This window comes from Mameliella sp. LZ-28, from assembly GCF_012274245.1.
Lineage (GTDB): Bacteria > Pseudomonadota > Alphaproteobacteria > Rhodobacterales > Rhodobacteraceae > Antarctobacter > Antarctobacter albus.
In genome coordinates this window covers 1-56,985 of sequence record NZ_JAANYX010000005.1, presented here as the reverse complement: position 1 = coordinate 56,985, position 56,985 = coordinate 1, and the positions used below count along the sequence as shown (strand labels likewise).

The following is a 56,985-nucleotide window of genomic DNA, read 5'->3' as shown; positions in this document are numbered from 1 at the left end:
CGCCACGGGAGCGACAAGCACAATGATGTCGCTCCCGGCTTCCCTGATCGTTAAAATACCTCGTTGAACTCAAGCACGTTTCTGTCCGGGTCGCGAACAAAGATTACTCGCCTGCGGTCACTATATATATGCGGACCGCCGCTGAGCGGGATATCCTCATGCTCTAGCGTTTTCAGGAGGTCATCGAAATCTTTTACGACGAACGCAACATGTGTCACACCGGCATATTTTAGCGGCTCATCCTGCAAAATGTTCCGCTTACGCTTCACACCGTTGAAGATCAGGTTGATGTAGATTCCAGCCTCATTTACCATCTCGTTCGCGTGGTGTTCTGGAAGATCAATTACTTCCCACCAACCGAGTTTCTCATAAAACTGGCGCGCTTGGTCACGATCTGTTACGCGAATGCCAACGTGTTCGTAGGCGGCGATCTGAAAGCCCACGATGTCCTCACAATTCCGGCATGCCGATAAATTCCGGCAATGCCTTTATTCTATCTATCCAAGCAGTGATATTTGGCCTGTTACCGACGGGAACTCGACCCTCATGACCCAAGGCCACATAGGGGAAGCAGGCGATATCGGCAATTGTCGGCCGACCAAGGGCCAGCCAGTCCCTGCCCTCCAAGTGCTCCTCAAGCAAATCCAGGACGCGCACAGAACGTTTTACTGCAAGCTCATGATCCAGCTCATAGCCGAACTTGTCATGCAGACGTGCATCGTTTGGGCCCCTGGCGATTTCGCTTTCACCCACCATGAGCCACTCCATAACCTGCGCCATTGACGTCGGCTCGGTGGGCAACCAACCCTCTCCGCCGTATTTGCGAGCCAAGTAGACGAGAATCGCCTGAGAATCCCGCAAGACGAGATCGCCATCCGTAAGAATCGGGATTTCAAGGAAGGGATTTAGGCTACTCAGCGGTGGTTTTTTATGCGCTCCGCCCAGAAAATCCACTGGGACAAGAGTGTACTGCTGACCAATCAGCGATAGAAATAAACGGATTTTATAACAGTTGCCCGACAACTCGAGATCATAAAGTTTCATCGACATCACAGTGTCCTTCATTGGTTGCGACGCCCCACTCTTAGCGGGCAAATAACCAACGGTAAGGTGGAAAGTTTGATATATGCCTTTCCATGAAGTGGAAGAGCAGTGGAAGTGGAAGCGCCTGATGAGCCTTGCAGTTACCCATAAGTGTCTGGCGGCGTAGCGATACGGGCTCCTTCGATAAGGTCGGCGAGGCGGGAGAAGCCTCGCCATATAACGGTCGTCCCCGGTGGCGCGTCGGAAGCGCGGTCGAGATAACCACCGAGACGCGCGACCGCCTTGACATAGAAATCAAGATTGCGCGGTTCTTGCCGCTTTCTGTCCGGGGTCGCGAGTTCGAGCATGCGGCTCTCGGCGTCGGTGAAGACCGCAGTCGGCGATGCTTCAGGTGCCTCGCCGCTCAGCATCGTCAGCCATGACACGCGCCAGGCCACGACGCAGCGCAACTCAACACAATGCAGTTGGTCAGGCGATCAGCCGTGGCCAAACGCAGCTCCTCGATCCGGTACCCGGTTTTGAGGGTTCGGGAGAAGGTCGCGATCTTCCAGCGCAGCGCATACCATTCGAGTTTGTGTACAGCGTCCGAGTGGGTCGCCACCGGCAGGTTCGGGATCAGCTTCCAGATGACGGAGGCCCGGCCCACCGGCGGGTCGAGTTCCTCGGCATGGATGATCTGGAGGTCCCGATGCGGGTATTTCCGCTGCTTTCCGATTGGCGGTCGGACCGTCATCGTTGCGTGCCGGACCGACAGCACGGCGCGATGATCCTGACCCTGCGCGGAACCGGACTTCGTGAGTGCCACTGGTCTGCACCTGTGCCATCACCTTGGCAATGGTCGTGCCGCCATCTTCTGCCAAACGATCGACGCAACTCCGGACAAGGAAGTTCGCCCCGAGGTCCTCGGCCAGGCAGTAGAGTTCGTAGATGTCGCTTTCGCGATCACCAACATGCACACAGCGCTCGGGCGCGCCTGCTAACTCGGTGGAAAGGCGCAGATTGTCGAGCCAGCGCAAGCTTTCCTTCTGCTCGATCGGTACCCGGGTCGGATTGATCTTGCGCTAGAACGCTGCGGCCCCTTTGAACTTTGCGCGCGACCAGAACTTGGCGGCCGTCAGCCCTAGCAGCAGCCCGTCCGACGTGATCGCCAGGCTGGCATGCATCAGGCAGCCGCAGACCACATGCTTCTGGTTGCGGCCTTCCTTCAGCTTGCGTCCCGTCGATACCTTCGTGAACCCGATCTTCTCCGGAGCCGAACGCTTGAAGGAGAATTCCGTAGTGTCCTGCAGGATCAGGATGGGACCGTCGGTTGCCTGCATGCGCAAGGCAGAAGCGGCGAAGCGATCCTAAAAGATCTTGTCTTCGCTGACATTTTCGTTGGAAAAAACGGCAAGTTGCCTTGGTGTTCGACCAATCCTGGAACGCCGTGGGCAGCGATTTTCCCGGCCGCTCACCGAGAGCCTCGAGCCGCCGGTTCAGCCGGACGTCACCCAAATCACACCCGGCGGTTTCCGTTTCAACCTGCCCTAAGCCCGCACCTCAATCATTCGGTGTCAGATGACGAGTCATGATCAGGTCTTCGTAAGCATGCGGCATAGCCACGGTCATGCGGCGAGTTCGCGCTCCGATGGCTGCCAGTTCCACGGCAGAATGCCCGGCACCGGTGAAGCCGCTGTGTTGGGGAGCCGGGCGAGGACATCGGCGAGCCAAGCCTGCGGGCCGATGTCATTCATCTTGGCGGTTTATGCCGCCCTCCGCGCTATGCCGAACAGGCTCGTTTTTCCCAGGTTTCACGCTAAGCGGCATATGTTTCGCTCGGCATAGTTCGTCTTCTGTCTCCGTGTTGAACAGTGGAGGAGAAGACATGACTGACAGGGATTATCTGAGCAGGAGTCAGCTATTTCGGCGCCTGAAGAACGGCCCTCACGGGCATCTCGTTGAGCTCTACGGAGCGCGGTTGGCGAAGGACGGGTTCGGCCGCCATGGCACGTGGCGTTGTCTGAACCTGGTTGGCGCTCTGTTGAGCTGGGCCGCAAGCAGCCGATTGGAACCGACCGATCTCAATGAGTGCATCGTCGATCGTTATCTTGAGCACCGAGGGGGTAAGCAGCGTCTCCATCCGGGCAACCGGGCAGCGCTGAATCGGTTGTTGGCAGTACTGCGTGAGGCAGACGTGATCGCACCGGCGCTGCCGTCACCAATTACCCAAGAGGATCAGATATTTGCGGGGTTCAGTCGCTATCTGCGGCAGGAGCGCGGGCTGGCGCAGAGGTCGATCATCACACATGCGCCGATCATCCGCCGCTTCCTTGTTGAGGTGTGCCCCGCCGGCCCGGAAGATCTCGGCAGGATCAGCCAGGCGGACATCGTCCGCTACATCGAGCGACATGCCGGGGACGCGAGTGCGGCATCCGCGAAGAGGATGTGCTGGTCGCTACGCGCTTTTCTCCGATATCTCCATCATTGCGGCCTGCACCCCCTCGGCCTTGATACCAGCGTGCCTTCCATCCGGCGATGGAAGCTCGCAAGCTTGCCGACCTATCTGTCCGCCGCGCAGGTTCGGAAGGTCCTCGATAGTTGCGATCGATCCACGGCGCGGGGGCGACGGGATTACGCCATCCTTGCTATGCTGGCCAAGCTTGGATTGCGGGCCAGCGAGGTTGCGACCCTCACCCTTGATGACATCGACTGGCGATCGGGCGAGATGCACATTCACGCCAAGGGCAGGCAACGCGCGCGGATGCCGCTTCTGCCGGACGTCGGCGCAGCCATCGTCGCCTATTTACAGAATGGTCGGCCGACTTCAGCGTGCCGTCGGCTGTTTCTGCGCACATTGGCACCCCATGTCGGTTTCGCCTCTGGTTGCGCGGTCACGATGATCGCCAAGACGGCTCTCAAGCGGGCAGGCATCAGCGGCTACGCCCACCAAGGGGCCCATATCTTTCGCCACAGCCTTGCGACTGAACTTCTCCGCTCGGGCGCAACTTTGTCGGAGATAGGCCAAGTGCTGCGACATGAGAGCCACGACACGACGCGCATCTACGCGAAGGTGGACATCGAGGCGCTCAGGACCTTGTGCCTTCCCTGGCCGGGAGGTGTGCAATGATCACCTTGCGATCTGCACTCGAGCAGTATGTGGGGATGCGTCAGGGGTTTGGCTTCAAGTTCCAACATCAGGCGCGGCGGCTTGCCGATTTTGTCGCTTTCATGGAGCGCCAGAATGCCACGACTATCACCACCAAGCTGGCCGTAGCCTGGGCGACCTTGCCAGCCGACCGACACGCTTCCTGGGCCTTGCGGTTGACTGATGTTCGCGGGTTCGCGCGCCATCTCGCGAACATCAATCCGAAGACGGAGGTGCCGCCCGCCGGGATATTGCCGCCACTGAGGCGCACCAAGCCCTATATCTACAGTGATGTCGAGATCGACGCGCTGTTATCGGCGGCGCTGGCCCTGCCGCCGAGAAACGGCCTGCGGCGACAGACGTACCACCACCTATTCGGATTGATAGCAATGACCGGCCTCCGTCTGTCCGAGGCGATCGGGCTTCAACACGACGACGTCGACCCCGTCGAGGGACTGCTGACAATCCGGCAGAGCAAGTTCGGCAAGTCGCGCCTCGTCCCGCTACATCCATCAACCTGCACGGCTCTCTGCAGCTACGCCGCGCGACGTGATGCTCATCTCGGATCACACCGCGGGTCGTATTTCTTCGTTGCCGAGCGTGGCGGCCGATTGCTCTACCAATATGTCCATCGTGTCTTCTGGCGTTTGTCCCGCGAGATCGGGCTGCGAAGCGAAGGTGACCACACCGGCCCCCGCATCCACGATTTCCGGCACCGTTTTGCCATCCAGACGCTTGTCGGCTGGCATCGCGAAGGGCTCGATGTCGAGCAGCGGCTCCCGATGCTTTCGACCTATCTCGGCCACACCTGTGTGCGCGACACCTATTGGTACCTCTCGGCTTGTCCGGAGTTGATGGACGCCGCGGTTCAGCGCCTCGACCAACGATGGGAGGTGGCGTCATGAAGCCAAACGGAAACGTCGCGCCCCTGATCGAGCGCTATTTCACGGAGCGGCTCATGCGCCAACGCAACGTCAGCCCCAATACGATCGCCTCCTATCGCGACACGTTCCGGCTGCTCTTCAAGTTTGCGCAGGCGCGCCTCCGCAAGCCGCCATCTGCTCTGATCCTCGATGATCTTGATGCGCCATGTGTCAGCGCTTTCCTCGCTGACCTCGAGGCACAGCGGGCGTCAGCGTCAGGACGCGCAATCTGCGGCTGACAGCCATTCGCTCCTTTTTCCGGTTCATATCCTACGAGGAACCGGCGCATGGCGCCCTCATCCAGCGCGTCCTCGCGATACCGAGCAAACGTCACGATAAGCGCCAAGTGTATTTCCTGACACGGCCCGAGATCGAAGCGATTCTCAATGCTCCCGATCGCGCAACATGGCTCGGCCGCCGTGACCACACCTTGCTGCAGCTCGCAGCGCAGACCGGCTTGCGTCTCTCTGAGCTGATCAATCTCGACAGGGATGCCATCCACCTCGACGCCGGGGCCCATGTGCGATGTGCCGGCAAAGGACGGAAGGAGCGATGCACGCCACTAACCCGGCAAACGCGCGTCGCCCTTCAGGCCTGGCTCAAGGAACCGGCTCGCCGCGGCGCAAGCGCATTGTTCCCCAACTTGCACGGGGGCCGATTGAGCCCCGACAGTGTCCAGGCGTTCCTGGCCAAGTATGTACGCGCCGCCACCGAGGCATGTCCCTCGTTGGCGGCCAAGCGGGTGTCGCCGCACGTGTTGAGGCACAGCGCAGCAATGGAGTTGCTTCAGGCAGGCGTCGATTGCTCGGTGATCGCGCTGTGGCTCGGCCACGAGTCCATCGAAACCACCCAAACGTACCTACATGCCCACATCTCCCTCAAGGAAGCGGCACTGGCTAAGCTGGTACCGTACGAGCCAGGCAAGCCGATCCGCTTCCGGGCAGGCGACCGCCTGCTTGCCTTCCTCGAATCGCTATAGGAACAAAAACTATGCCGAATGGAAACAGAGCAGCACCAGCCCAAGCGGTCGTGCGCACGCGTAGGCGGCGGGTTGCATCCGAGCCATTCGGCATAGCGCGGAGGGCGGCATAAACGTGCCTATGCCGCGGGCGGCATAGGCAGGTGACGATCAGGGAATACATGAAGGCGGCGCGGTCGCCCCGCGCTCGGATCCGGCGAAGAGCCAAGATGATCATCGAGATTGCAAAGCTCAGTGGCCACGACCCCGAAGCCTACCTAGCAGACATCGTGGCCCGCATCGGCGACCACAAGATCAACCGCCTCGGCGAGCTGCTGCCGTGGAACTGGGTGCCGCTCGCTCAGGAAGCCAAGGTCGTCGCTTGATCTGCGGTCCTTACCGGCCAGTTTCGTGGAAGTGCCCCGTGAATTCCGACCTACACGCTGAATCAAAATGAAAATGACTTATTCCAACTGAAATTATTTTTCCCAATGTATCGAACAAAGTGCCAATAGTTTCCCCGCACGATTCTATTCCCGCTTTCAATTGACATCGATGATCGAGATTTGCTTCATAGCATATTCCTCTTGCTTCGATCTGGATCGACGCGGCACACATGCCCTTTGGAATGACCCCCAACCATCAGTAACGCGTTTATCACCATGAAGATGGAATCGGGCGGCCCTGGCCACCCAAGAAGGGTGTCGAGCCGGGAACATCGTCACCTTTGCGTACAATGTGGGCCATCATGCCGGCGGCCTCCAGTCTGCCAATCCCAACCCAGTACCCACACTCACGTCATGTGCCCGCCGCAACGCGCGATATACTCTGCAGCAACGCGCCCCTTTTCAGGTTCCGCAAAAGGTCTGGTCCACCGCCACTTCCGGCATCGGCGCCTGTTCGAGTTCAGCGTCCCGTTGGAATGGTTGCGCGAAAGCGGACGAGAGGCGTTCGAAGACCGACAGATCACCGGAGATTGCCGCGACGATTGCCTCCTCAATTCGGTGATTGCGCGGAACGACCGCTGGATTCGCCGCAGCCATTCGCTGGTCACCGGCCGCGCGATCGCGGCGCCTCTCCCAGTTCCGGGCCCAGTCGTCAAACGGCGCAGGATCTGCGAACTCCTCTCGCGCCGTTCCGTCGGCAAGACCGTAGAAGGTGCGTGTGAAATCCGCCCGCCCTTCGGCCATAAGCGTCAGGAGCTCGGATATTAGATCGACATCTTCTGGCTCAGCGGAGGCTAGACCGAGTTTGCTGCTAAATACGTCGAGCCAGGCCGCCTGGAAGAGCAGGCCAAATTGGTTGACCGAGGTCGTCGCCGCCGCGATCGCGGCCTCCTGGCCGCCATTGATCAGCGGCAACAGACAAGAGGCGAACTGCGCCAGGTTCCACGCGGCAATCTGTGGTTGGCGGCCAAAGGCATAGCGCCCCTGATGGTCGATAGACGAGAACACCTTACTCGGATGGTAATCGTCGAGAAAGGCACAAGGCCCATAATCTATGGTCTCTCCGGCTATGCTCATATTATCGGTGTTCATCACGCCGTGAATGAAACCGAATCCCATCCACCGCGCAATCAGCGACGCCTGCGACTTAACCACCGCATCAAGGAGGCCGAGCGGGCCTTCGGCATCGGGATAGTGCCGGGCAATGGTATGATCCGTCAGCGCCGTTAGCGCCTCCACATCCTTTCGTGCCGCGAAATACTGGAAGGTGCCTACTCGGATGTGGCTTGAAGCGACACGCACAAGCACCGCTCCCGGCAGCATTTGCTCGCGCTGCACCGGCTCGCCAGTTGCGACCGCCGCCAACGCCCGCGTGGTCGGAACGCCCAGAGCATGCATTGCCTCGCTGACGAGGTATTCCCGCAACACCGGCCCCAACCAGGCGCGACCGTCGCCGCGCCGCGAAAACGGCGTCGGCCCCGCGCCTTTTAGTTGAATGTCGTGGCGCATACCATCTCTCCCCACGACCTCGCCCAATAGGATCGTGCGCCCATCGCCGAGCTGCGGCACCCAGGTTCCAAACTGATGCCCGGCATAGACCTGCGCCAGTGGTTCAGCACCATCGGGCACTGAATTTCCCGCCAGCACCGCCACCCCCTCAGGCGATGCGAGCGCCGCTGGTTCAAGCCCAAGGTCGGTCGCCAATGGCGCGTTGAGCGCCAAAAGCTCAGGCACCGCCACCGGCAAAGGCCCGAGCCGCACAAAGAACCGCTCCGGCAGGCGGGCATAGCTGTTATCAAAGGGTACATGTAGGGCCATAGGTCGATATTCCCATTTCGATTCTAGACGACTTGGAGTAGCCGACTAGGCCAATGGATGAACATGCCCGCATCGGTCGCGACAGGAAGTGCATCGATATTACACTCCGTTCGGATTGCACCGGCAATAGGTCGCAAACGAGTTAGCTTGACTGTATCATACATTGTTCTCTCGTCAGAGCGCGCTCAGGGTTAATGGAGGTGCGCCGACTAATCCTCAGGCGCACGAGATACGAATTTCGCCCTTGGAAATATGGACTTACGCCTTATGGCACGCCGTACGTTGATGCGAGGGTAGCAGCAAATTTTTGGGCATTGCGCCCCGGGCCCGTTTCGCCATTGAAAGGGACCGATGGCGTATGCTTTATTAATCTCACGGCGAAGTCAAGCTGCGCTTTCAAGCGTTTGGTGTCTCAGTTTGAAATAAGAAAATGAAAGGAGCGATCGAAACCGCCCCGTCTTGGGGAGTGGGCAAAACCTGGTGGCGTTTGTCTACGATGGTGATTTCGCAGCAGAGGAAATACCATGGATGTGCGGCTCATCGTCGAGACGACATTTGAGAACGGAACCACGAAGACACTAGGCTCCAGACTTCGGTAACGGGGGCGTCCCAGTCAAGTCGTTTTGCGCAAAACAATTGATCCGCCATAGCGGTTCCTTTGATATTTTTAGTGCCCGCCCTGGCTTCTGTCGCGGCTTTCGGCTGAGACCCTTGGGGGACATGCTGCGGTTCGTGGTCAGCGCGGCGGCTGCCAACATGATGCCGGTTCGATGTAGTTCCGATGTGCCCATCTCATAGGCGTACTTGACGGGAGTCAGCGACAGTCCAGACCACGACATCATCGGAACCACGTCCCTGCGAGACCTCGAAGGCCTGCAATCAAGCAGGCAACGGGTGGGATATCATCCTGTTAGATAGGGATCGGCGCCGGATCTTCTGACTGAAAGGTTGTGCCATCGACCCAAATCCGATGAAGAATAACCGCGATGCGGCGTGCGAGGGCGACCATAGCAATTTTGCTTCCACGCCTCTGTGCGACTTGGGCTCCCCATGTTCTCAGCCATGTCGAACGGCATCGGCCACGGTTCATCATGACGGTTGCCGCCTGGCACAATGCTCGCCGCTGATTGACGTCACCAGCTTTGGTGATGCCGCCTGACACGTCTCGCTCACCAGACTGGTTGCGTGAGGGCGTCAGACCAACCCAGGGGCCAATTTTCTTCGAAAACCGAAAGCGGGCCGGATCATCAACCGCAGCACGGAAGGTCAGCGCCACGACCGCGCCAATCCCCGGCATTGTCATGAGGCGACAGCAAACTGGCCACCCCAAAGCGCCCATCGCGTTTCCATCGTGAGGGCGGCTGTCCTCGATGGACGATTGACTGCCGCATACCCCCGAGCCACAGCCTGACCCCCAGATTTTGACCACTCCCCCGCAGCCCTGTAGAAGCCAAGATGCGATGCCTGAAGGCCTTCGGCGAGCGTATCGCCGCGAGTGACCCGGACTGCCGAACCGCCAAAATTCACATCCGTGTGGCCTGAACCTGAGGGGTGAAAGGGGAAGTCACGCCTCAAGCAGCCTTTCTACAACAAGGCCCTCCGGCGGCGATCACGGTTTCAGAAGTTCGCGCGGACTCATGCCGAATTCACGGCGAAAAGAACGACTAAAATGTGAAAAATCGGTAAATCCGTAGTTCATTGCCACCTCGGAAACATAACGGGTTTGGCCGCGTTCGAGCGCCATACGGCTGGCTCTCAGGCGCTCGCGCCAAACGACTTTCATGGGAGAGGTCTGGTAGCGCGCAAAGGTTCGAGAAACCGTGCGCGTCGAAACGCTATGGGCTCGCGCGATGCTTTCCAGTCCAAGTTGGGGGTCGGTGACGTTCTGGCGAATATAGTCCATGATCCGTCCATATAAATCTCGCTCGGCCTTCGTGTGCTCCAAATCTTCGTCTATCAATCCCAATTCCAGCAATTCGAGCAAGAGCAACGAATAACGAGACGATATAGCCGATAGTTCGGTATTCGGCTGCGTCATCAGGTCGGCGATAAGGCATTTCAACGGCATAATTCCAGGACGTGCATCTTCGAGAACCTGCGCCGTTCGATTTTTTAGCCCCGGAACCCGGTCACCTATCAAGGTCCACGGTATCCTGATCAGATGTGTGCCCGGCCCTGTGAGGGTCAACCGAAAGCTTTGTTCGGAGTCGTACAGCATCAGTTGGCCCGGCTTCACCACCGCGCGTCTATCACCTTGTTCGACCAGCGCCTGGGCATTTTGGGCATACGTTAGATAGAAGACATCATCTGGCATACGGCGCAGATGCCGTTCGCGCCGGTGCCAATGGTGTTCGGATGCATTCAGCGTACAGATAGTGATCGCGCCCAGCGAACGAACGTGCATTTGGCCAACGAAGCCGTCATTCTGGGCCGGATGGCTGTCGGCCGGTGTACAATGGCGACAAACTACCTCCTCCCAGTATTCGAATCGCTGATGCGGCAGGATGCCCTCCGTTCGATAGTCTGTAACCATGGCCCCTCCCCCTGATGGCAATTTCCGATTGACTGAATATCATTTCAGTTGTCTGTATCTACCGGTCTGTGCGACACGCTGCCTCAGCGCAAATGCGCCATAGCCAACGTGAGGCCGTCAATGCCCGAAAATATCATTCTTATCCAAAATTCGGGCGATGTTTCACTTTTTGGGCTGTGGGTAGTCACCGCCACAAATATCCTGACTCTGCGGATCGAACTGCTCGGCGTGAGGGAGATAACTGTGGACATGCCCATCCAAACCATGCGGTGCTGGCGCTAACTGCGGGTAAGTAATTATGATTACAGAATAAATCATCATTCCTATCCCTGCGATCCGGCTGATATTCCTGCCGTGGATTGAGGTTTTCTCGATCATGGCGATGGTGCCCAGAATGACCATCCAGGCGACGTTCATCGTCCCGACGGCGATCAATACCGCCACCATCGCGGCGCAACAACCTAGGCAGGTCAGCCCATGTGCCAGCCCCGCCCGTAGATCGCGTTCCCAGCCAGTTCGCTGCATATGTTTCGAAACGAAAGCCATGGGCGATTGGCAATGGTGCAGGCAACGTTCTTTCACAGCAGAGAATTGAAACAGCCCCGAACCCGCGAGCAGAAAAGCTGTGAAGCCAACCGTCCAAACCGAGCCATAAGGAATGAGTTTCCCTACATAGACACCTATCAGATAGACTGGAATCCCGAGGACCGACCAGATGAAGAGATAGCCAACCAGCAAAGCGACAATCCTCAACAAGGCGGTGAAAGGCCCATCTTGGCGGCGAACCATCATAACATAGAGCGCTGTGACGCGATGCACCGTTGGCAGCATCATCGCGGCCATCATGAGCGACCACATAACAGTATAGCCGACCACCCCCTCTAGAGAGGGGCCCGCTACGGGTTTAAGATACGCCATGTACCACCAACAAGCGATCCCCGAACCGATAGCAAGAAATGCAAGCGCCGCCGTTGTCATTAGATAGCCGCCAGACCATCGAGACAGCGCAACTTTGGCAAGGTCTGCCGATAGCTCACGACCGCTCAATCGTTGCTCCAATCAAAGGGAATATGTTTGCTCGAATTTGCTTTCCATTCTCCCAGCGGGCCAAAATCAATTAGCTCTAAGCTCTTGGGAACGCCCCAAGTCGCTGGCGTGCCGCCTGTTTCTGAGCCTGGCGGATTATGGGTCTGGACACGCTTGCCCGGCGGTGTCGTGGGTCCGGTCAAGGCATCAGCTGTCGCCTTAACATGGCCGGGCACACGAATACTCCAATGCGCTAGGTCGTCCTCGATATGGCATTCGACTGGCGCGAATTCCAAGCGGCGCATTTCCCCAAGCAACCCTATTAGATTGGCCAGCCAGCCCCCCTCTTTCCCTGTCCAGAGCCGCTCTAGGGCCACGCGCTGATCTGCGTTGGCACTTTCGTCGATGATCAGATCGTAGGTTCCACGCGACGGCTTTGACGGGTCCCACAAATGCTCGCTTTCGATCAAACCTACGGTCACGACGGTTTGGCCGGTGAGATCGGTATCGCCAAAAAAACCTTCTTCGATCTTGTAGACCAGAACACCATAGCACTTGCCGTCAGTCGGCGGTTGCGCCATCGTGCAACCGCAAGGCATATCGCAACTGCAAATGTCGAACCACTGGCCCTTGGCCTTCCATGTAATCCGTTCCACTTTTTCATTCATTTCATAAACTCCCTATTTAACTAAATGCATTGCGGAATCTTTTCGAGCGTCATTGATACAATCGGAGAATCGCGCGATGCGGTGAGTTTCAGTTTAGGCAATCGCGCATCGGCTTACTTGTTTATAAGGGACAACATGTGGCTTGCTCGTGCCAGGGCTCTGTTGATGGCGCGGATGCCCCCACCTGACGGCATCGCAATGTGCTAATGTGATGGGTGCTGAAGCCATCACAGACGTAGCGAGCATCCACGCCATCAACAGAGTCTCATGAACTGGAAAAGTAACCTGCCCGGTTCCGGAACGGCGACCCGGCGAGGATGGTGTTTTATCCGCATTGCGTCGAGATGGTGCATGCGCCGGTCGAGGACCGGTTTGCCGATGAGATTGGCGTGAGCTTCGTAGAACTCCATGGACCGTGGTAGGCCTCTGTTCCAGTGGTGACGCTTTCCATAGAGTTCATCGCCGCCAGCTGGCTGGGGTACCAACTGGCTCTCCAACTCTCCATAGAGCATGTCGGCACCACAAACCGTCAGCTCGCGATTTCTGATCGCTGCGGCTACGAGATGCGCTTCAGGTCGCACAAAAAGCTCGTTCGTATCAGCATGAGAATGATCGGTCCGGACCCCGGACGTCCGTAAAAGCTGGAACGGGGCCGGAAGGACAGGCCAGCCGCATAGTCGATGATGCCGCCTGAGACGGCGTCCAGACGAAGGGCCAGCCGGAGCAAGGCACTACCCCGGCTAGCCCAGCTATTGGCCTCAGGCGGCGGTGTAGTCCGCCGTGTCAGTGATGGTCGCATAAGCAAAGCCAAGAGCAGACATCATGGCTGCATGAACCGAGGCCGCTGGCACGGTGACGCCGCTGAACTCCAAATCCCGTGTTGCACAGGCGTCTTGCACGACGGTGGTCTTGTAGCCGAAGTCGCTAGACGCCCGGACGGTCGCGTCGATGCACATATGGCTCATTGCCCCGACCACCACCACTTGCTCGATGCCTTCCGCGTCGAGAATTTCCTTTAGGTTGGTTTTCAGGAAGGGGTTGGGGAAGTTCTTGACCACCACGGCCTCACCCTCGCGTGGGGCGACGGCAGGGTTGATCTCAATGCCTGCGGAATCCGGCGTGAAGAACGGAGCATCTGGGCTGGGGAAGATGTGCTGCACATGGATGACGCGATCGCCCTTGACGCGGGCTGCTTCAATCACTTTCGCAGCATTGGCGGCGGCCTTCTCGATCCCGACCAGCTCATACTTTCCGTTCGGGAAGTAATCGTTCTGAATGTCGATGATGACAACAGCGCGTTTGCTCATTTTAATACCTTTCTGTTGCGGTTCTTTCGGTTTGAGGCTGGACAATACGAGGCTCCCTGTCCTATTCCACTTGGCGATATCGACATTAATAGAGTCTATAGAGACAAATGGCCGTTCAAAAACGTACAGAGGTGGGCATTCTGCTCTATGAAGGGGTGCAGACCTCGGCCGCGCTGGCGATGACCGACCTCTTCATTGTCTCGAACCGCTTCCACGCGCCCTCGCCCGAAGACGGGACATTGCCGATCGTTGTCAGTCATTGGCGGATGAAGAGTGCGTCGGGAACGCCAGAGCGTGTGTACATGACAGGCACATGCGACGGCGAACATCCTGACGTGTTAGTACTGCCCCCAAGCCTTGACGAGCCAGTGACCTGGGAGACCGCTGCGCCCTATGTCAATTGGCTGCACAAGCTGCACGAGGATGGCGGCATACTAGCTTCCGTCTGCGCCGGGGCATTCTTGCTCGGTGAAACCGGGCTTCTGGATGGGCGACCTGCGACGACGCACTGGATACTCGAAGAGCAGTTCCGCGCGCGCTTTCCCCGTGTACTCGTCGATACAGATAGCCTTCTCATCGATGGCGGCGGGATCTTGACCGCCGGAGGCCTGATGTCCTGGACGGATCTATGTCTGCGGCTCGTGGAGCGCCTGCGCGGCTCGGAAGTTATGACCCAAACCGCGCGTTTCCTCCTAGTCGATCCGCCGGGCCGTGAGCAGCGCTTTTACAGCCTGTTCTCACCGCGTCTGGGGCACGGAGATGCTGCTGTTCTGGAGGTACAGCGCTGGTTACAGGAAACCAAGGCGTCGGACATTTCGCTCGAGACGCTGGCGGCGAAAGCGGGCCTTGAGCGGCGCACTTTTCTGCGCCGTTTCCGCAAGGCGACAGGCATGACGAGCTCGGAATACGGACAGCGGCTGCGCGTGAGCAACGCTTGCGAGCTTTTGCAATTCAGTAGGAAGACGGTTGAACAGATCGCCTGGGACATCGGCTACACCGATCCCGGTGCCTTCCGGAAGATCTTTGCCCGCTTCGTGGGGCTCACACCGGGCGAGTACCGGCGAAGATTCGCCGCGACCATGTGAAGCTCGTACCCCATATCTGGTGGAGAGCGCGACAATGCCACGCGGCAACTCGGCGGGAGAGTTTTGTCACTTCCGGCACCGAATATGTCACTTCTGCCTATCGCCATAGAGGTTCGTTCCTTTTTCAATCGCCGTATCGGACGGAAAGGTACGATCTATAGGGAACCTACCGTAGGTTTGCCCGCGGAGGAGTGATATGAGGATATTCGACAGACCAGTAATCTTCACAGCAGCGCATTACTGCCCGGAGGGCAGAGTTTTCTGGCGATCTGCAGCAACGCCACTTAAAGAAACCTGCAATCATAGGACATAATAATGAGCGCCATTCATTCGGTTTCTTTCGGTCGCCGCGCAGTTCTTCAATTCCTGGGAGGATCAACTGCTCTGGCGGGCATTGCCAGCCCATTTGCGGCCCTGTCCGCTAGTAGTTCGGAGGCGGAAATGTGCACCGATGGTCACTTGGTGCTCGATACAGGGTTCTTCTTTCCAGATGCGCCACCCGACGCGTTGGCTGCGGCGTTAGGAACAAGTGATCTGGCCGAGCCTATTCTGATGCCGTGTACAGTGCCATTGCTGCGACAGGGCAAGCGCACGATCCTGTTCGACGCAGGCGCTGGCCCGGCCTTTATGGACAGTACCGGTCGGCTTCTTGAGTCTTTGGACAATGCTGGCATCGCGCCGGACCAGATAACCGACATTATATTCACCCATTGCCACCCCGACCATCTTTGGGGAGTTACCGACGACTTCGACGAACTCACCTTCCCGAACGCTCGCTACCATGTATCACGTACCGAATACGATTTCTGGACGGCTGCGGATACGCTCGATTCTATGCCCGAGAACCTGAAGACCTTTGTCATCGGTGCTCAGGCTCGGTTGCCGCGAATCGCTGACCGGACGAACTTCTTCGAGGACGGTGCGGAGCCGCTGCCAGGGATCGAAGCAATCGCCACTCCCGGCCACACGCCCGGACATAGTAGCTTTCTTCTGCACCTAGGCGGCGATCCGTTATTGTTGACCGGCGACGTCCTGTCGGATCCCCTGACTGTTCGCCACCCCGATTGGCGATGGGGAACCGAGCACGACCCTGCTCTGGCTGCAACGACGCGCCGGCGCATGATTGAGCGGGTGACGTCCGAGCAGCTGCGGGTCGCCGTCTACCACATGCCACCGCCTGGCTTTGGAAGAATCGAGAAGACCGCAGATGGCGCCGTCTGGGTTCAGGAGGTTTGATCACGAAGCGCGGATGGGCCCGATATCGATCCCGCGCAGTCATTCAAAGCGATCGGCGCTTCGTCAGAGATAGCGATACGTTGAGACATTTTCCTCAACTAGAAGTTCGTCCTCTACCACCTCCCTGTGGACGACTGACTGGCGGCACCGGAATTACCGGTGCCGCCCTTTTCCGAAAGAACGATTGAACGGCCTATAATGTTTGCGAGACGGATCATCCTGTGACCTGCGTATCGGCAGGCATCCCATTCCGGCGATCTCGCGCCGCTCCAAGAATTCTTCTCTGCACCTCCGAATGTAACATATATCGCGTGGCGATATTTCGCTCATCGTGTCCGTTTCGCGGGCATGAACTTGCGGGACCGTGTAGCATTGAACATCCAGGACTTGAGACGCGCCCGCGGCCTCAGCCAGGAGGAGCTTGCTCATCGGGCCGACGTGAGCCGCGGCCATATGGGCAAGGTCGAGAACGCCAAGTTTGCGGCCTCGCTCGACCTTCTCGAACGCATCGCCAAAGCGCTCAATGTCGACCCCGAAGTACTCTTCGCGAAGCGCTAGTGCGCTTCCTGAGGCTTTGATCCCGTCCCCCAACGCGAGAGACATAACGGCAAGAACGGTACGAGTGGCGCGGGTACATGGCGAAGAGAAAGACAGGCTGGCCTTTCCAGGAAGGGTTTCTGAACGACGGTACACAGGAGATCCACCTGTTCACTGATTACCGTTGGAATGATGGCTCGGTGAGTCGCCGCTGGCATGTCGATCCGGAACGCTTTGATGCAGACCCAGCCGACCTGCGCCCGGTTTCTCTGAAGGCATTGGACCGTTCGGATCAGTAGGAGAACCACTCCGAGTGGCCCATGTTGCCCTCGTAGTCGCCGTATTCGACCATGATGCTGCGAGAATAGAAGTGCCATAGACCCCCGCTGGTCGGATAGGCGATCTCCTGACCGCTTTCCGAGATGAATGTCGCGGGCCAAGGCGTGTAGGAACCGTAGACGCGCTGAATGTAGCGACAGGTCCGGTTTTCGCGATCGCAGGAGCGGATCGACCAGTCCCACTGACGTGGTTCGTCACGCGGCTCGTAGGAGCGCCCGGTGAACCAGATCACATGAGTGCGGTTCAGCCATTCATACTCCGGCAGGTTGGTGTCGAGCTCACCCTCTCCGCCGGGTCCACCCAGCTCAACCGACACATGGGCGAAGGTGCAGACCCCGAAGGGCGGCAGGCTTGGCCAGGGCGTGATGCGGCGGATCATGGTGCGATAGGCCCGTGCACAGACGGCGCTCGGGGGGAAGCCGCCAGCCATGCAGAGCATGATGGCGCAGTCGATGTCATAGGCCCGCGCCTTCTCCGGGGCTCCGAACACCGCCATCACCCCCATCGCCACCGCCATCAACTGCCGTTTCATGTCGCTCTCCCGCAAAAGTTGCGCAGACTATCGCGCAATATGTATTTACCTGCAATATGTCGTATTGACTCCATATGACTTTATGGATTTAAGCGCAGGAAGTAGAAGGGCTCTCGTGGGGAGAGTCCGAACATGCCGATAGCGCGCAACCAGATCCTGATCACCATCGATGGTGTCAAAGACCTGTCCGAACAGGGCATCGCGTTCCGCTGCCGGTATGAACTCGTGGGGTTCACGGACGATGGCAAGCCGCGCTACCAGTGCATCTACCTGCGCGAGGGTGAGCCGGAAGCCATTCTGGTCTCGACCCGGATCACCCCGCACGGGCCAGAGCCGCGGTATTTCAACATATGGCCGGGGCTATTCAAACATCATCTCGAGTTCGGTGACGGGCGCGATCTGCGCTTTGGTCCTGACTACAGCATCACCCTCGAGGAGCGCGGCTGACGTCATCGCCTTCGGCCGCGACGGCACGTCCCGGACCTCGGGCTGGACCTTTCATGGCGAACGACCCGGCTGGGCGGGGCTGGATGATGGTGCTGAGGCGGAAGTCGTTCTGGCCACACTGGACACCACGCCGCCTTCCGGTCGTGAAAACATTTTCTCCCTGCTCCAAACGACTGCCCTGCGACATCGTGGGAACCGTGCTTTGCGCCAGGTTGGTCTGAGTGCCGACGACTGGCAGATCCTGTTCCGCGCCCTGGTAGAAGCTGAAAGCAGCTACAATCCGACTGCCGTCAGCCCCAAGGGCGCTTACGGCCTAGGCCAGCTGATGCCGGACACGGCCCGTGCCCTTGGGGTCGATCCGCGCGATTCATCCCAGAACCTCGACGGTGCCGCGCGCTATCTGCTCGCGCAGCTTGCCACGTTCAAGGATATCGACCTCGCGCTCGCGGCTTACAATGCCGGGCCGCACCGCGTGGTCGAGTATTCCGGAATTCCGCCCTTCACCGAGACCCGCGAGTATATCGCGCGCATCCACCGGATCCGGTCCCGGCTGGCAGGCACGCCCATTGCTGCTCCGGACATCCGCGCCGCAGACCGGGTTCCAGCCCGCGCGCCCGTCCTCATCGATCTTCAGTAAAACAAGGGAACTTCGCATGCTTCGACATCGCCTCAGTCGCCTCTTGCCTGCCGCCACAACCTTGGCGGCTTTCGCAACGCCCGCTCTCGCGCAAGACTTGTCACCGATCCAGACCATGCTGGAAACCGTCGAGGCCGCGCTGACCGGTCCGATCGGGATCGCGGTCGCCACGCTTGCGGTCATCGGCACCGGCTTCATGTGCATGATGGGACGGCTGAACTGGGGCTGGTTCGCCTCGGTGATCATCGGGATCGTGCTGATCTTCTCGGCCGGCACCATCGTCGACGGCTTCTCCTGAAGGTGGAGAATAGAGTTGGCAGAACGATCCCCCCTCTTCCTGGGCCTCGCCCGACCGCCCAAGTATCTGGGCCTCCCTGTCGGATACCTCGTGGTGCTGGCGACCGGGATCGTTCTGCCGTTCATCTGGACGAAGTCGATGGTCTTCTTCCTAATCGGCCTTGTCGCTTATCCGATCCTCTGGTTCGTCGCCGACCGCGAGCCGCATTTCTTTGAGGTGCTGCGCGTCTCCTATGGCTCGGTACGTTCTACGAAAAACCGGGCCCTGCACGGAGGCGACAGCTTTGGCGCTTGATGCAGGCACTCTTTCCATTTTTGGGGCCGCCCTGCATCAAGCAGGCGGCAGGGAGTTCGCGCGGGAGAGCTATCTCGCCGAGCACCTGCCATATTTCGCGCTGGCGGATAACGATGTCATGGTGCTGCGCGAGGGCGACCTCATGGCCACCCTGCGCCTTGATGGTCTGAACCCGATGACCAGCGAGGACGCCCGACTTGACGCGCTCAAACGCGCGGTCGCCGCCATCGTCGCCCAGACCGGCAACGCCTTCGGCTTCTACATCCACCGGATCTCCGTGCCGCAGGATCTCGGGATGCGCCCCATCGAGGGAGATAGCTTTGCCGCCGCGATTGATGCGCACTGGCAGGCCCATGTCAAAGACCTGCGCCCCGCCAAGCGCCAACTCTATCTCAGCGTCATCCGGCGGCCTGACATTTCGGCCCGCATTCCGCTCCTGCGCGCGCTGGCCCGCAAGGCCTGGGTCAAGGACCGCGCGACACGCCTGCAAGAGCTTAACGAGGTCATGGGATTCTTCGAGGTGGCGCTTGCCTCGGCCAACCCCGTGCGGCTCACAAAGTCGGGCGGTGAATGGCTGGGCTATCTCAACACGTTGAACGCTGGGGCATTCTCCCCCATTGCCTTCGGGCAAAGCGCCCTGCCCCTCTCGCACACGCTGAGCAATTGCCGCGCGACCTTTGACGGCGATGTCGTCACGCTGACCGACGCCGTGACCGGTCAGGTCAAATACGGTGCGCTCTTCTCGATGAAGACCTATCCGGCGCTGACAGATGTGACGCTGCTCGACGCGCTCGACCTGCCGCTCGACATCGTGCTGACGAATTCCTTCAGCCCGATCCCGAACAACATCATGGCCGAACGCATCCAGCGGATCATCCGCCAGATGCACGCCTCCGACGATGCGGCCGTCTCCCTGCGCGAGCAACTGGGCCAGGCCGCCGACGACCAGGAAGCGGGCCGCATCGCCTTTGGCGATCATCACCTCTCCATCGCCGTCTACGCGCCGGACCGCGACACGCTGGAACGCGCCGCCGCCCAGATCAAGCGCGTGGGCCAAGAGATCATGTCCGTCATCGTGCGCGAAAACATGGCCCTGAAAGCCACCTATTTTGCGCAATCCCCTGGCAACTTCGGCTACCGCGCGCGCAAGACGCCGATCTCCTCGATCAACTTCGCAGATTTCGCGGCCCTCCATGGCAGCGTCGAGGGGCGTGGTCCTGACCAGTCGCCCTGGGGCCAGACCATTTCGGTCCTTCCGACGGTCGGCACCTCGGGCTATCGCTTCAATTTTCACGAGGCGGGCAGCCCGGGCAAGGAACCGACAGTCGGCCACACCCTCGTCTTGGGACGCACAGGCACCGGCAAGACGCTGACCACCGCCTTCCTCGCAGCCCAAGCACAGCGGGTCGGCGCGCGGCTCTTCTTTTTCGACAAGGATCGCGGCCTCGAGATGGCCGTCCGCGCCCTTGGTGGCCGCTACAACGAAATCCGCGCCGGGGTGCCCTCGGGCTTGAACCCCCTCGATACCGAAATCGACGAACGTGGCCGCGCCTGGCTCTCGGACTGGCTTGCGACACTTCTCACACGCAATGGAACCCTCACGGGCGAGCAATCCCGCCATATCCAAAGCGCGGTCGGCCAGAACGCCGATGCGGGGGCGGCGCTACAGCGTTTCGCCAGTTTCGAGACCCTGTTCCAGTCACTCGATGATGATGGCGAGTTGCAATCCCGCGTTGCCGAATGGGCCCCCGGCGGGCGCTATGGCTGGGTGTTCGACGAGCCCGAGCGCGGCGCGGGCCTCAAGCTCACGGGCGACATCGTCGGGTTTGATATGACCGAGATCCTCGACATGACGACCGAGCGCATGGCGGTACTCTCCTACATCTTCCGCCAGATCGAACGCGTGGTCGAAGACCGCCGTCCCACCATCATCGTGCTCGACGAAGCCTGGAAGCTCTTGGACGATCCGTATTTCGGGGCGCGGCTGGAAAACTGGCTGGTGACGCTTCGGAAGATGAACTGCGTCGTGATCATGATGACGCAATATCCGAGCCAGCTGCGGGATTCCCGCGTCGGCAAGACCATCGTCGAGACGGTGCCGACCCAGATCCTCTTCCCGAACGACCGCGCCACCGTCTCGGATTACGACTTCCTGCGCGTGAACGCCAAGGAGGCGGCCCTTCTCGTCCAGCCGACCATCGGCCAGCGCATCGCGCTCGTTCGCTCGGCGGGCGACAGCGTCTTCGTCGATTTGGATCTCTCCGCGCTCGGCGACCTCCTTCCCATCCTTGGCGGCGGCGCCACCGGCGAGGCTAGGGTGCCCGCCGATTGGCGCGCCAATCCCGATTTCTGGAGACATGTGATATGAATTTCAAACCCCTTCTCGCGCTTTGCGCTGCCGTAGGCCTACTCTCGGCTTGCGAGAAATACACCGAGAAAACCTCGCCCTGCTTCGGACGCAATGGCGAGCCGCAGGTGACGCGGTCCGCGCTTTCTTTCTCGACCATGGGCGCACCGGCTCACGCAACGGCCAAGCCCGACTGCACCTTCGAGCCCCTGCCCCGTCCGGAATGAGCCGCGCCGCGATCATATCCGCCGGGCTCTGCCTCGGCCTCAGCGGCCTGCCCGCGCATGCCCAGGGCGTGCCGACGCAGGATAATTCCGCGATCGGTCGCGCCATCGCGCGGGTGACGGCACTGGCCGAGGATCTGGGCGTCCAGCAGGACAAGGACCGCACCGAGTCCACGCTGGCCGATGTGCAGGCCGACCAGCTGCGCGTCCTCGAGGAGATGACGGCGGCCATCACCGGCCCCGGCTTCGACATCCGCGCGCTCGAAGGAAACGCGGATTTTGGAGTGGCGGCGGTCTATCCCAATACCGATCCGAGCCCGATGAACAGCCGCCTTTTCGGTGAAGGCCGCGAGACGGTCGAGATGATGATCGTCGAGGTCGCGGGCGAATTCGCAGGCGCGCCCGGTGTGACCCGCGCCGGTCTCTCGGCTACCCAATGGCGCTGCCTCTTCCAGGCCCTGATCAAGCAGGAGAGCCGCTTCAATGTCGCCGCCGAAAGCCCGGTCGGCGCCTACGGGTTGACCCAGCTCATGCCCGGCACCGCTTCCGATCTTGGAGTCGACCGCTATGACGTGAAAGACAACCTCCGCGGCGGCGCGCGTTACATCACCACCCAGCTCAATCGCTTCGGCAACATCCCCCATGCGCTCGCGGCCTATAACGCGGGGCCGGGTCGGGTCATCGAATACGGGGGCGTGCCGCCCTTTGCTGAGACCCAAGGCTACGTGCGCAACATCTCGAAGTTCTACAACGAATACTTGGCCGTGGTCGGCGGCGCCGATGCGCTCGGCACGCTCTCGCCCTCGGACTTTGCGCTCGCCGAATATGCCAGCATCTCCGAGGCGGGCGTCTATTACGCCGCCGATAGTTCGGCAGCGACCGAGCAGGTCATCAATCGCCTCCGCGCGATCATTCTGCAGATCGATGCCCAGCCCAATGCCAAGGCGGCCTGGGAGCTCAACACCTACGCCAAGGCCGAGATCGGCCGCATCCTCAATCTCCGCGTCCGGCTGATGGCTGCCAACCAGCAGCGCGAGGCGGCGTACGCGCAGCACCTCGTCGCCGACCGGCTGGCCGAGCGCGACTTCATGCAGATGGGAGTTCCCGAATGAGACAGCTTCTCCTGACCGTAGCTGCGGTCACCACACTCGGGTTTACCGCGCCCGCAACGGCCCAGGGCGTACCAACCTTTGATGGCTCGCAGCTTGGTCAACTCGTGGCCCAGCTCGAGCACATGGCCGAGGACCTGAATGTCCAGATGCAGCAGCTCGCGACCATGCGGCTGGAACTGGAAACCCAACTGTCGCAGTTGACGAACCTCGAGGCGCAATTGACCTCGCTCATTGAGGGCAGCGGGCTCGGTGAACTCTTCGCCACGGTCGAGGAATTCCGAGCGCTGCGCGGCAAGCTGATCGCGCCCCTCAATACCGCACAATCTCTGGCAAGCGGCGATTTTCTCAGCGGCTTCAATCCCGGCGCGGAACTCTCGGCCTCGGTCGAGCGGGTTTTGTCTGGCAGCGGTTTCACGTCAGAGCGCCTGAGCACGCTCTCGGGATCGGATCAGCCCGCCGACAACCGCATCGCCACCTCGGCAGGGGCCAGCGCTATGTTGTCGGTCGCCGCACAGGAAAGCCACGAAGAGGCGGGGCAAAGCCTTGAGCGGCTCGAAACCATGGTCGGGCTCATCGACGACCAGGACGGGCTGAAAGCCGCCGTCGATCTCAACACCCGCGTCACCGCCGAGCTCGGCATCATCCTGACCCAGATCTGGCGGCTGGAAGCGGCCCAGGGCGTCAGCGCCGGTCAACTCGGCGTCGTCGATGCCGCGACCCTCGCGGATGAACGCAAGTTCCGGTCGATGGCGGTGGATCCATGAGGCAAGTCATGACCCTCAGCTTGGCACCAGTTCTATCTCTTGGTCTCGCCGCGCTTGTCGTGGCCGCCCTGCCCAGTGTTGCGTTGGCCCAAACTCCGACCACGCAGCCCTCCGGTGACACACCCTTCAACTCGATGGCCATCGCGCGGGACGAGGCCGACGCATGCCGTGTCCCGAAACCGCCCATCGATCTGGCCGAGACCGCCTATCTCCGCAACGGCTACCGCGCGATCCTGCGCATCCTGATCGCCGAGGAAGCCCTCGCCTCGGAAACCTGCACCTGCCTGCTGGACCAGTTCACCTGGGATCAGGCACTCACCGCCCTGCCCCGGTTCCAGACCTCGGACAATCCGCGTCTGCCCTTCAACGTGCTCGAGCTCTACGCGCAGGCCGATGCGCTCGAGGCCCGTGTTGTGGAGGCCTGTGCGGAATAGATGGGGGTCATTCGCGACATCCTGAGTCAGGTCGACGCCGCGGTAGATACCGTGGCGCAGGACGGCTTTGTCTCCTCGGCGGGTGCTGTCGGCGACGTGATCTCGGCCGGGGCCGCGCTCCTCGTCGTGCTCCTCGGGATCAACGCGGTCATGCAACTCCGCCCCCTGCCCTTTGGCACCGGGTTTGCCTTCGGCATGAAGGTCGCACTTGTGGGGATCTTCGCGCAGAGTTGGGATAATTTCAGCATGATCTACGACATCGTCACGCGCGTGCCCGACTCCGTCGGAGCCTCGATCCTTGCGCTCACCGGCTCGGGCGACGAGGCCGGGGTCTATGAGAGCCTCGACAACATGGTCGCACGCATCACCGCCTATGGCGACACGATCGGCGATCGCGCGGGCTGGGTCTTCGGCGCGGTCCTGGGCGCGATCTTCTTCGTCCTTTCCGCCGTTTTCGCCGCCGTCACCGCCGGGATCATCGCCTTCGCCCGCATCGTCTTCGCGCTGATGATCGTGATTGCCCCCTTCATGATCGTGACCTCGCTCTTCAAACCGACCCAGTCCCTCTTCGAGGCCTGGACCCGCGCCACGATCGGTTACGCGCTCATGCCGGTTGCCGCCGCCGGGGCCGCGGGCATCATCGTGGCGATCGCCGAGGCCATCGGCGACGCCTCTGCCGATCCGGGCGATGTCGAGACTGTCAGCCTCATCCTGCCCTTCCTCGTCATCCTGATCCTCAGCGCCGGGATCATGGCCTCGGTCCCCTACATCGCCTCCAACCTCACCGGCGTCGTCGGCATTGCGTCCAATGCCGTGGGCCTGACCGGGCTCGCGCGGCAGGGCTTCGTGAACACGCGCCAGTATGGCACGGGCGCGACCTCGCGCCTCGTCACCGGCAAATCGCCACATGAGCTGAACCAGATGGCCAATGCGGGCGTGGTCAAAACCGGCGAGATGATCCGGCAAAGCCCCGGCGCGCTTCTCTCCGCCGCCAAGGCCTTCCGCAAACCCTGATGTGAAAGACGATTGACTTGAAGAAGAAGGTACTTAGTTCCTCCGCGCCTGACCGCGACGCGTTTGAAGCGGATTTCATCTACGGGCCGCGGCGGCGCGAGCGTTTCGCCTGGTTCGTCGCGGCGGCCGGCGTATTGGTCGGCGTGGCCGGCATGGTCGCGGGCGCGAGCCTCTTTCCGCTCAAGACGACCGAAACCTTCGTCGTCGTCGTCGACAAGGAGACCGGCGAGATGGACCGGGTCGCCGCTGTTCAGGCGCTGACCCTTTCCGAAAGCGACGCCATCATCCAGGCCAATCTCGTGGCCTATGTCGATGACCGCGAGACCTATGACCTGACAGATGGCGAGCAACGCATCAACTCGGTGCTCGATCGCTCGGATGGCGATGCCGCCCGCACATTGCGCGATCTCTGGTCCTCTACCAATGAGGACTATCCGATCACCGTCTATGGCCGTGACGCCAAGATCGAGGTGGTCATCAAGTCCGTGAATCAGATCGAGCGCGGCGTGGCCCAGGTCCGCTTCACCCGCACGCTGCGCCGTCCCCGCGACACGCGCACCGTCACCCGACCTTACGTCGCCACGCTCAGTTACGACTTCCAACCCGAAACCCGCCAGCGCCTTCAGGATGTCTGGGCCAACCCCTTGGGCTTCGTGGTGACCTCCTACCGCGTCGACGCCGAGACCCTGGAGAACTGACCCCCATGAAATCCATGCCCGCGCTTCTCCTGGCGCTCGCCCTTCCTGTTGCTGCACTTGCCGAAGCCACCCCGCAAGGCGGCCCGCTCGACATCCGCATCCGCACTGCCGTCTACAATGAAAACCAGGTCTACCGGATCGAAACCGATCTGAGGCATTCGACCACGATCCATTTCGGGGCCGGGGAGAGGTTCGAGGCGGTGATTGTCGGCGACACCGAGAGCTTCCAGGTTGATCCGATCCCCGAGCTCGGCAACGTGCTGACCATCAAACCGCATGTGGCCAATGCCTCGACCAATATGACGGTGATCACCAACCGCCGCACCTATTCCTTCCATCTGCGCGAAGGCTCGATCCCCAACCGCACCGGAATGTTCTTCGAGGTGCGCTTCCGCTACCCCGACGAGGAACGCCGCAGGGCAGGTGCCACACAGCCCAAGGACTTCGAGGCCCCACGCAACTACAACTACCGCGTCGCGGGCGAAGGGGATTTCCGCCCCAGCCATATCTACGACGACGGGCGCTATACGTATTTCGTCTTCCCGGAGAACACCCGACAGCCCGCCCTCTTCAAGGCCGACGACCAGGGCCGCGAACGCACCGTGAACTGGACCCAGCAAGGCAACACCGTCCGCGTCCTCGGGGTGAACACCTATTGGACGCTGCGCATCGGCGACGAGGCGATCTGCGCCTGGCGCGACGAGAGCGCCATCTACGTGAGCAACTGACCATGGCCGATCAAACCCCTCCCGATCTTCAGGACCGCCTCGACCAGTTCAGCCAGCGCGGAAAATCGAAACGCCGGGGCAATAGCCTCGGGGTCGGCGCGCTCGCCGCCGCCCTCGCCCTTGGCGGCGCCGGGGTTGCGTATTTCCTGGCGACCGGCCTGCAGGAGGGCGACAGCGCGCTTGAGACTTCCGATGTCGAGATCTTTCAGGACCGCCGCACCGGCACCGGCGGGCGGCTGGAATTCCCGCCCGACGAGACCGAGCAACGAGTAAATGACGCGCTGATCGCCGTCGAAGAAGCGCTCGATGTGCCTGCGACCCCTGCCCCTGAACCGAGCGCCGAAGTGCTGGCCGAGATCGCCAAGCTGCGCGAAGCCCTCGCCGCCAGCCAGGCCGCCCGCAACTCAGAAATCCAGTCCGCCGTTGCGGACCTGCGCGAAGCTTTCGACGAGCAGAAGGTCGCGCTTGAAGCCACCTTGACCGAAAAGGAAATCGAGCTTGCCAACCTGCAGCGCCAGGCTGAGTCCCGCATCGAAGGGCTGCAGGCCATGCTCGATGCCGAACGGGCGCAGCGCGAGGGGCTCGAAGCCGAGCTGGACCGCGAAGGGCTTATCAGGGATCAGAACCTGCTGGAAGAACGGCGCCGCCAAGAAGAGTTGCAACTTCAGCGCGAGGCGGAGCGGGTTGCCGAGGAGCTTCTGACCGCGCAGATCAAATCCCCCGCCGTGGTCTATGCCGACGGTCCCCGAGGTGGCCAAAGTGGCGCGGCGGTTGCCGATCCTGCTGCCGCTGGCACTGGCGGGCCGGTCCTCTCGGGCAATGAGCAGTTCCTGCAGAGTGCACGACCGCTCGAAGTGCAGGAGGCCGCCCGCCTCACCCATCCCGAACGCACGCTGACCCAAGGGTCCGTCATCCAGGCCACGCTCCAGACCGCCATCAACAGCGACTTGCCGGGCTCAGTCGTCGCGGTCGTCTCCGAGCCGGTCCCGGCGTTTTCCGGGGACCGGATCCTGATCCCCCGTGGCTCCCGCCTTTTTGGCCAATACCGCTCCGGGATCGAGATGCACCAGAAGCGCATCCTGATCCTCTGGACCCGCGTCCTGACACCGGACGGCACCTCGATGGAGATCGCCGCCGTGGGCGGCGACCAGCTCGGCCGCTCCGGCCTCACCGGCCTTGTCGACACCAAGTTCGCCGAACGCTTCGGCGGCGCGGCACTGATTTCCGTGATCGGGGCGGCGCCTGCCGTGGCGGCGGAGAGTGCCAACAACGAAACGACCAGCATCGTTCTGGGCGATGTTGGCAGCGATCTTCAGGATGCGGTCGGCTCGGTCATCGCTGACCAGGTGTCGATCGCGCCGACGATCTATGTCGATCAGGGCGCGTCGGTCACCGTGCTCGTGGACCGGGATGTGGTGATTTACTGATGGATCAGGCATCGCCAGCCTCATACCTCGAGCGTTATCTCGACCCGTTCCGCGACCTTCTAAGGCGTGACGACGTGGTCGAGATCGCGATCAACCCGGATGGCAAGGTCTGGCTCGAGGTCGCGGGCGACGCCACCATGCGCCACGAAGGTCAGACCGTGGATCGAACCACCGCCCTCAACATGGCCCAGACCATCGTTGGCGATGCCAAGGCCCGCGTCTCTGAAAAGAACCCACTCGTGTCCGGCAAAGTGGAATATGCGGGCCGCCCCCTTCGGGTCCAGGTCGCCGTGCCGCCAGCCATCGATCGCGGCGCCTCGATCACCATCCGCCTCTTCGCCTCGGGCAGCGTCCGGGACTACGCCCCGACCTATCTCTTCGGCAAGGCGGTCTCGCTCGATGCGCTCCGCGCCGAGAAGATGAAAAACATCGCCAGTCTTGCCGAAAAGAACCTCGAAGCTGCCCTACAGACCTTGGTCGAGGCGCGGCTTAATGTCCTGATCAGTGGCGGCACCTCGACCGGCAAGACTACCTTCGCCCGGCACCTTCTGACGCATATGAGCGAGCACGAGCGGCTGATCACCATCGAAGACGCCTTTGAGCTTTTCCCCGGCCAGCCGAATACCGTCGCCCTTCTGGCCGACCGCGGTGCCGGGTCGCAACGCAGCGCCAACGCCCTCCTTCAGGCCTCCCTCCGCATGCGCCCCGACCGGATTATCGTCGGCGAGTTGCGCGGCGCCGAGGCCCTGACCTATCTCGAAGCGATCAACACCGGCCATGGCGGGTCGGTCTCCACCATCCACGCCGAAACCGCGGAACTCGCCATCGACCGGCTGGCGATCATGGTTCTGCAGGCTGGCACACCGCTGACCTTCGCCGAGGTGCAAGAGTACATCCGGAAGTCCATCGATGTGATCGTCCAGCTCGGGCGGGCCGAGGGGAAGCGGGGGATTACGGAGTTTTATTTGCCGGGGTCGAGAAAACTACCGACATAGACGGCGCAATGCAGCCGTTTGCAACGCTGAACTGAACGTTCGCAAGGCGAAGTGTAGCGGTCACGCCAAAAGGCGATAGCTGACGTATTAGCAACGGACAGCGGTGACACTCCGGACCTTGGGGCGGTGAAGGAGTATCGCACAATCTCTTTGACCGCAGCGCGAAGAAAAACCTAACTATCTGAATTACGTATGATACTCTCTATGCGAGCAGCAGCGGGGTCGGCACAACCACCCTAAAACGAAAGGAGGCGACCACTGACTCAAGTACTTCCAGAAGATTTGGTTAATATAGTTTCGGGCGATCCAGAAGAGTTGGGTGTTCATCTCCAGCTTGTTAAACGGGACGTGCTCTTGAAAGATTGCGTGGCCCGTCTCCACTGTCATTGCCTGACTGTGGATGGGAACGGACGCGTCAAGCCGGAGCGTCTTGCAGAATTTATGCGCAACTCAATTATCGATTATGCCGTCCCGAAATCGCGGTTGGATGATGCGCGGGCGCGGGACGCCAGATTCAAGTCCGGAAGCGCGGTTGCAGCCCTTCACCACGAGGCAATCGGCACTTTTACGGACCTTGCCAATACTGGCGAAGGCGGCGAGATGCTGCTCTTCCTACTCGCAGAGCGCTTTCTCAAGGTTCCTCAGGTGCTCTGTAAGATGGACCTTAAGACCGACTCTCACATGCACTATCATGGTGCGGACGGCGTCTATGCTTCCGTAAACGAAAACGGCCTTCTCAAACTTTTCTGGGGCGAGTCAAAGGTGTATGGCGACCCTACAGCGGCCATAAGAGATTGCCTTTCATCACTTGCCCCTTTCCTCGTGGAGACGGACCACGAAGGCGCTGATCGCGAGCGGGATCTCGTGCTCCTCAGCGACAAAGCCGATCTCAGTGACCCGGAACTAACGGCCGCATTCCGGAAATATTTCGACCGAACCTCACCGCTATCGAACAGGGTCGAATATTGCGGGATCGCGCTTATCGCCTTCGATGCGGATTTCTATCCGAAAGATGATGCAAAAGGCATCGGGGAAGACATCCTGAAGGCGGCGAATGACGAAATGGAAAAATGGGTGAAGAATGTAAAGAACAGACTATCGGTGGAGAAGCTTGACAAATTCGACATTCAGTTTTTCTGCGTGCCAGTGCCTTCGGCGGATGGGTTTCGCGCATCGTTCCTCAAGGCGCTGGGTATTAAGAAATGAAAGATACCGAACTCTTTGATTGGCTGACGGGTGAGGCGCTTCGTGATGATATTATCAGGTTGACTCAGATCACAGTGGCAACTGAGATAACAAATCTGGACGCAATCCATGAAGCCGCTGACCCAAAGAAGAGCTTTGACTGGCAGCAGCTTCTTTTGGCCGGAAGCCTTTTGGCCAGATCAACCGAACGAACGCATCAGGAGGCGGCGCTGCGGATCGCAACCGCTGCCGTCACACTCGAAACTTCGCCGGAAGTGCGGGATGCGGGGGCTGTCCTCCTCGAAAAGCTGTCCAATCGCAGATCCGTCGAGCTGGCAATACTGCGAAACCGCATCGCTCCCGATCTTGAGGGCAGACTGGGCGTGTCGATGCGCCTTGAAGCCAACAGAAGACGTTTCGAGGACTCGATACTCCTTGAAGCGAGCGGAAAATGGATAGGCGTCAACGATTTTCAGAGAGAACTATGGGCGGGCGCCTCTTCCGGCGCGGGCTGGCTTTCGGCGTCCGCGCCAACCGCGTCCGGAAAAACTTACCTCGTTTTGCAGTGGCTGCTCGATCACGTTCGCACGAGCAAGACAAAGATCGCCGTTTACCTTGCCCCAACCCGGGCTTTGGTGAGTGAGATTGAACTCAGTCTGAAGGAGCTATGTCAGTCGGACACCGGCATAGAGATCACGTCGCTACCGCTGACGGAAGTTTATTTCTCATCCACGACGGGAGACAAGAAAGCCGTCTTCGTATTCACGCAGGAGCGTTTGCACCTGCTTGTCAATCTTCTCGGGGAGGACTTCAGTGTAGACCTTCTCATTGTTGATGAAGCGCACAAGATCGGAGACAATCAGCGCGGTGTAATACTGCAGGATGCAATCGAGCGGGTGTCTCGGCAGAACCCGATGATGAAGGTCGTGTTTGTAAGTCCTTCGACACAGAATCCCGGAGAACTGCTTGAGGATGCGCCGAACGATATGGCTAAAACGTCGGTCAATACCGATATGCCAACCGTTCTGCAGAACGTGATCCTAGCAGAGCAAGTGCCTCGGAAGCCCAAGGAGTGGTCGCTGGACCTTGTCTGGGGCGATTCACCCATACCACTGGGCACGCTTAAACTGTCAAACAAGCCTGCGGGCCTCAAAAAAAGACTGGCGTTCATCGCAGCGGCGGCAGGCGGTCGCGGCGGCACACTGGTTTACTGCAACGGCGCGGCTGAAGCGGAGGACGTCGCGCTCCTTATCAGCCAGTTGGAAGGCTCGGAGAAGACAGATGATCAGGAATTGCTGGACCTGGCTGATCTGGCCCGCAAAGGGGTCCACCGTAATTATCAGCTCGCGCCGCTGGTCGAACGTGGTGTCGCTTTTCACTATGGAAACATGCCCTCTCTCATCCGCACAGAGGTTGAGAGGCTGTTCCGCGACGGCAAGATAAGATTTCTTGCCTGCACCTCGACGCTGATTGAGGGAGTAAATCTCTCTTGCAGGACCATCGTTGTGCGCGGTCCCCGGAAGGGCCGTGGGAACCCGATGGAGCCGCACGACTTCTGGAACCTCGCGGGACGGGCCGGTCGCTGGGGAAACGAATTCCAAGGCAATATTATCTGTATCGATCCAAAGGATGAGAAAGCATGGCCCGTCGGCGTACCGAAGCGCTCACGCTACCCGATCAAGAGAGAAACTGACGTCGTTATATCTTCCACCGATGAACTGGCTGCGTATCTTGAGAACAGAAACATCGACTCTTTGGCCGATCTTGCGCAAGGCGAAGAATTCGAACAGGTCGGGGCTTACCTCCTCAATACATATATTCGTCTTGGTACGCTTTCCGATGCCGCATTTGCGAAACGGCATTCTCAAGATGCGCTCCGGAAACTCGATAGAAGCCTCGAAGGTATTTCGGCGCTGATCAATATTACGCAGGATGTTCTAGTAAGACATCCAGGCGTCAGCGCGGTGGGCCTGCAGCGTTTGCTGGAAGCTTTTCGAAAGTACGAAGGCAATATCGAAAATCTGCTGCTCGCGCCTTCGGAAAGCGTCGATGCGTACGACAGGTACGTCACCGTCATGCGACGGATTAACGCGAATTTGTATCCTGTCTTCCTGCCTGACAGTCTCATTCCCCTGCACGCGCTCGTGGTTGTCGAGTGGCTGAAAGGATTGTCTTTGGCTGCAATTATCAGGAAGCGTATAGAGTATCAGCAGAGAAACAACAGATCTTTCAAGCTTCCAGTGCTCATTCGCGAAACGATGAGCATGGTGGAAGAGACAGCAAGATTCAAGGCACCGAAGTATATTGCCGCCTATATGGATGTCCTCCGCCTATTCTTGACTGAAGCCGAGCGCGAGGACCTGATTGATGAAGACTTTGACATCGGGATAGCGCTTGAGTTTGGCGTTTCCAGCATCACGCTTCTCTCATTAATGGAACTAGGGCTTTCCCGCATGTCTGCGGTGGCCTTGTATGAGAAGATTGCGCGCGACGATCTGGACAAGGAAGGTTGCCTGGCCTGGATTAATCAGCATGGCCCGAATTTCGCCGGGATGGACCTGCCTAACCTTATCGTCAGGGAAACGCTGCAGGTATCGGGCCTTGATAGTCCGGAAGCGGGCCAGGAATTCAGCGAATAGAGTGGAGAGGAAGCGATTATGCCCGCCAAGCCAGTAAAGATCGGATCGCTCTCATTCGCGAGGAAAGGAGACGCAAACGACTTTTTTCGGGATATGCTGTACAAATATGAACTGGGAGACAAGGTAACCTGTAAAGACGCCGAAATCCTCACGCATCTCATGCATATGCATCCCGAAGCCGCCGAAAAGATCGGCCCGGGAATTGAAAGCTTCAGTGTAAGAACGGCGGATTACGGAACGCGCTGCTTCTGGGTCAACCGCGTCGATGGAACGACAGAAAAATTCTCCTTTCGGGCGTGTTACTGATCATCGACACAGAACTGCCATCGACTATCCCTCAGTAATTGGCTCGTATTCGAGTTTATGCTCTTCCTGGTGTGCGGTGACCTGCCACTGGGCTTTGATCCAGCCATGACTGGAGCCCGGTTAGTCTTAAGCTGCCTACGGAATCTGGACCGCCGAAAGGCCGAGGATCCGGTTGCCGAAAACAAACGCGAAATACATGCTATGCGAAATCTTCTTCTCTAAATTTCAATCTTAGTTCTGCGCCACAGCTGCCCTATACCCTCGCCGCTTTTTGGTAGCATGGAGCTTCATGAGCGCCGTGACAGCCTTGCCCTCGTCATCATGCAATTCGATCATCATCTGTCCTCGAAACCCTATACGGCCCCATTCCCGCACGAGGCATGCGCCCCCAAAAAGGTCTGGCTGAACGCTCATTCGATAGAAGCGCCGCATGTTGAGAGACGGGTCGATCCGCTTGAGATCGACCGTCGTCGGGAACACTTCGATTTGCTGCATCTTATCCAACATATTGGGAGCACCTTTCTTGTGCGCCACAATATCAGGTGGACATCCGTGTTTCCACTATGTTCTAATTTTTGCCGACTCAGATGAAACCTCTTCACTGAACTCTGCCTTAACTTGGCAGAACTGCTGCTGGTTCGGGGCTTTGACTCTGCTTCGTGTTCTTCAATAGGGCGACACATGGTAAAAAACATCTGCATCTTCTCGGATGGAACTGGCCAAATGGGCGGTGCCAGACCAGACCAACGGCTGTCGAACGTCTACAAGATGTATCGAGCCATGCGTCCCGGCCCAGATTCACCAATCAGCCCGAAGGACCAAGTGGCATTTTACGACCCTGGCTTGGGAACAGGAGAACGTGGCGGGTTATTCGGTCGGATCAAACCGATCTTGGAAAGCGCCGTCGGCACTGGCATCGACCACAACATCATCGATTGCTACGAGCAGATCATCGCCCATTACGAGCCCGGCGATCGCGTGCTGCTGTTTGGGTTCTCTCGCGGAGCCTATACGGTCAGAGCACTCGCAAATGTCATGAACCTTTGCGGTGTCCCGACGCAGATGCCGGATGGTTCGCCGGTCCCGCGTTACGGCCCCGGATTGCGCAAGATCGCCAAGGACGCTGTAAAATTCGTGTATAATCACGGTGCTGGAAAACCGCGCGGACAAGATCCTTACTTCAAGAACCGTGAAGAGCTCGGTAAACGATTTCGCAAGAAGTATTCAAGCTTTCCTCTCGTAGGCGAAGACAATCAGGGAAACGTTCAGCCAACTTTCATCGGGGTCTTCGACACGGTGGCATCACTGCGAACGGCAGTTGTCCGCACCTTGGTCTGGGGCGTCACGTTCGGGGTCGGGTCTGCTTTTGCCGCAGGTGTTGCATTCGGGTGGTCTTGGCTTTTGGTTGTTCCACTCGGCGTCCTACTAGTAGCGCTTCTTTGGCAGCTTGGTTCCCTGTTGCTCGACAACTTCAAATATTTCTCTGACGATCCCGAGCACAAACTGAAGCTATGGCGCCCAACCGATTGGCCGCAGATTCTCAAGACGGGTCATTTCGCGGCTTGGAACAAGCGCAACTACGACAAGTGGCTTGATCCCGATGTCCAACACGCCCGTCACGCCATGGCGATCGACGAAGACCGTGCTGACTTTCCAAGGGTCGGATGGGCATCCAAGGCGGCCGCGATTGAGACCAAAGATCGAGAGCCGAAGTGGTTGAAGCAGGTCTGGTTCCCGGGCTGCCATAGCGACATCGGTGGAAGCTATCCCGAGGCAGAGTCCCGCCTGAGCGATATCGCCCTCGATTGGGTGGTCGACGAATTGAAAGACTGCGTGCCGTCGATCCAGATCAACGAGAACGTCTTGAACCGCGCTCCTGACTCTCTGGGTTTGCAGCACCGCGAAGACGCGATGGTAGCATTTGGCCCCCTCCGCATCCGCTGGAAGAAGGGAATTCGCGCAGTTGGCGACGACTTCCCGCTCCATCCTTCAGTCGAAGAGCGCATGCGAGCCAAGGCAGTCGCCCAGTGTGGCGAGGTCAAACCCTACCGACCTGCCCAATTGAAAGAGCGACGCGACTTGAAATCCTACTACGACGAATAGGGGACTAATCGTCGGCGCTCACCCACCCAACAACTCCTCGATGAAGTCCTCCTGCCGGTCGAGCACCGCTTCCCATTCCTTCGGCACCGCCGCTTCCCGCTCGAGCGTCTCGGGCTCGGGCTGCCCGCGCCCGGCCTCCATCGCCATCACGCTCATTGCGCGTGCTTCGCGGCGCTGCGAGCGGTCCCGGACAGGCGCGCGTTCGGCTGGTTTCGCCTGCTCGTCTGCGAGGGCTGCGTCACCATCCACGCTACCCCAAGGCCCCACGCCCTGCACGCTCGGCGGATAGGGGAAGGGCTTGCCCTCCTGACGGGCCAGCATCGCGTTGTAGAACGGATCGTCGTAATACTTGATCCGGCTCGCTTTGATCGGATGCTGGGGCGAGGCGAGGATGATGACCTCGTCAGGGTCCATCAGGCGCGCTTCGGTCTCGGAAAGTAGCGGCCGTTCCTCCAGCCGCGCTGATGTTGACGTCGCGCCGAGGAACCCCTTGTTCCGGCCATACATCCGGGTGACCGCCTCGCGAGTGGTGCTGCCGACCGCGGCCGAAACCTCTTTCACGGTCCGCTGGTCACGCGGGGTGATGTAGAGCTTAAGCCCGGCCCCGTTCTCGAGGCTTTCGCGGCCCTCGGACCCGTAGATCCGGTCAAGCGAAGCCAGTGACTGCGCAATCATCGCAACCCGGCCGCCATAGCTCGCCAGCGAATGAATCGCGCGCTCGAGATAGGGCATTGCCCCCATCTGCTGGAATTCGTCGATCATCATCATGACCGGCCAGGGCTCATCCGGACCCGGCTCATTCAGCCGGATCGAGGCGATGAGGTCGGCAAACATCAGACGCAGGAGCGGCGCCAATGTCGCGATGTGATCCTCGGAGACGGCGATGTAAAGCGACTGAGGGGTCTTGCGGAAGGTCGAGAAATCGAAGTCGCTCGCCTCGGTGGCCGAGCGCACCGCCGGGTTGTCCCATTGCTTGAGACCGGCGGTCATAAGTGCCTGGATGTTCGAGGTCAGAAGCCGCGACGAGGCCGATGCGGCGTTGGTCCAGAGCTCTCGCAGGATGTCTTCCTCGGCCTCGTCGGCATAGGTCTTGTACTGCGCGTTCTTGTATTCGCCCCCGGCGACGATCTTGTTCACCTCGCCAAGGTTCGGGGTGCCGCGCTGGATCGCCAGCAGACAGGCCGCAACGAAGATCGACTTGCCGGCCTCGGAGAAAGTGTCGAGCGTCTTGTTGTCCTTGTCGAGGAAGAGGTCGGCCAGGATCGAGACCTCGGTGAAGCGCTGCGCGAATGTCGGGGCCTTCGCGATCCGCGCGAGCGGGTTGTAGCGATGCGTGGCATTTGCCCAGTCGAAGGGGCTGAAGCGATAGACCTCGTCACCGTTCAGCGCCCGAAGCCGGGCGGTCTTCTCGAAGTTCTCGCCCTTCACGTCGAGCACGACGACCGAGCCCGCGAAGCTCAGAAGGTTCGGGATCACGAAACCCACACCCTTACCGGCACGGGTCGGCGCCACCATCATCACATGCGGGATCATCGTCGAGGAGATGAACTCCGCCTTTGAGGTCGGCGCGCCAAGCTTGCCGCAGACGAAGCCTTTGCCAGGGGCCTGAAGCATGTCGTTCTTCTTCAGCTCCGCCTTGGTCTGCCAATGGGCCGAGCCGTAATCATCGCGCTCCTTTTTCCAGGTCCAGGCAAGCGCAAGGGCACCGAGCCCAATGGCCCCAAAGCCGACGGCGCCGAAGCCCACCTTGAAGGCTTCGGGATGCGCCGCACGGGTGCTGGCGCTCGCCTTCCAGAGCGCCAACATGTCGAAACTATGAAACCCGGTTTTCAGGGCCAGGGTCAGGTAGAAGGCGGCAACGATGGTGCCGATGACGGCGCCGCAGATCACACCGAAGAGGAGCGCGGCCCAGAGAGGAAGTGTCTTGGTCATGGTGGTCATCCCCCTCAGAATTCCATCTCGTCATCGAGACCGCGGTCGCGGCCAAGATCGCGCCCCAGCTCCTCCTGCTGACCGCGCAGCCGCGCCACTTCGGTCGCCTTGTCCTGCTGCAACCCGGCGGCGCGGTCGGTGAAGACCTGGTCGCCGGTCTCCTCGAAGGTCATCTCGAGGAATTCCTGCGTGACGGTGATCTGGTCGAGCTTGCTCGGCAGGGCCGCGTCCAGCACCTCGTAGTTTCCGCGCCGAAGTTCGGCCAAGCCTTCCTCGCCCAATTCCTTGAAGAGCTCGGACTGCAAGGTCCGCTCGACCGTCTCTTCCTGCTCCTCGGTGAGCTTGCCGTCCCGCAACATGTCGGCGAGGTCCTGCAGGTAGGGATTGGGCGTCCGGTCGTCCTCGTCGATGAGCGGCAATGTCGCCTCTTCCTCGTCCGCGAGGGTTCGGCCTATCTCGACACCCAGTTCCTTGGCGCGTTCCATCAGCGCGTCCATGACCCCGTCGACCTTCTCGAGCGCGGCATCGAGCTGGTCGTCACTCGCGGTCTCCACGCTGAGACCGTCTTTCGCCAGCACCGCGTTCATGTCTCGCTCGACCCAATCCTGCGCCATACCGTAATTGCGCGTGCCGCCCGCCGCGATCCGGGCCACCAGCTCCTCGCTGTCCATGCCGACTTCCTCGGCCCGCTCCAGCACGTCCCGCAGCCCCTCGTCATTGCCAGCCTGAAGTGCCGCGATCAGCACCTCGCTGCCCGCCCCCGGCGGATAGGGTTCTTCGAGCTGCTTGCCGAAGCGCGCGCGCAACTCCGGGTCAGGCACCATCTGCGAGAGGTCCGCGATGATCGGCGCGGCCTTGGCTTCAAAAGCGGCCCGCTCGGCCGGATCAAGTTCCTCGGCCTTGAGCCTGAGCGCCTCGATCGTGCGCTCGGAATAGTCGATCGCGTCACCGACGGTCTTGATGTCCTTCATGTCAATCTCTCCTTCGGTGAAGTTCCACGGCGAGCCCGAGCCAAGCCCGTCCGCCATGCCGCGAACGGCACGTGCCATGTGACGCTGGTCCATCCGGTCCAGCAGGTCGGCGAGGTTCTTGTAGTCCTTGGCGAAGCCCACCACCTGCGCCTGCGCGATGGCGGATTCCTGGGCCGTCATGACGATCTCGCGCGGCAGGCGGGCCTCTTCCTTGGCGCGGTAAATCTCCTCGATCCCGGCGGGCTTCTCAAAAATGCCGCGCTCGAGCCGGGTGGTGGCATCAAGCATCACGCCATAGCGTTCAGCGATCTCGGCCTGCTTCTCGCGCATGAGCTGCGGCGACATCACGCCCTCGGCCCAGCAAGAGAACCAGGTGCCGTTTTCGACGCCACGGTTGTTCAGGATGATATGGGCGTGCTTGTGCGCCCGGTCGTCATGGACCGCGAGAACATAGTCCCATTGGTCGCCGTATTCGCCGCTCTCGAAGAAATGCTCGGTCCAGTCCATCGCGATGTCGCGCACCTGGTCGACCGTCACGTCGGTCGGGAACGAGAGCAGCATGTGCGAGGTGAACCCGAGCTTGGTCGAACCGCGCCAGGTCCCGGCCCAGTCCTCGATGATGTCCTCTTTCTGCTCCTGAGAAAGCACCGCCGCATCGGTCAGCGCGTTGGTCATCGTCGAGTAGGTATAGACCGCCTTGTCGTTGATGTAGGAGATCTGCGCCCCAAGCGAGGCGCGCGTCTTGCAGCCCCCGGCCCGGATCCGTTTGAACACCGCCGCCCGGCTCTGACCCGAGGCCGCCTTCAGCGCGTTGCGCGCGGACATGGATCCGACGCGCGCAAAACTGCGACCCTGGCGACGCCCCGCCAGCCGCGCGTCGATCCGCGCCGCGGCCTGACCCCGGATGCGCTCATCCTCCCAGAGCCGGCCCATGACCGAGGCGTAGAGGGCGAGGGGATCAGCCATTCCTGACGAGCCTCAATCCGCGCTCGATCGCGCGCGGGCCATCCTCCAGAACCTCGCTCTCCGGTCCCTGCCCTTCTTCCTTTTGCGGCCATTCCTGATGACGCAGCGCCTGCGCCGCATCCTTCATTCGGCCCATCTGACGGCTCATGGACTGAGCCAGATCGAGCAGTTCGATCAGCACCGCGCGGTCCGCCTCCGAGACCTCCAGCCGACCGCGATGGACAGCCTTGGCGAGCACCAGTCCGGCGTCGCTCACATCCTTCGCCTGACGCCACGCGGCACAGAATTCCGAGACCAGATCACGCGGCACATCGAGGAAACCGCACCGCCCGCGCAGCACCGCATTGAGCGCCTGCGACCGGTTGGCATAGCCCCGCGCGCGCCACTCGGCGTCAAAGGCTTCCAGCTCGGAGCGGCTTGCCCGGAACGCCACCGTCTCACTTGGATCGCGCGCCGCGATCCCCTCGCCCGCCTCCTCTTTCGCGAGCCGGTTCACATGGCGCGGGGAGATGCCAAACACCGCCGCCAGATCCTTCGCGCTCTCGCCCGCCGCAAAGCGCCGCGCGACTTCGATGCGCTCTTCAAGCTTCAGGTTTTTCGCTGGCCTCGGCACGGGTCAGACCCCTCGGACAAAATGTGCAAACATTGGCCATATCCTGCCAACGTCTTCCTTCTCTCCTTCGCTTATACTTCAATACATCACATTGCGCAATATTACGTTTTGCATGATGTGTATTTTTGCCGCCATTGGACGCCATCAAGAACTCGCGTCGCGGCGCGACATGGAACGGGTCCCGCCCTCATCAATGCAGGACAGCCAGGTCGAAAAAGCTGCCGAAACTTGCGCTGGAGCAGCACGCGATGTCAGGCAAACCGAGCGCCCGAGCCGGTCACGGATCGGGCGCGAAGAACACGAAAACTGCCCGCGCGAGATGGCGCAGGTCACGGATCGGGCGCCAGGAACACGAAAACTGCCCGCGCGGGATGGCGCGAGTCACGCCCTTTGAGGGCGTCACGAAGCTTCTGAGAGTCGACGTCAGACCCCTGCGGATCCGAAGACCCGCAGGGGTGTCTGGGTCAGTGACCCAGTCCCAGAGAGCGCAGGTCGTCGTAGCGGCTGCGGGCGATCAGCGCCTCGGTCTCGAGGCTGTCGAGGGTCTCGGGATGGGCGTCTTCATCAAAGGCGGCGAGGTAGGCATCGAAGGCCATGTCGGCTTGCAGCTCGGCGAGGTCGATGGATTGTTCAAGTGTCATGATGTGATCCTTTCCGTTGATCGTCTTTGGACGGATCGTGGAAAAGACCGGGGTCGAGCGGGCTGCACCCGGCACGGGGCGGAATGAAATGGAGCACGCCGGGGGCAGTTTTGTTGTGAGCGATGCCTCGGCAGCGCTCAAGGCGCCAGCCGTCCAGAAACCTGCCCCCGGCGTTGCCGACCGCTCGACCCCGGGCTAGCGATCTGAAAGGCCAACAGGTCGACGAAAGGCGCGCGGCAGTGACACTGGCGTGAGACGTTGCCCTTGGATGCATGACGTTGATTTGCGACTTCCACCCTCGCGGCACAGGGTGAGTTCGGCTCCGCTGGGAGCTTCGCCAAGGCGACCCAGGCGCAGGTTGCTCGGCTAAGCGAGGGAGTGCGCTTGACTCGCTAAGCAGACTCCCAGTTCTCCATGCTGACCGTCGGTTTCGCCTCGGGTTCGCGCGTTCCAAGCCGTCCCTGAACAGAAAGATCGGAGCCGCATCTGCGACCGATCCAGTCGGGCTACCCGCCTCGGCGTCCACGTCCGAAGTGTACCGCATGCTTCGGACACCTGCATCAGGCCCGCCCATAGGGCGAACCCTAGAATGAGAAAGAGCCAGACCGCCGAAGCGGTCTGGCTGATGGCTTACGCGGCGTCTTTAGGACCCCAGGGGATGATCGCCTGCAGGGACAGATCGTCCTGGTTAGCGGCCTTCCCGAGGTTCGCGTTGAAGCCGTGATCGCGGATGGTCAGCGTGTAGTAGTCGGCGCCGGTCTCCTTGTTCTGCTTCTTCCAAATGCCGCCGCACTCGACCAGCTTGCCGCGCGGGGAGCGGCCGAGGACGCGGTGCGTGGGGGCCATCGGGTTCGAGCTCGCGACGGGTTCGACCGTGATGTCGAGGTCGAAGGTCAGGGTCGAGATGGAGCCTATGCCCTTGGCGGTTTCGATGTCGGCGCTGGTGAATTTGATGCAGTTCGTGGTCATTGCTCTTCTCCTTGTTTGCGTTGCAATGATGGTCACCTTGCAGCTGGCCAAGGCCCGGCCACACCGAAGGCGAAGCGCAGCGGAGAGGGGCAGGCGCCGGTCTTTTTGTTCCGCGCAGAATGGCCCGCAGGGACAGGGGAAAAAGATCGGCGGCAACCTTTGTGGACGGGACGACAGCTGCGACCAGCATGTCATGCAACTCAGACAAAGGGAGAAGTGCGTTGGCCGCTAAGGAAGGATGGTGAACAGCCGTCATAGATGCCAGAGGGCGTATGTTGATGCATGGATCATAGCTGGAGCAGGCATTTTCGGATCCATGTCACTTGCCAGATTCCCGACGCACCCACCTTGCGACGACAGCGAAAACTTGCTGTGACAAAGAAGTGCTACCGAGGGTATCGTAAGAGCGAAATTTTGGACCAAATCGTTTTCGGGCACAGACAAACTAAGCCGAAGTACAAGAAGTGAGGCAAAATAGCTTTGGAACTAGAAGAACTCGCAAAGCAGTGCCAAAACTGTGCACAGCATAGCCCAGTGATAGTCTTGGGCAGCGGGGCCTCGATACCGCATGGCATTCGTGGCATGGGGGATTTGGCCGTTTGGCTCCGCGATAATGTACAGACCGACGATGGACCGGAAGTCGATGCCTGGACACTTGTTAGAACAGCCTTGGCCGCTGGAGATCATTTAGAAGCAGCACTAGAAAACAAGCCTCTACCCGACTCCTTGGTTGTCAAGATTGTCCGAAGTACCTGGGACTTCATCGCTCAGGGCGATTATAGCCTGCTCAAATCAGCTATAAAGACCGAGACCATTTTTCCGCTCCGCACCCTATTCACAGGGTTATTCCGAAGTACAAACCGCAATATCCATGTCGTAACAACAAACTACGACCGCGTTGCAGAGTATGCAGCCGATTCAGGCGGCTATATCCACCACACGGGATTCCTTCCGGGCTATCTGCGACGGGCCGATGGGGCGGAGAATCTGATTTTCAAACAAGGGGCCAATTTGGCGCGGACGGTCACAGTCTGGAAAGTCCACGGGTCTCTTGATTGGTTTTCAGACCCGCATGGGGGTGTGATGTCGCTGCCGATGACGAGCGAGTTGCCCGATGGTTTGGTGCCGCTGATTGTCACGCCAGGTGTAAGCAAATATCAGCGGACGCACGACGAGCCCTTTCGGAGCGCGATACAGGGCGCTGATCGTGTGTTGAGTGCCGCGACCGCGTTCATTTGCATAGGATACGGGTTCCGCGACGGCCATATCCATCCGAAGCTGATGACGCGTTGTCGTGTGCATGACGTTCCCATCCTTGTCGCAGCGCGCACTTTAACGCCCGAAGCCAAGGATTTTCTCAAGAACAACGCCGGGCGTCACTACCTTGCGCTCGAGAACCACGATGACGGGACAATGGTTTACAACCGTGACAACCCAGACGGTATTGTTGTTACCGGAGGCAAATATTGGGAGTTGCCTGCATTGAACGAATTGATTGGGTTTTAGGAGGAAGAGTTGGGCATACTTGATTTCAACGATGATGAAAGTCTCGGCAAAATTATCGCCGTCGATACTGCCACTGTGACGGTGCGAGTCGATGAACTTGAACGCCTTAAACGGATTCAGGTCAATCGGTTGACCGCGATCAGAAGCTCGAAAGCTGGGCAGCACTTAATCGGGATAGTTTCGCGCATCACACGCAAGGCAGGTGACGAAACTGCAATAGATGGGGCTGAGGAGGATCCGGAAGCCGCGCTCCCCGAAAACAACCTTGTTCGGGTCGCTCTGATTGGAACACTCGTAGACAAAGAGGGACTGAAAGAGAACGTCTTTAAGCGCACCCTAGAGACTGTGCCCGAAATCGATGCGGATTGCTTTTCCTTGGAAGGTCAGCGCCTGACAGACTTCATGCAGGTCATTTCGCAGGTTTCCGGCGACGGCCCGCAGCTTGATCTTGGTCGCTATGCATTGGACGAGGACGCGCGGGCCTTCTTGAACGGCAACCGTCTGTTCCAACGTCATGCCATCGTGGTCGGTAGCACTGGCAGCGGCAAATCGTACACAACTGCGCGGCTCCTAGACCAGATTGCCGGTCTTCCACAAGCCAACGTAATCTTGTTCGATATCCATGGTGAGTACCAGACCCTCAACAGCGACGAGTTTCGGCATCTACGCATCGCTGGGCCGGGGGACATTGGACGCGATCGCCGACTGGCCGACGGTGTTCTGCATCTACCATTCTGGCTTCTCGGCTATGAGGCATTGGTCGCTTTGTTTGTAGATCGGTCCGATCAGAACGCTCCGAACCAAGCCATGCTCATGACGCGCTGTATCACCGATGCGAAGTGCGCAATGCTTGATCCGGGAAAACACGCCGACATTCTTGCAAATTTCACAATCGATAGCCCCGTGCCTTTCGATATCGACGGTGTCCACAAGCAACTATCTGACTTGAACGAACAAATGGTTCCGGGCGCTAACAACAAGGAAAAGCAAGGACCATACTTCGACAAGCTCAGCCGCTTAATCGCGCGATTTGAAGCCAAACGAAATGATCGCAGGCTTGGGTTCATATTTCAGCCGCCAGCAGCCTGTATGGATATGGCCTGGCTGTCGGAGGTAACGCATTTCCTGATAGGCGGGCGCGGATCGCAAGCCGATGGCAAGGGTGGGATCAAGATCATCAATTTCTCGGAAGTGCCGTCCGACATCCTGCCGCTCATGGTCAGCTTGATTGCTCGGCTGATATTCACAGTCAGCCAGTGGACGCCACCAGACAACCGTCATCCCATCGCATTGTTCTGCGATGAGGCACATCTGTATATCCCGGAGCGCGCATCGTCAGAGTCAGCCGATGAGATCTCGGTCGGGATTTTCGAGAGGATCGCCAAAGAAGGCAGAAAATACGGTGTTGGACTAGTGGTTATCAGCCAAAGACCATCCGAAGTGAACCGCACCGTTCTGAGCCAGTGCAACAATGTCATTGCGATGCGGCTGACCAACGGCGACGATCAATCCGTGATCAAACGGTTGCTGCCTGACAGCCTCGGCGGTTTTGGTGATCTTCTACCGGTCCTCGACATCGGTGGGGCATTGGTGGTCGGCGATGCGAGCTTGCTTCCGACACGAGTTGTGGTGTCCGAGCCGCGCTTCAAACCCAATAGCGCGACAGTCAATTTCTGGGATCGTTCGAGTGACGCGGCACCAGTTACGGGAACGGAAGATGCCGTTCTTTCTTGGCGGAGACAGAGCAATCACTAGCCTTAGGAACGATGACAACAGTCAACGAGGATTGCCGCACACATTATGCTGGGACGATTCTACCGACCATCGCGGTAAGAGTATCGGGCGCAAGCTTGGAAGAAATTGCATCCAACTCCAAGAGGGGCTGCGACAGGTATGGATGAAACTTCTCCGACATAAAATTCCCTGCTCCAGCGAACAGATCGACAGGTTCGCCAGATCGAATGTGCGCTAGTACCGTTTGAAGATCGGGGGTTTCGTCCCCGGCCTCCACCATCAGAAACCCGTCATGCAGTTCGACCGAAAACCCCTCACTTCTCAGTGCTAGCGCGAGGGTTGATGTCTTCACAGTACCGACCCGCGTCGCAATGACTGATGTATGCTCGCCGATGCTGTGGATGTTATTGGCCCTAAACCCCAGCTGTTCATAGTGAGCACGCGCTTCCTCGAGCATCATCAAAGAGACTGTGTCCATGTAAGCTGGGCTGGAATCCCCCTCGAGCACGGCGAACATTCGGTCGATCACCTTGTCATGAATGTCCCCAGCATCGCCGCCGAAGACCGGAGGCACACCAGCCCTTGCGGGTTTGACGACGATGACCTTTTCACGATCATGGATTTCTTGAACAACCCAACGTCGCCCGGAGAATATTAATAGCATCCCAGGAGCAAGAACACAGTCGATCGGCAGGGTTCCAAGGTCCCGCCCCTCTGCAACCAAACGGAATTCTTCAGGTGTCTGGAACACCGCATAGAAGCTGTAATGCTCAACCAGTTTTTCGCCCGCGGGTCCCAAAAGTAACAGCCCGCTGCCGGCCTGTTCGATCAAGCCGGTTTCTGGGTGGCCGATTGCACGCAGCACATCTGCGAAGACTTCGGTTGTGACCTTCCGAAAGGGGCCTTCGCGGCAGAGCACATTGTAGACCACACTTGCAGACGCACCGCCGCGCTGCGCTATGACTGACAGTATCTGATGGACGAGCGTCGAGAGGTGAAGCGCCTGAGGTTTTGGAGGTTCGCACCAGCCTTCCAGCAGCAGGTCTATCATCGCGATGGACCTGATCAGGCCGAGGCGAAGACGATCCACGAAACTGCTCTCCGGCGTCAACTTGGCTTCGACAGCGTACTGCCTCAGAATGGCCGGCTGTCCTTCACGGCGGCCTGATCGGCCAAGCCGTTGTCGCAACGCCGCGACGCTGAATGGCGCACCGATTTGAGCCACACAGGTCACGTCACCGATGTCGATTCCCAACTCGAGCGTCGACGTGCAAACGGCTGTCGTCGGTTTCGCAGGGTCCTTCAAGCGCCGCTCGACGAAGTCACGGTGTTCTCGGGAGAGGCTCGCGTGGTGGGGATAGAATTCCTGTGGCAGGTGCTCCCGTTCGCAAAGCTCACGCAACCGATCTGCGTAAATCTCGACCCGTTGGCGCGCTCCAGCGAAGATCAGGTTGTCGCTGCCTCGAAGGTGTTTGAAAAGATGGGCTGCTATCGCGTCCGTTGCGGATGGGCTGTTTTCATCTTCATCGCCTGAGAGGTAGCCGCGAAGCTGAAGCCTCAATTCAGCCTCGCCGCCATCTGCTTCGATTAGCTGGACAGAGCTTGCTGCGTCAGGGCGAAGATAGGCCTTGGCGAGATCCATGTCGCCTAGCGTAGCTGACAGACCTATCCGACGGATTGGGCGCTTTATCGCGAGCTCGAGCCGTGTGAGCAGTGAACGAAGCTGGACACCGCGTTCGCTGTCCAGAACTGTGTGTAACTCGTCGATCACGACCGCCCGCGTGGCACCAAACAGGCGGGCAATTTCCAAGCCGCGCCGAATGAAAAGCGCTTCAAGGGACTCTGGGGTTATCAGAAGGATCCCTTTTGGAGATTTCAGCGCGCGCGTCTTGATCGATTGCGAGACATCCCCGTGCCAGGGAATAACTGGAAGTTCTGCTTCTTGGCAGATGTCCTCCAGCCGCATGGCCTGGTCCGTGATCAGAGCTTTCAGAGGACCGATGTAGAGCAGGTCGAAGCCGGTGCCGCCCGACGGCTCGTCAAGCACCTGTGAAATCAACGGCAGGAACGCCGCCTCGGTCTTTCCGCCCGCCGTGGACGCCGCAACGATCAAATCGGCGTTGGTCTCGTAGATCGTCCGGATGGATCGCGCCTGGATATCGCGAAGTTCGCGCCATCCTTTCTGGCGTATCCATTTCTGCACAGGCCTCGCCAGTTTGTCGAACGCACTGCTCATCGGCGTCAGAGCTTGAAGCTGATCAGATCATCGTCACCGGGGTCTCTGGCACCAGTCGATTCGTCTACCTCGGTCATATCTTCGCCGAGGTCTTCGGAGACCTCGATCTTTTCGATTAGATCGCTCCACTCGACACCGGGGTTTTGCTCGAGCACAGAAAGCAGGTTCACGAATGCCGTCACCGTATTGCGCGGGGTGCGGAAGTAAGCTTCACCGATCCGGTCCGAGCAATGCGCCATAAAGGCCTCGAGCGCGTCGTCCGGCAGAGCACCTGCATCGTCCTGCATGATCCGCCGGACATTGGCCAGAAGAACGAAGAGATCTTCAGGGGTCAGGCTGGCCAGCCGGACAACGGGTCCTGAAAGGTCGACCAATCCATCTCGCGCGAAGGTATTTTCGGCCAAACGCGACTGAAGGGCTTCGTAGCTATAGAGCCCTCGACGGGTGCTCATCAGAAACTCCGGGGTCCCGCCCATGAGAAATCCGAGGTTTTCGGCACTGCCTTGCAGTACATCGTTGAGGATCCGAAGGATCTGCTCGTAGTTCGCATTACGGGCCTGCGACGAGGTGAGCTTGTAGAGGTTTACCATCTCGTCGAGGCCGACGAGCAATCCTTTGTAACCGGCCTCGCACACGAATGCCGACATCAGTTTCAGATGGTCGTAGACACTGGCGTCGTCGATGATCGTTCGCACTCCAAGCGCTTTGCGCGCGTCGGTGCGTGTAGCGAATTCACCGCGTAGCCACCTCAGTGCTGCGGATTTCAGCTCGTCGTCGCCGGTCTCATGGCCTTCCCAATATCGACGGATGACTTCAGCGAACTCAAACCCCCCGGTAAGTTCTTCGAAGTGACCAAGGCGTTCACGAATTATAGACCCCGTGGGCAAATCCCGTTCTTCAGCATCTCGGTGAGCCTGGCTTACAAAACGCTCCACCACGCTGGCCAATGCCCCACCATCGGGCTTTGTTCGCGTTGACAGGTTTCGAGCCAACTCCGCATAGAGCCCTCGGGCTTGACCGCCGGTCGCGTAAATTCGGCGATCTGGCGCCAGATCCGCGAACATCACGACCAGACCCTTCTCTAGGGCGACGAGGCGTATCAGGTTCATGAAGAATGTCTTGCCCGATCCGTATTCGCCGATGATGAACCGGATCGCCGATCCGCCATCGGATATCCGGTCCATGTCTTTGACGAGCTCTTCAATCTCTCGGACGCGGCCGACCTGAATATGGCGCAATCCGAGCTTGGGCACGACCCCTGCTCGAAGCGCCTGCACGATTGCATCGCGTTCACGTGGTTTCAACTTGGACATCTTTGCCCTCCGCACTCATCTTTTCCTTTAACGCCTCTGCAATGTCCGGAGACACGTCATATCCATCATACTCGTCGAGAAGCGCTTCATCGTAGGTCTCAAAGGCCCATTCATTCACGACTTCCAAAGCCCCGTATGCCATCAAACCATGAGAGGCGCAGATCTTCTCGAACTCGGTTTCAGACCAATGCTCCCGATTAACCAGTTCGAGAACGAGGGCACCGTGTTTCGGGTCAAGCCCTGCCAGCTGGCTTTGGCTGGCAGGCGCGGAGACACCACTTTCTTCCTCTTCGACATCGAAAATCTGACCGAGTACGGACGACACGCGCTCGGTGTCCGACCGGATTGCCGCGATCCGCGACGCGTCAAGTTTGGGCCCGCTGGCTTTCTCAAGATCGGGTATCGCTTCGCCCGGGCGACCCGGTTGTGAGGTACGAACAGTGCGAGGGCCATCCGCAACTTCGCCAGCATGCAGGTCCGAGTAGACAAGCGCAGGATCAAGGCCCAAAGCCTTGTAGACTTTCTCAATGCTCGTGACTTCGTCGGAGTGAATAATTCCATCTGCATGTGCTGCACCAACCAGTGCCGCACGCATGGCAGCCTGGCTATCTTGGCCGACCTCCTTCAGTTTGCGCCGCAGAAGCGTCATGTCCGGTGGCACAGCGAGGAACCATTCAAGGTTTGCACGCAGCCTGCGGCGTTCCCGATCGCTGATGGCCGCGGCAGAAACTTGATCTTCCAGCGCCCTGCGTTCAGGCTCCGCGATACGACCATCCGCATGTGCGACGAACGACCCAAGTGCCAATTCCATCAAGGCGTTTCGATAACCTTCGGAAACTTCCTCCAGTCTTTCGATGGGTTCGCCCAAGCTAAACAACACAACTGGTTCTTTCGCCTTGGGCGATCGGAGCGCAAATCTGGGGTCGGGTGCCAGACCGAAACCGAGGCGCGCGAGAGCGTCGGCTGCTCCTGTCATCTGCCGTTTCCCGATCTTCTCACTAGTTTCTCCCTCTAGACGCCCGATCACCTCCTCAAGGGGCACCAATCCGCCTTGATCGACGATATCGCTTGCCCAGGATCTCAAGCGATCCATTTCCTCCGATGGGAAGGATTGCCACAGTTCAGAGGGCAGCAAGGCATGCGCTTCCACGCTTCCGCGGCCGTCAGGATTTCGACCCAAGAAACGACTGAACTTGTCGAGGTCATTCATCACCTCGTCAGCTAACTCTTGGGCAATCTCGACCGGCTTGCGCAAGCCGGAAATATCCGGGACTGGCTTACCATCCACAGTAGGGTTGGCGGTCCCCTGGAACTCGCTTGATGCGGCCCGATAGGATGCTTTGAGTGATTTCCGGGGCTTGCTAACTTTGAGCCCCTCAGGAAAACGCCGATCGAATCGCATGCGGAAAAGAGCGATGAACTCGTCACGGCACCGCGTGGCAGGAGTTCTCAGATGTGTTTCCGGATGGCAGATGAACCAACTCAGCAACCAGTCAGCTGTCAGGTTCTCGCCTTTGGCGATCCGCACGCCGATCGCATACTTCAGCGAGAACGGTAGTTCCCAGCCTTGTTTTTCGAAAATCGGCTCGATAGCGTTGATGTCGGTTTCGACAAGCATCGCGATGTCGAGGAATTCACCCAGATAGCGTCTGACCGAGTGATTGTCAGGGTAAAGTGACTGCAGCCGCCGAACTTCCTGGACGATATACTTGGCATCTTCGTTGGACTGATCGACGAAGAAGCGACGCTCCAAACCATAAAAGTACAGAAACATGTAGCCGGGGTTGTAGGAGGCATCGTTTCGCCCGCTGGCCAACCAGTCGAGGTAAGTCGCCCGGCACTGAGGTGAGATATCCGAGTACCCCGGCCAGTAGGGCATACCTTCACCAGCTTTGTCGGCTCCAGAGCGCGCGACCGACAGGGATGGATCGATATAGGCTCGGCACTTGTCACGATACCCGTAGGTGTTCAGCAAGGGAGGCGTGCCGACATAGACCATCCCGCCGATGTTGCGGCCGGCGACGCTAGCTGTTTCATTAGACGGGACCCACCCGCTTTTCGATGATCAGGCCGATGCGCTCGATGCCACTCGCGAGGGCTGGTTTCGTTCTGCAGCCGCTGCAAGTGCCGGCGCCGCAGACTTTCCAGCCCGAACGATTTCAGCGTAGTCCTGCTTTGGTGGGGAATAAGCCTGAACGGCAGCCGGCTCTTTGGACGCGTTGGCTTCGCGAGTTCGTTCGCGCTCACGCTCGATACGCTTGTCGTAGGCACTTGGGCGCGGCACCTGCTCAGGTCGGGCGGGTAGGTTTTCAGAACTCCCCTCAGCTTGCGCCTTTGCAGCGACTTTCCGCGATCTCCGTTTTTCTTGCCACCAGACCAGAATGACGGGAACACTAAATGCAAACAACATCTGGCCGCCAATCGGCCAAGCCTGAAGCATTGTGGTCACCACGACCATGCATAAGAAAAAATACAGGACGAGAAAGAATGTAATTCGGAAAAACTTGATTATTGAAGACATTATCGGAACCCTCTCCGAACCACACTATTTTGCACAGCCATCTTTGCAACGACTAACGTCTTGGTTGAAGCACTTCCCATGCTTTATGCTTGATTGGGCCGATGGCCACATACATCTGTTCGCACCGTTGAGGGCACACCCCCGCCCCAGTGACCGTAACCGGAACGGCCGAGATGAAGCGTTGCCACGACCATGCGACGGCTGGTCGGGCTGGCTCCGGAGGAGACTGCACTGCCAGCGGCACGTCGCAGGGAGACGCGGCGTTTCAGCTCGGGGAGGGCGGCTGCGTGCAGCCGACCGAGTAGGGCGTGGTCCTGACCAAAGGGCAGGAGGGGCCAATGTTCCCCTTGAATGCTTCAACCTAAAAATCAAAAGTTGCTTCAACGGCAGATGTATTGAGACAGGCGGAACACACTTTGATCGAGCTGAAAATCGAACTTGTTGGCATCAAACCACCGATCTGGCGCCGGATCCTCGTGCCGAATGACATCAGCTTGGACATCCTGCATTCCGTTCTCCAAGGCGCTATGCCTTGGCAAGACTATCATCTGCATGAGTTCGAGATTGGCGAAGACAGGTTCGAGGCCCGCGACGAACGTGACGACAGCTGGGACCCAAACGATGGCCGGAAGGACGAAAAGAAGTTTACTCTTGGACAGCTGGTCAAGAAAGGCAGTCAGTTCACATACACTTATGATTTCGGCGATGGTTGGCGGCACCTCGTCACTGTAGAGAAGATTAGCAAACCAACCGGAAGACCAGATCTGGACTTTCCCGCCTGTGTTGCCGGAGAGCGAGCGTGCCCGCCAGAGGACTGTGGAGGGCCCTACTCTTACGAAGAGTTTCTCGACGCGCTGACCGACAAACGCCACCCGGAACATCGTGATACAATGCAATGGGCTGGCGCGTTCGAACCGGAAGTGTTCAGCGTGCAGCAAGCCAATGCTGCCGTCGGTGCGATGTTCGTTTGGGCGAAAGAGTGTCGCGGTCTAAAGTGACTCCTGACGCTGGCTTGGCGCGCGATCCATATGGCGAACCTCGCAACCATTTTGAAGAACTGAGATCGAGGTACCGACGTGACTACAAGCTCGACCATCATGCAGCCGTTGGTGAAAGCATGGGTGGATCAATTTGATGAAGCGGACCGGGCGGATGCTGCGATCCTCGCGTCACTCATCCGGCTTGTCCCGGGTGATGCTTTTCGCCGCGATTTGACGCGGGTCCTTGAAGACCGCCTGAGGATCGGTCCCAACCCCATGGCGCTTTACAACGAAACAGAGCGTAAGAAATGGAACGGGCAACCCAACCGTTTGTTTCCCGAGACGTCCCGCGCGAGTAAAATGCAAAAAGGGAAGAAGACTGTGCGCGCATATGGCCGCGTCGGACCGCCGCTGGTGCCTCGTCAGCGACAGGTCGCCGAAGAAATAGGCAGTGAAGGGGTTGTCGCCAACGTCCTGACCCAGTTGCACAAGCGCCATCGAAAGTCGATCCTTATCAACCCTGGGGCCGACATCATTCGCGAGAAGCGCGCGCGCCGGTTCGTTCTGGTAACGGACTTCATCGGAAGCGGAGATCGCGTCATCAACTATCTCAATGCCGCATGGAGGCTGCGGACAGTTCGCAGCTGGTGGTCGAGGCGCAGTCATTCCGGCCTTTGTTTCGAAGTGGTGGCCTACGCAGGGACAGAAGCTGGGGTCCAACGCGTAAAGGATCACGCCTCATCGCCCACCGTCAGCTTGGTGACACGATGCCCAACAATTCAAACGGTCTTTCCCCGAGGAAAAGTCAGGCAGATGGAAGAGCTGTGTCGTCGCTATGCGCCAACGGGGTCCAAACCCATGGGCTATGGCGAAGTGGGGGCGCTTTTGGCATTTGATCACGGCATGCCGAACAATGCACCTTCGATATTCTGGAAGGATGCACGAAGATGGTCGGCGTTGGTACCGGAGCGAGCATCCAGTACAGCTGGTTCCCCCTACCAAGAAACGCACACTCCAGAGAAAGAAAGAGCGCGTATCGAAGCGTCTGCCAAGGCGTCGGACACCGGGGCAATTCTGCGCCCGACGAGCTTGGAAACGATCATCCTGTCTGCACTGCGCCGATCCCCCCGTCATTCCGAAGCGATATCGGGTCGTCTCGGCATGAACATCGATGATGTGAGCGAAATCCTTGACCGCTTGAAAGGTTGGGGTTGGATAAACGCGTCGCATCAATTGACCGAACGAGGGCGGATGGTTGCGTCACGACTGATCCGCCAGGACCGCAAGAGCCCCCTTCCCCAAGGCGACGACACGATGTACTTTCCGAATGCGTTGAGAGCACCACGCGATGTCTAGTGGTTGCCGGGGTAACGACCGGCACCGTTGGCGTCACGTCCTGCCCGCAGGAGGTGATGCCTGGGCCGTCGATTGCGATGAGCTCACGGTCAAGCTTTCGCTTGATGCTCAACTTGATCGAACCGCACGACCTTGCGGTCGCCGCAGCGGTAGGCTGGCTTGCGATCCGATCAAGCTCACCCTGAAGGGTGGATAGTAGATGCGAACGTGGAACTCTCAACGCTACTTCGCCGAGGGCCTTGCGGCGGGTGTGGATGAAGCCATCCTCAAAAATGCAGTTGCGACAGCTGAACACACATTGCGGCAGGCAAATCCAAGCCCGCCGATCCTGACCCTTGGTCATCTGGGGCATTTGGCGGGCGTCGATGTCGGCATTTTGAAAGCATATGTCTCAAGGCAGGATGCGGACCCTTATCGGGAGTTCTCGATCCGCAAACGCCCAATCGCGGGCCAACCTCCGCGTTATCGGACAATCGCCGTCCCGGAGCCGTCCTTGCTGAGAGTCCAAACCTGGATCGCGTCCGAAGTCCTGCGCCATGCACCATGCCATTCGGCGAGCACGGCTTTTGCACCTGGGTCTCGGTTGGCCCAGGCCGCGGCGCGCCACTGTCGCGCAGTTTGGATGGTCAAGATAGATCTGCGGAACTTTTTCGAATCGGTGACCGAAATCGACGCGCATCGTGTGTTTTTGGAGCGGGGCTACCAGCCGCTCGTCGCGTTTGAGCTTGCGCGCTTGTGCACCCGTCTCCGCGACAAACATCGCAACGATACAGCTGTCTTGCCCCAGCGACGCACTCCCAAATTTCGGCACTCGTCCTTGACATCGCTTTATCCACGAGACCTGCTTGGCGTTTTGCCGCAAGGCGCACCAACCAGTCCAATGTTGGCCAATCTCGCAGTGCGCGACCTAGATGAAAGACTGACTGCTATCGCGAAGACCTACGGCGTCCGATACTCGCGCTATGCAGACGATCTCACCTTTTCAACGACACAAAAGTCGTTTGGAAGATCCCGCGCACATGATCTGGTAGGGCGAGTGTATGAGACCCTGGCTGCTCGAGGACTGGCGCCGAACCAATCCAAGACGACGATTGTTTCTCCGGGAGCACGGAAAGTTGTGCTCGGCCTTTTGGTGGACGGAGACACGCCGAAGCTGACACGCGATTTCCGCTCGCGGCTTCGAAAGCACCTGTATCACATAAGCGCTCCCGATCAGGGGCCGGTTCAACATGCAGCGCGGCGCGGATTCGCCTCCGTTGAAGGCCTCCGCCAACATCTGTTGGGCCTTATCGCGTTCGCCGGTCAGATCGATCCGGTCTATGCGGCGAAATGTCGGGCGATTTTAGAATCGTCAGATTGGTCGCAGACAAGGAGGTGAGTTTAGTCTGTTCGATGGGCGTCTTCTACCTACGGATCTTCATCAATTTGGAGAAGCTTCTGAGCTCAAATCACCGCCGGAGAACCTAGAAGGTCTTTTCGGCCTGAGATCGCACTGATTTTGAACCGGTCCTGTGAATTAAGTGTCGGCCTTCTACGTTGCTCCAGTATCTCTGAAATCCCAGTCACTTCATCAGACTGTTCAGGCGTAAGCGGTGCTCTGCCCCCACCTTCCCTGTGAGCGCGTGATCTGCGAGTCCCAGCGTTGTGTAGATTTGCAGGGATTTTCTCCATGGAGCACTCAGCGGAGTTTCTCAATGAGGTGATTGTCGGGCCTCGCGGTCAGAGGCGGTGGCCGGATGATGTGAAAGCGCGGATCGTGGCTGAGACGTTGGAGCCGGGGACGACGGTGAATGAGGTTGCCCGGCGATATGACATGCGGCCCAATCATCTTTCTGAATGGCGGCGGTTGGCACGGGAGGGGAAGCTGGTTCTGCCTGCTTTGCCAGAGCCCGAGGCGGATCCCGGGCCCATGTTCGCGCCAATGGTTATCGAAGGTTTAACCGACCGTGCGCAGGGGGCCGGGGACGCAACGCTTGAGATCGTCTGCGGTGATGTGGTGATCCGGCTGAACGGGTCGACCCCGGCGGCACGGATCGCGGAGATTGTGCGGGCACTGACTGAGGTGCACGGCGCATGATCTTCCCGTCGAACCGGGTGCGGATCGTTGTGGCGACCAGGCCGGTGGACTTTCGCAAAGGCCATGATGGGCTGGCGGCGCTGGTGAAGAATGAACTCAGGAAGGAGCCCTTTACGGGGACAGTGTTCGTGTTCCGCGCCAAGCGGGCTGACCGGTTGAAGCTCTTGTATTGGGACGGGACCGGCCTGGTGATGACCTACAAGCGGCTGGAAGAAACGACCTTCACCTGGCCAGCGATCCGCGACGGTCTGATGGCGCTCAATCACGCCCAGTTCGAGGCGCTGTTTGCCGGTCTCGACTGGCGCAAGGTGAAGGCTCTGGCGGCGCGTCCGCCGACTGCGGCAGAGTGACTCGGGGCAGCGTTTGAGCGGGTGTCTGAATGCTGGATTTAGTAGACCCCGGCCATGAACGCGGCGGCCAATCTTCCTGACGACATCGAGGCCCTGAAGGCCATCATCCTGGCCCAGCAGGAGCAGAACGCACGTCTGGAAGCTCTGGTTGCCGCCTTCAAACAGGCCATGTTCGGGCGCAAGTCCGAGAAGATGGATCCCGACCAGTTCGAGCTGGCGCTGGAGGATATCGAGACCGCGATTGCCCTGGTCGAGACCGAGGGCGAGGGCGAGGCCAACCCGCTGGTCACACCGACACGAGCCTCGGCGCCGCGCAAGACCAACCGGGGATCGCTGCCGAAACACCTGCCGCGCATCGAGGAAGTGATCGAACCGGAAAGCACGGTCTGCGACTGCGGCCACGAGCGGCATGTCATTGGCGAGGATACCAGCGAACGGCTGGATATCGTCCCTGCTCAGTTCAGGGTCATTGTCACGCGCCGCCCGAAGTATGCCTGCCGGGTCTGCGAGGGCGGGATCGTCCAGGCCCCGGCGCCCGCGCACCTGATCCCGGGCGGCATGCCGACAGAGGCCACGGTGGCGCATGTCATCGTTTCCAAATACGCCGACCACCTTCCCCTGTACCGGCAGGTCCAGATTTACAGCCGCCAGGGCATCGATCTCGACCGTTCGACACTGGCGGCCTGGGTCGGACGGGCGGCCTTCGAGCTCAAGCCGGTCTACGATGCCCTGCTGGCCAACCTGAAGCGGTCAGCCAAGTTGTTCATGGACGAGACCACGGCCCCGGTGCTCGACCCTGGGCGGCGCAAGGCCAAGACGGGGTACTTCTGGGCACTCGCCCGCGATGACCAGCCCTGGGGCGGGGAAGATCCGCCCGGCGTGGCGTTTACCTATGCACCGGGGCGATCCGGGCAATATGCGGAAGATATCCTGAAAGGGTTCTCCGGCACCCTGCAGGTCGATGGCTATGCGGGCTACAACCGGCTGCTCAAACGGCCCACTCAGGATATCCGGCTGGCCTACTGTTGGGCTCATGCCCGGCGCAAGCTGCACGAGGTCGCCCGGACCGGCACCACGCCCATCGCCGACGAGGGCCTTCGTCAGATCACCGCGCTCTACCGGATCGAAAAGGAACTCCGGGGACAAAAGCCCGAAGCGCGGCTGACTGCCCGGCAAGCACGTTCAAAACCGATTATCGATGATTTTGAGGCTTGGCTCACCGCCCACCGCGCCCGCGTCTCGGCCAAGTCTCCGCTCGGCGAGGCCCTCAAATACGTCGCCAAATACTGGGACGGGCTCTGCCGGTTCCTCGATGACGGCCACATCGAGATCGACAGCAACGCCGTCGAACGCACTATCCGCCCCATCGCGTTGAACCGCAAAAACGCTCTCTTCGCGGGGCACGATGCAGGGGCGCAAAACTGGGCAATGCTGGCGTCGCTGATCGAAACCTGCAAGCGCAATGCCATCGATCCCCACGCCTGGCTGACAGCCACTCTCCAAGCCATTGTCAACGGACATAAGCAATCCCGGATCGACGACCTCTTGCCCTGGAACTATGCCCCGACCGTGTGATCGGCGCACCGCTTACA

Annotated in this window: 54 protein-coding genes and 6 pseudogenes; 35 read left to right on the top strand and 25 right to left on the bottom strand. The window is 59.6% G+C overall.

All coding sequences use genetic code 11. The annotated features are described in order from the left end of the window. Positions 1–50: 50 nt before the first annotated feature. From G9Q80_RS03600 to G9Q80_RS28675, 7 genes and pseudogenes are all read right to left on the bottom strand, one after another. Positions 51–443: a VOC family protein gene (locus tag G9Q80_RS03600; RefSeq protein ID WP_349237763.1), complete on the bottom strand. Its 393-nt coding sequence runs from the start codon at positions 441–443 to the stop codon at positions 51–53. Between the two features lie 7 nt (positions 444–450). After that, on the bottom strand, positions 451–1,050 hold the full coding sequence (locus G9Q80_RS03595; protein WP_210426146.1) for a glutathione S-transferase family protein: 600 nt from the start codon (positions 1,048–1,050) through the stop codon (positions 451–453). 134 nt (positions 1,051–1,184) lie between these two features. Then, the gene (locus tag G9Q80_RS27815) at positions 1,185–1,469 is read right to left on the bottom strand and encodes an IS4 family transposase (RefSeq protein WP_210426145.1); all 285 of its coding nucleotides are present in this window, start codon (positions 1,467–1,469) and stop codon (positions 1,185–1,187) included. Continuing rightward, complete coding sequence (locus G9Q80_RS27810; protein WP_210426144.1) at positions 1,457–1,849, bottom strand: hypothetical protein; 393 nt, start codon at positions 1,847–1,849, stop codon at positions 1,457–1,459. Before G9Q80_RS27810 ends, G9Q80_RS27815 begins: the two co-directional genes overlap by 13 nt. 256 nt (positions 1,850–2,105) lie before the next feature. Next, positions 2,106–2,363 carry a hypothetical protein gene (locus tag G9Q80_RS28025; protein WP_246870467.1) on the bottom strand — a complete coding sequence of 86 codons (258 nt, stop codon included), beginning with the start codon at positions 2,361–2,363 and terminating at the stop codon, positions 2,106–2,108. Between the two features lie 115 nt (positions 2,364–2,478). Continuing rightward, positions 2,479–2,538 (bottom strand): annotated as a pseudogene (locus tag G9Q80_RS28680) (hypothetical protein); the annotation flags it as partial. A 110-nt stretch (positions 2,539–2,648) separates the two neighbouring features. After that, positions 2,649–2,786, bottom strand: a pseudogene (locus G9Q80_RS28675) (transposase domain-containing protein); the annotation flags it as partial. Between the two features lie 122 nt (positions 2,787–2,908). Between G9Q80_RS28675 and G9Q80_RS03580 the strand changes: the two are divergent. The 5 genes and pseudogenes from G9Q80_RS03580 to G9Q80_RS03565 form a co-directional block, all read left to right on the top strand. Next, positions 2,909–4,150, top strand: a complete 1,242-nt coding sequence (locus tag G9Q80_RS03580) for a site-specific integrase (RefSeq protein ID WP_168246364.1) — start codon at positions 2,909–2,911, stop codon at positions 4,148–4,150. Continuing rightward, positions 4,147–5,073 (top strand): tyrosine-type recombinase/integrase, encoded by a 927-nt coding sequence (locus tag G9Q80_RS03575; RefSeq protein ID WP_168246363.1) that lies wholly within the window; start codon positions 4,147–4,149, stop codon positions 5,071–5,073. The genes G9Q80_RS03580 and G9Q80_RS03575 overlap by 4 nt, the downstream gene beginning before the upstream one ends. Continuing rightward, complete coding sequence (locus tag G9Q80_RS27800) at positions 5,070–5,330, top strand: site-specific integrase (RefSeq protein WP_210426142.1); 261 nt, start codon at positions 5,070–5,072, stop codon at positions 5,328–5,330. The genes G9Q80_RS03575 and G9Q80_RS27800 overlap by 4 nt, the downstream gene beginning before the upstream one ends. Before the next feature lie 107 nt (positions 5,331–5,437). Continuing rightward, positions 5,438–6,070 (top strand): tyrosine-type recombinase/integrase, encoded by a 633-nt coding sequence (locus G9Q80_RS27795; protein WP_210426141.1) that lies wholly within the window; start codon positions 5,438–5,440, stop codon positions 6,068–6,070. Between the two features lie 200 nt (positions 6,071–6,270). Continuing rightward, a pseudogene (locus G9Q80_RS03565) lies at positions 6,271–6,435 on the top strand (transposase domain-containing protein); the annotation flags it as partial. Between the two features lie 462 nt (positions 6,436–6,897). On the opposite strand, the gene G9Q80_RS03560 reads toward G9Q80_RS03565, so the two are convergent. After that, the gene (locus G9Q80_RS03560; RefSeq protein ID WP_168246362.1) at positions 6,898–8,313 is read right to left on the bottom strand and encodes a protein adenylyltransferase SelO; all 1,416 of its coding nucleotides are present in this window, start codon (positions 8,311–8,313) and stop codon (positions 6,898–6,900) included. A gap of 910 nt (positions 8,314–9,223) precedes the next feature. Continuing rightward, a pseudogene (locus G9Q80_RS03555) lies at positions 9,224–9,634 on the bottom strand (transposase); the annotation flags it as partial. Between the two features lie 113 nt (positions 9,635–9,747). Between G9Q80_RS03555 and G9Q80_RS03550 the strand changes: the two are divergent. After that, positions 9,748–9,855 (top strand): annotated as a pseudogene (locus G9Q80_RS03550) (IS5/IS1182 family transposase); the annotation flags it as partial. A 67-nt stretch (positions 9,856–9,922) separates the two neighbouring features. Here G9Q80_RS03550 and G9Q80_RS03545 read toward each other — a convergent pair. The 4 genes from G9Q80_RS03545 to G9Q80_RS03530 all read right to left on the bottom strand — a co-directional run bounded on the left by G9Q80_RS03545 (position 9,923) and on the right by G9Q80_RS03530 (position 13,892). Next, positions 9,923–10,846, bottom strand: coding sequence for an AraC-like ligand-binding domain-containing protein (locus G9Q80_RS03545; protein WP_168246361.1), 924 nt, complete (start codon positions 10,844–10,846; stop codon positions 9,923–9,925). 162 nt (positions 10,847–11,008) lie between these two features. Further along, entirely contained in the window at positions 11,009–11,893 is an 885-nt protein-coding gene (locus G9Q80_RS03540) for a DUF2182 domain-containing protein (RefSeq protein WP_168246360.1), read from the bottom strand. Next, positions 11,890–12,540 carry a DUF1326 domain-containing protein gene (locus G9Q80_RS03535; protein ID WP_210426140.1) on the bottom strand — a complete coding sequence of 217 codons (651 nt, stop codon included), beginning with the start codon at positions 12,538–12,540 and terminating at the stop codon, positions 11,890–11,892. Before G9Q80_RS03535 ends, G9Q80_RS03540 begins: the two co-directional genes overlap by 4 nt. Before the next feature lie 758 nt (positions 12,541–13,298). Further along, on the bottom strand, positions 13,299–13,892 hold the full coding sequence (locus tag G9Q80_RS03530; protein WP_246870466.1) for a cysteine hydrolase family protein: 594 nt from the start codon (positions 13,890–13,892) through the stop codon (positions 13,299–13,301). A gap of 62 nt (positions 13,893–13,954) precedes the next feature. Between G9Q80_RS03530 and G9Q80_RS03525 the strand changes: the two genes are divergently transcribed. The 4 genes from G9Q80_RS03525 to G9Q80_RS03510 all read left to right on the top strand — a co-directional run bounded on the left by G9Q80_RS03525 (position 13,955) and on the right by G9Q80_RS03510 (position 17,004). Continuing rightward, on the top strand, positions 13,955–14,932 hold the full coding sequence (locus G9Q80_RS03525) for a GlxA family transcriptional regulator (RefSeq protein WP_168246359.1): 978 nt from the start codon (positions 13,955–13,957) through the stop codon (positions 14,930–14,932). A gap of 315 nt (positions 14,933–15,247) precedes the next feature. Continuing rightward, positions 15,248–16,168, top strand: a complete 921-nt coding sequence (locus G9Q80_RS03520) for an MBL fold metallo-hydrolase (protein WP_168246358.1) — start codon at positions 15,248–15,250, stop codon at positions 16,166–16,168. A 372-nt stretch (positions 16,169–16,540) separates the two neighbouring features. Continuing rightward, positions 16,541–16,726, top strand: a complete 186-nt coding sequence (locus tag G9Q80_RS03515; protein ID WP_246870465.1) for a helix-turn-helix transcriptional regulator — start codon at positions 16,541–16,543, stop codon at positions 16,724–16,726. Between the two features lie 77 nt (positions 16,727–16,803). Further along, positions 16,804–17,004 carry a hypothetical protein gene (locus tag G9Q80_RS03510; RefSeq protein WP_168246356.1) on the top strand — a complete coding sequence of 67 codons (201 nt, stop codon included), beginning with the start codon at positions 16,804–16,806 and terminating at the stop codon, positions 17,002–17,004. Here G9Q80_RS03510 and G9Q80_RS03505 read toward each other — a convergent pair. Beyond that, entirely contained in the window at positions 16,998–17,576 is a 579-nt protein-coding gene (locus tag G9Q80_RS03505) for a hypothetical protein (protein ID WP_168246355.1), read from the bottom strand. The two genes, G9Q80_RS03510 and G9Q80_RS03505, sit on opposite strands and share 7 nt — an antisense overlap. Positions 17,577–17,708: 132 nt before the next feature. Here G9Q80_RS03505 and G9Q80_RS03500 point away from each other — a divergent pair, with 132 nt between their 5' ends. From G9Q80_RS03500 to G9Q80_RS03425, 16 genes are all read left to right on the top strand, one after another. Beyond that, a complete protein-coding gene (locus G9Q80_RS03500; protein WP_007120603.1) occupies positions 17,709–18,023 on the top strand; it encodes a hypothetical protein in 315 nt (104 codons plus the stop codon). Further along, positions 17,962–18,660 (top strand): lytic transglycosylase domain-containing protein, encoded by a 699-nt coding sequence (locus G9Q80_RS03495; protein ID WP_447257669.1) that lies wholly within the window; start codon positions 17,962–17,964, stop codon positions 18,658–18,660. Before G9Q80_RS03500 ends, G9Q80_RS03495 begins: the two co-directional genes overlap by 62 nt. Positions 18,661–18,676: 16 nt before the next feature. Beyond that, a complete protein-coding gene (locus G9Q80_RS03490) occupies positions 18,677–18,958 on the top strand; it encodes a TrbC/VirB2 family protein (RefSeq protein WP_009574106.1) in 282 nt (93 codons plus the stop codon). A gap of 15 nt (positions 18,959–18,973) precedes the next feature. Then, on the top strand, positions 18,974–19,252 hold the full coding sequence (locus G9Q80_RS03485) for a VirB3 family type IV secretion system protein (RefSeq protein ID WP_168246354.1): 279 nt from the start codon (positions 18,974–18,976) through the stop codon (positions 19,250–19,252). Continuing rightward, entirely contained in the window at positions 19,191–21,620 is a 2,430-nt protein-coding gene (locus G9Q80_RS03480; protein ID WP_246870464.1) for a VirB4 family type IV secretion/conjugal transfer ATPase, read from the top strand. The genes G9Q80_RS03485 and G9Q80_RS03480 overlap by 62 nt, the downstream gene beginning before the upstream one ends. A 202-nt stretch (positions 21,621–21,822) precedes the next feature. Then, positions 21,823–22,935: a lytic transglycosylase domain-containing protein gene (locus G9Q80_RS03475; protein ID WP_168246352.1), complete on the top strand. Its 1,113-nt coding sequence runs from the start codon at positions 21,823–21,825 to the stop codon at positions 22,933–22,935. After that, positions 22,932–23,699 (top strand): type IV secretion system protein, encoded by a 768-nt coding sequence (locus tag G9Q80_RS03470; RefSeq protein WP_168246351.1) that lies wholly within the window; start codon positions 22,932–22,934, stop codon positions 23,697–23,699. The genes G9Q80_RS03475 and G9Q80_RS03470 overlap by 4 nt, the downstream gene beginning before the upstream one ends. Before the next feature lie 8 nt (positions 23,700–23,707). Next, positions 23,708–24,133 carry a hypothetical protein gene (locus G9Q80_RS03465; protein ID WP_168246350.1) on the top strand — a complete coding sequence of 142 codons (426 nt, stop codon included), beginning with the start codon at positions 23,708–23,710 and terminating at the stop codon, positions 24,131–24,133. Further along, complete coding sequence (locus G9Q80_RS03460; RefSeq protein ID WP_168246349.1) at positions 24,134–25,147, top strand: TrbL/VirB6 family protein; 1,014 nt, start codon at positions 24,134–24,136, stop codon at positions 25,145–25,147. 17 nt (positions 25,148–25,164) lie between these two features. Continuing rightward, positions 25,165–25,845 carry a VirB8 family type IV secretion system protein gene (locus G9Q80_RS03455; RefSeq protein WP_168246348.1) on the top strand — a complete coding sequence of 227 codons (681 nt, stop codon included), beginning with the start codon at positions 25,165–25,167 and terminating at the stop codon, positions 25,843–25,845. Between the two features lie 5 nt (positions 25,846–25,850). Then, positions 25,851–26,573, top strand: a complete 723-nt coding sequence (locus G9Q80_RS03450) for a TrbG/VirB9 family P-type conjugative transfer protein (RefSeq protein WP_168246347.1) — start codon at positions 25,851–25,853, stop codon at positions 26,571–26,573. Positions 26,574–26,575: 2 nt separating this feature from the next. After that, positions 26,576–28,000 (top strand): TraB/TrbI/VirB10 family type IV secretion system protein, encoded by a 1,425-nt coding sequence (locus G9Q80_RS03445; protein ID WP_168246346.1) that lies wholly within the window; start codon positions 26,576–26,578, stop codon positions 27,998–28,000. Beyond that, a complete protein-coding gene (gene virB11, locus G9Q80_RS03440; protein WP_168246345.1) occupies positions 28,000–28,995 on the top strand; it encodes a P-type DNA transfer ATPase VirB11 in 996 nt (331 codons plus the stop codon). The genes G9Q80_RS03445 and virB11 overlap by 1 nt, the downstream gene beginning before the upstream one ends. Positions 28,996–29,343: 348 nt before the next feature. Beyond that, complete coding sequence (locus G9Q80_RS03435; protein WP_235859527.1) at positions 29,344–30,201, top strand: HamA C-terminal domain-containing protein; 858 nt, start codon at positions 29,344–29,346, stop codon at positions 30,199–30,201. Beyond that, complete coding sequence (locus G9Q80_RS03430) at positions 30,198–32,819, top strand: DEAD/DEAH box helicase (protein WP_168246344.1); 2,622 nt, start codon at positions 30,198–30,200, stop codon at positions 32,817–32,819. Before G9Q80_RS03435 ends, G9Q80_RS03430 begins: the two co-directional genes overlap by 4 nt. An 18-nt stretch (positions 32,820–32,837) precedes the next feature. After that, positions 32,838–33,125: a DCL family protein gene (locus G9Q80_RS03425; RefSeq protein WP_168246343.1), complete on the top strand. Its 288-nt coding sequence runs from the start codon at positions 32,838–32,840 to the stop codon at positions 33,123–33,125. 231 nt (positions 33,126–33,356) lie between these two features. Here G9Q80_RS03425 and G9Q80_RS03420 read toward each other — a convergent pair whose 3' ends face one another. Beyond that, positions 33,357–33,632, bottom strand: a complete 276-nt coding sequence (locus tag G9Q80_RS03420; RefSeq protein ID WP_168246342.1) for a WGR domain-containing protein — start codon at positions 33,630–33,632, stop codon at positions 33,357–33,359. Positions 33,633–33,806: 174 nt separating this feature from the next. Between G9Q80_RS03420 and G9Q80_RS03415 the strand changes: the two genes are divergently transcribed. Further along, entirely contained in the window at positions 33,807–35,228 is a 1,422-nt protein-coding gene (locus G9Q80_RS03415; protein ID WP_168246341.1) for a phospholipase effector Tle1 domain-containing protein, read from the top strand. A gap of 18 nt (positions 35,229–35,246) precedes the next feature. On the opposite strand, the gene G9Q80_RS03410 is transcribed toward G9Q80_RS03415, so the two are convergent. From G9Q80_RS03410 to G9Q80_RS03390, 5 genes are all read right to left on the bottom strand, one after another. Next, the gene (locus G9Q80_RS03410) at positions 35,247–37,160 is read right to left on the bottom strand and encodes a type IV secretory system conjugative DNA transfer family protein (protein WP_168246340.1); all 1,914 of its coding nucleotides are present in this window, start codon (positions 37,158–37,160) and stop codon (positions 35,247–35,249) included. A 14-nt stretch (positions 37,161–37,174) separates the two neighbouring features. Beyond that, positions 37,175–39,097, bottom strand: a complete 1,923-nt coding sequence (locus G9Q80_RS03405; RefSeq protein ID WP_168246339.1) for a relaxase/mobilization nuclease domain-containing protein — start codon at positions 39,095–39,097, stop codon at positions 37,175–37,177. Next, entirely contained in the window at positions 39,090–39,710 is a 621-nt protein-coding gene (locus G9Q80_RS03400; protein ID WP_168246338.1) for a helix-turn-helix domain-containing protein, read from the bottom strand. Before G9Q80_RS03400 ends, G9Q80_RS03405 begins: the two co-directional genes overlap by 8 nt. A gap of 464 nt (positions 39,711–40,174) precedes the next feature. After that, the gene (locus tag G9Q80_RS03395) at positions 40,175–40,351 is read right to left on the bottom strand and encodes a hypothetical protein (protein ID WP_168246337.1); all 177 of its coding nucleotides are present in this window, start codon (positions 40,349–40,351) and stop codon (positions 40,175–40,177) included. Between the two features lie 630 nt (positions 40,352–40,981). Next, positions 40,982–41,320, bottom strand: coding sequence for a DUF736 domain-containing protein (locus G9Q80_RS03390; protein WP_168246336.1), 339 nt, complete (start codon positions 41,318–41,320; stop codon positions 40,982–40,984). Positions 41,321–41,902: 582 nt separating this feature from the next. Between G9Q80_RS03390 and G9Q80_RS03385 the strand changes: the two genes are divergently transcribed. Both G9Q80_RS03385 and G9Q80_RS03380 read left to right on the top strand, forming a co-directional pair. Then, on the top strand, positions 41,903–42,826 hold the full coding sequence (locus tag G9Q80_RS03385) for an SIR2 family protein (RefSeq protein WP_168246335.1): 924 nt from the start codon (positions 41,903–41,905) through the stop codon (positions 42,824–42,826). Between the two features lie 9 nt (positions 42,827–42,835). Further along, positions 42,836–44,581 carry an ATP-binding protein gene (locus tag G9Q80_RS03380; protein WP_168246334.1) on the top strand — a complete coding sequence of 582 codons (1,746 nt, stop codon included), beginning with the start codon at positions 42,836–42,838 and terminating at the stop codon, positions 44,579–44,581. A 43-nt stretch (positions 44,582–44,624) separates the two neighbouring features. On the opposite strand, the gene G9Q80_RS03375 is transcribed toward G9Q80_RS03380, so the two are convergent. The 5 genes and pseudogenes from G9Q80_RS03375 to G9Q80_RS28015 all read right to left on the bottom strand — a co-directional run bounded on the left by G9Q80_RS03375 (position 44,625) and on the right by G9Q80_RS28015 (position 50,630). After that, a complete protein-coding gene (locus tag G9Q80_RS03375) occupies positions 44,625–46,796 on the bottom strand; it encodes a DEAD/DEAH box helicase (RefSeq protein WP_168246333.1) in 2,172 nt (723 codons plus the stop codon). A 5-nt stretch (positions 46,797–46,801) separates the two neighbouring features. Continuing rightward, positions 46,802–48,109, bottom strand: coding sequence for an ATP-binding protein (locus tag G9Q80_RS03370; protein WP_168246332.1), 1,308 nt, complete (start codon positions 48,107–48,109; stop codon positions 46,802–46,804). Continuing rightward, complete coding sequence (locus tag G9Q80_RS28380; protein ID WP_282593834.1) at positions 48,087–48,920, bottom strand: tellurite resistance TerB family protein; 834 nt, start codon at positions 48,918–48,920, stop codon at positions 48,087–48,089. Before G9Q80_RS28380 ends, G9Q80_RS03370 begins: the two co-directional genes overlap by 23 nt. A 639-nt stretch (positions 48,921–49,559) precedes the next feature. After that, positions 49,560–50,141, bottom strand: a pseudogene (locus tag G9Q80_RS28375) (TerB N-terminal domain-containing protein); the annotation flags it as partial. Positions 50,142–50,174: 33 nt separating this feature from the next. Further along, positions 50,175–50,630, bottom strand: a complete 456-nt coding sequence (locus tag G9Q80_RS28015) for a hypothetical protein (protein WP_246870462.1) — start codon at positions 50,628–50,630, stop codon at positions 50,175–50,177. Positions 50,631–51,046: 416 nt separating this feature from the next. Between G9Q80_RS28015 and G9Q80_RS03360 the strand changes: the two genes are divergently transcribed. The 6 genes from G9Q80_RS03360 to tnpC all read left to right on the top strand — a co-directional run bounded on the left by G9Q80_RS03360 (position 51,047) and on the right by tnpC (position 56,968). Next, positions 51,047–51,628, top strand: coding sequence for a plasmid pRiA4b ORF-3 family protein (locus tag G9Q80_RS03360; RefSeq protein ID WP_246870461.1), 582 nt, complete (start codon positions 51,047–51,049; stop codon positions 51,626–51,628). A 123-nt stretch (positions 51,629–51,751) separates the two neighbouring features. Continuing rightward, positions 51,752–52,966 carry a phosphoribosyltransferase-like protein gene (locus G9Q80_RS03355; protein ID WP_168246330.1) on the top strand — a complete coding sequence of 405 codons (1,215 nt, stop codon included), beginning with the start codon at positions 51,752–51,754 and terminating at the stop codon, positions 52,964–52,966. Between the two features lie 199 nt (positions 52,967–53,165). Further along, positions 53,166–54,344 (top strand): reverse transcriptase family protein, encoded by a 1,179-nt coding sequence (locus G9Q80_RS03350; RefSeq protein ID WP_168246329.1) that lies wholly within the window; start codon positions 53,166–53,168, stop codon positions 54,342–54,344. 291 nt (positions 54,345–54,635) lie between these two features. After that, entirely contained in the window at positions 54,636–55,043 is a 408-nt protein-coding gene (gene tnpA / locus G9Q80_RS28670; protein ID WP_168246328.1) for an IS66-like element accessory protein TnpA, read from the top strand. Next, positions 55,040–55,393 (top strand): IS66 family insertion sequence element accessory protein TnpB, encoded by a 354-nt coding sequence (tnpB, locus tag G9Q80_RS03340; protein WP_168246327.1) that lies wholly within the window; start codon positions 55,040–55,042, stop codon positions 55,391–55,393. Before tnpA ends, tnpB begins: the two co-directional genes overlap by 4 nt. 54 nt (positions 55,394–55,447) lie before the next feature. Then, complete coding sequence (gene tnpC / locus G9Q80_RS03335) at positions 55,448–56,968, top strand: IS66 family transposase (protein ID WP_168246326.1); 1,521 nt, start codon at positions 55,448–55,450, stop codon at positions 56,966–56,968. The last annotated feature ends 17 nt before the right edge of the window (positions 56,969–56,985 follow it).

What these genes read in the sequence shown, in the direction of transcription:
- G9Q80_RS03415 (WP_168246341.1), top strand. Translation starts at nt 33,807, where the DNA reads ATGGTAAAAAACATCTGCATCTTCTCGGATGGAACTGGCCAAATGGGC.
- G9Q80_RS03535 (WP_210426140.1), bottom strand. Translation starts at nt 12,540, where the DNA reads ATGAATGAAAAAGTGGAACGGATTACATGGAAGGCCAAGGGCCAGTGG.
- tnpA (WP_168246328.1), top strand. Translation starts at nt 54,636, where the DNA reads ATGGAGCACTCAGCGGAGTTTCTCAATGAGGTGATTGTCGGGCCTCGC.
- G9Q80_RS03370 (WP_168246332.1), bottom strand. Translation starts at nt 48,109, where the DNA reads ATGTCCAAGTTGAAACCACGTGAACGCGATGCAATCGTGCAGGCGCTT.
- G9Q80_RS03385 (WP_168246335.1), top strand. Translation starts at nt 41,903, where the DNA reads ATGGGGGATTTGGCCGTTTGGCTCCGCGATAATGTACAGACCGACGAT.
- G9Q80_RS03445 (WP_168246346.1), top strand. Translation starts at nt 26,576, where the DNA reads ATGGCCGATCAAACCCCTCCCGATCTTCAGGACCGCCTCGACCAGTTC.
- G9Q80_RS03425 (WP_168246343.1), top strand. Translation starts at nt 32,838, where the DNA reads ATGCCCGCCAAGCCAGTAAAGATCGGATCGCTCTCATTCGCGAGGAAA.
- G9Q80_RS03465 (WP_168246350.1), top strand. Translation starts at nt 23,708, where the DNA reads ATGACCCTCAGCTTGGCACCAGTTCTATCTCTTGGTCTCGCCGCGCTT.
- G9Q80_RS03390 (WP_168246336.1), bottom strand. Translation starts at nt 41,320, where the DNA reads ATGACCACGAACTGCATCAAATTCACCAGCGCCGACATCGAAACCGCC.
- G9Q80_RS28015 (WP_246870462.1), bottom strand. Translation starts at nt 50,630, where the DNA reads ATGTCTTCAATAATCAAGTTTTTCCGAATTACATTCTTTCTCGTCCTG.
- G9Q80_RS28025 (WP_246870467.1), bottom strand. Translation starts at nt 2,363, where the DNA reads ATGCAGGCAACCGACGGTCCCATCCTGATCCTGCAGGACACTACGGAA.
- G9Q80_RS03490 (WP_009574106.1), top strand. Translation starts at nt 18,677, where the DNA reads ATGCTTCGACATCGCCTCAGTCGCCTCTTGCCTGCCGCCACAACCTTG.
- virB11 (WP_168246345.1), top strand. Translation starts at nt 28,000, where the DNA reads ATGGATCAGGCATCGCCAGCCTCATACCTCGAGCGTTATCTCGACCCG.
- G9Q80_RS03375 (WP_168246333.1), bottom strand. Translation starts at nt 46,796, where the DNA reads ATGAGCAGTGCGTTCGACAAACTGGCGAGGCCTGTGCAGAAATGGATA.
- G9Q80_RS03395 (WP_168246337.1), bottom strand. Translation starts at nt 40,351, where the DNA reads ATGACACTTGAACAATCCATCGACCTCGCCGAGCTGCAAGCCGACATG.
- G9Q80_RS03595 (WP_210426146.1), bottom strand. Translation starts at nt 1,050, where the DNA reads ATGTCGATGAAACTTTATGATCTCGAGTTGTCGGGCAACTGTTATAAA.
- G9Q80_RS03420 (WP_168246342.1), bottom strand. Translation starts at nt 33,632, where the DNA reads ATGTTGGATAAGATGCAGCAAATCGAAGTGTTCCCGACGACGGTCGAT.
- G9Q80_RS03580 (WP_168246364.1), top strand. Translation starts at nt 2,909, where the DNA reads ATGACTGACAGGGATTATCTGAGCAGGAGTCAGCTATTTCGGCGCCTG.
- G9Q80_RS03525 (WP_168246359.1), top strand. Translation starts at nt 13,955, where the DNA reads ATGGCCGTTCAAAAACGTACAGAGGTGGGCATTCTGCTCTATGAAGGG.
- tnpB (WP_168246327.1), top strand. Translation starts at nt 55,040, where the DNA reads ATGATCTTCCCGTCGAACCGGGTGCGGATCGTTGTGGCGACCAGGCCG.
- G9Q80_RS03520 (WP_168246358.1), top strand. Translation starts at nt 15,248, where the DNA reads ATGAGCGCCATTCATTCGGTTTCTTTCGGTCGCCGCGCAGTTCTTCAA.
- G9Q80_RS03505 (WP_168246355.1), bottom strand. Translation starts at nt 17,576, where the DNA reads ATGAAACGGCAGTTGATGGCGGTGGCGATGGGGGTGATGGCGGTGTTC.
- G9Q80_RS03500 (WP_007120603.1), top strand. Translation starts at nt 17,709, where the DNA reads ATGCCGATAGCGCGCAACCAGATCCTGATCACCATCGATGGTGTCAAA.
- G9Q80_RS27800 (WP_210426142.1), top strand. Translation starts at nt 5,070, where the DNA reads ATGAAGCCAAACGGAAACGTCGCGCCCCTGATCGAGCGCTATTTCACG.
- G9Q80_RS03430 (WP_168246344.1), top strand. Translation starts at nt 30,198, where the DNA reads ATGAAAGATACCGAACTCTTTGATTGGCTGACGGGTGAGGCGCTTCGT.
- G9Q80_RS03475 (WP_168246352.1), top strand. Translation starts at nt 21,823, where the DNA reads ATGAGCCGCGCCGCGATCATATCCGCCGGGCTCTGCCTCGGCCTCAGC.
- G9Q80_RS03350 (WP_168246329.1), top strand. Translation starts at nt 53,166, where the DNA reads ATGCGAACGTGGAACTCTCAACGCTACTTCGCCGAGGGCCTTGCGGCG.
- G9Q80_RS03450 (WP_168246347.1), top strand. Translation starts at nt 25,851, where the DNA reads ATGAAATCCATGCCCGCGCTTCTCCTGGCGCTCGCCCTTCCTGTTGCT.
- G9Q80_RS03545 (WP_168246361.1), bottom strand. Translation starts at nt 10,846, where the DNA reads ATGGTTACAGACTATCGAACGGAGGGCATCCTGCCGCATCAGCGATTC.
- tnpC (WP_168246326.1), top strand. Translation starts at nt 55,448, where the DNA reads ATGAACGCGGCGGCCAATCTTCCTGACGACATCGAGGCCCTGAAGGCC.
- G9Q80_RS03575 (WP_168246363.1), top strand. Translation starts at nt 4,147, where the DNA reads ATGATCACCTTGCGATCTGCACTCGAGCAGTATGTGGGGATGCGTCAG.
- G9Q80_RS03405 (WP_168246339.1), bottom strand. Translation starts at nt 39,097, where the DNA reads ATGGCTGATCCCCTCGCCCTCTACGCCTCGGTCATGGGCCGGCTCTGG.
- G9Q80_RS03470 (WP_168246351.1), top strand. Translation starts at nt 22,932, where the DNA reads ATGAGACAGCTTCTCCTGACCGTAGCTGCGGTCACCACACTCGGGTTT.
- G9Q80_RS03480 (WP_246870464.1), top strand. Translation starts at nt 19,191, where the DNA reads ATGGCTCGGTACGTTCTACGAAAAACCGGGCCCTGCACGGAGGCGACA.
- G9Q80_RS03510 (WP_168246356.1), top strand. Translation starts at nt 16,804, where the DNA reads ATGGCGAAGAGAAAGACAGGCTGGCCTTTCCAGGAAGGGTTTCTGAAC.
- G9Q80_RS03460 (WP_168246349.1), top strand. Translation starts at nt 24,134, where the DNA reads ATGGGGGTCATTCGCGACATCCTGAGTCAGGTCGACGCCGCGGTAGAT.
- G9Q80_RS28380 (WP_282593834.1), bottom strand. Translation starts at nt 48,920, where the DNA reads ATGGAATTGGCACTTGGGTCGTTCGTCGCACATGCGGATGGTCGTATC.
- G9Q80_RS03410 (WP_168246340.1), bottom strand. Translation starts at nt 37,160, where the DNA reads ATGACCAAGACACTTCCTCTCTGGGCCGCGCTCCTCTTCGGTGTGATC.
- G9Q80_RS03560 (WP_168246362.1), bottom strand. Translation starts at nt 8,313, where the DNA reads ATGGCCCTACATGTACCCTTTGATAACAGCTATGCCCGCCTGCCGGAG.